At 54.4% G+C, this 57,275-nt stretch carries 51 protein-coding genes (2 of these 51 running past the window's edge); 34 read left to right on the top strand and 17 right to left on the bottom strand.

Going from position 1 to position 57,275, the window contains the following annotated elements:
* The 4 genes from paaC to CA264_RS10985 all read right to left on the bottom strand — a co-directional run.
* A protein-coding gene (gene paaC / locus CA264_RS11000) for a 1,2-phenylacetyl-CoA epoxidase subunit PaaC (RefSeq protein WP_025607122.1) crosses the window boundary here: on the bottom strand, positions 1-735 show its 5' portion. It extends 21 nt beyond the left edge of the window; the window shows 735 of its 756 coding nt (coding positions 1-735); its start codon is at positions 733-735; its stop codon lies off the left edge, out of view.
* A complete protein-coding gene (locus CA264_RS10995; protein ID WP_025607120.1) occupies positions 735-1,370 on the bottom strand; it encodes a phenylacetic acid degradation b in 636 nt (211 codons plus the stop codon). The genes paaC and CA264_RS10995 overlap by 1 nt, the downstream gene beginning before the upstream one ends.
* Before the next feature lie 109 nt (positions 1,371-1,479).
* Complete coding sequence (gene paaA / locus CA264_RS10990) at positions 1,480-2,466, bottom strand: 1,2-phenylacetyl-CoA epoxidase subunit PaaA (protein ID WP_025607118.1); 987 nt, start codon at positions 2,464-2,466, stop codon at positions 1,480-1,482.
* Positions 2,467-2,539: 73 nt separating this feature from the next.
* A complete protein-coding gene (locus CA264_RS10985) occupies positions 2,540-3,160 on the bottom strand; it encodes a TetR/AcrR family transcriptional regulator (RefSeq protein WP_025607116.1) in 621 nt (206 codons plus the stop codon).
* A 243-nt stretch (positions 3,161-3,403) separates the two neighbouring features.
* Between CA264_RS10985 and CA264_RS10980 the strand changes: the two genes are divergently transcribed.
* From CA264_RS10980 to CA264_RS10930, 11 genes are all read left to right on the top strand, one after another.
* Positions 3,404-4,213, top strand: a complete 810-nt coding sequence (locus CA264_RS10980) for an enoyl-CoA hydratase/isomerase family protein (RefSeq protein WP_051364416.1) — start codon at positions 3,404-3,406, stop codon at positions 4,211-4,213.
* 71 nt (positions 4,214-4,284) lie between these two features.
* Complete coding sequence (locus CA264_RS10975; protein ID WP_237151106.1) at positions 4,285-4,755, top strand: sterol desaturase family protein; 471 nt, start codon at positions 4,285-4,287, stop codon at positions 4,753-4,755.
* Positions 4,736-5,611, top strand: coding sequence for a MerR family transcriptional regulator (locus CA264_RS10970; RefSeq protein ID WP_025607110.1), 876 nt, complete (start codon positions 4,736-4,738; stop codon positions 5,609-5,611). Before CA264_RS10975 ends, CA264_RS10970 begins: the two co-directional genes overlap by 20 nt.
* A gap of 234 nt (positions 5,612-5,845) precedes the next feature.
* Positions 5,846-6,361, top strand: a complete 516-nt coding sequence (locus CA264_RS10965) for an RNA polymerase sigma factor (protein ID WP_025607109.1) — start codon at positions 5,846-5,848, stop codon at positions 6,359-6,361.
* A gap of 21 nt (positions 6,362-6,382) precedes the next feature.
* Positions 6,383-7,879 (top strand): phytoene desaturase family protein, encoded by a 1,497-nt coding sequence (locus tag CA264_RS10960; protein ID WP_025607107.1) that lies wholly within the window; start codon positions 6,383-6,385, stop codon positions 7,877-7,879.
* Positions 7,880-7,902: 23 nt separating this feature from the next.
* Positions 7,903-8,739, top strand: coding sequence for a phytoene/squalene synthase family protein (locus CA264_RS10955; protein ID WP_025607106.1), 837 nt, complete (start codon positions 7,903-7,905; stop codon positions 8,737-8,739).
* Positions 8,740-9,273: a hypothetical protein gene (locus CA264_RS10950; RefSeq protein ID WP_025607105.1), complete on the top strand. Its 534-nt coding sequence runs from the start codon at positions 8,740-8,742 to the stop codon at positions 9,271-9,273.
* 121 nt (positions 9,274-9,394) lie between these two features.
* Positions 9,395-10,093 carry a lycopene cyclase domain-containing protein gene (locus tag CA264_RS10945; protein WP_025607103.1) on the top strand — a complete coding sequence of 233 codons (699 nt, stop codon included), beginning with the start codon at positions 9,395-9,397 and terminating at the stop codon, positions 10,091-10,093.
* Between the two features lie 5 nt (positions 10,094-10,098).
* Positions 10,099-10,950, top strand: coding sequence for a 4-hydroxy-3-methylbut-2-enyl diphosphate reductase (locus CA264_RS10940; RefSeq protein ID WP_025607101.1), 852 nt, complete (start codon positions 10,099-10,101; stop codon positions 10,948-10,950).
* 70 nt (positions 10,951-11,020) lie between these two features.
* The gene (locus CA264_RS10935; protein ID WP_025607099.1) at positions 11,021-11,710 is read left to right on the top strand and encodes a fatty acid desaturase; all 690 of its coding nucleotides are present in this window, start codon (positions 11,021-11,023) and stop codon (positions 11,708-11,710) included.
* Positions 11,711-11,841: 131 nt separating this feature from the next.
* Positions 11,842-12,432, top strand: a complete 591-nt coding sequence (locus CA264_RS10930; RefSeq protein ID WP_157593692.1) for a hypothetical protein — start codon at positions 11,842-11,844, stop codon at positions 12,430-12,432.
* A 103-nt stretch (positions 12,433-12,535) separates the two neighbouring features.
* Here the strand turns inward: CA264_RS10930 and CA264_RS10925 are convergent, their stop codons facing one another.
* On the bottom strand, positions 12,536-12,892 hold the full coding sequence (locus CA264_RS10925) for a heavy-metal-associated domain-containing protein (RefSeq protein ID WP_025607095.1): 357 nt from the start codon (positions 12,890-12,892) through the stop codon (positions 12,536-12,538).
* A gap of 666 nt (positions 12,893-13,558) precedes the next feature.
* On the opposite strand from CA264_RS10925, the gene mraZ reads away from it, so the two are divergent.
* Genes mraZ through ftsZ form a run of 13 tightly spaced genes read left to right on the top strand, consistent with a single transcriptional unit; the run spans position 13,559 to position 28,971 of the window.
* A complete protein-coding gene (gene mraZ, locus CA264_RS10920) occupies positions 13,559-14,026 on the top strand; it encodes a division/cell wall cluster transcriptional repressor MraZ (protein ID WP_025607094.1) in 468 nt (155 codons plus the stop codon).
* Positions 14,026-14,946 (top strand): 16S rRNA (cytosine(1402)-N(4))-methyltransferase RsmH, encoded by a 921-nt coding sequence (gene rsmH, locus CA264_RS10915; RefSeq protein ID WP_036776058.1) that lies wholly within the window; start codon positions 14,026-14,028, stop codon positions 14,944-14,946. Before mraZ ends, rsmH begins: the two co-directional genes overlap by 1 nt.
* A gap of 28 nt (positions 14,947-14,974) precedes the next feature.
* Complete coding sequence (locus CA264_RS10910) at positions 14,975-15,406, top strand: FtsL-like putative cell division protein (protein WP_025607091.1); 432 nt, start codon at positions 14,975-14,977, stop codon at positions 15,404-15,406.
* Positions 15,396-17,495 (top strand): penicillin-binding protein, encoded by a 2,100-nt coding sequence (locus CA264_RS10905; protein WP_025607089.1) that lies wholly within the window; start codon positions 15,396-15,398, stop codon positions 17,493-17,495. Before CA264_RS10910 ends, CA264_RS10905 begins: the two co-directional genes overlap by 11 nt.
* Positions 17,495-18,958 (top strand): UDP-N-acetylmuramoyl-L-alanyl-D-glutamate--2,6-diaminopimelate ligase, encoded by a 1,464-nt coding sequence (locus tag CA264_RS10900; RefSeq protein WP_025607087.1) that lies wholly within the window; start codon positions 17,495-17,497, stop codon positions 18,956-18,958. Before CA264_RS10905 ends, CA264_RS10900 begins: the two co-directional genes overlap by 1 nt.
* A gap of 49 nt (positions 18,959-19,007) precedes the next feature.
* Positions 19,008-20,228 carry a phospho-N-acetylmuramoyl-pentapeptide-transferase gene (mraY, locus tag CA264_RS10895; protein ID WP_025607085.1) on the top strand — a complete coding sequence of 407 codons (1,221 nt, stop codon included), beginning with the start codon at positions 19,008-19,010 and terminating at the stop codon, positions 20,226-20,228.
* A 29-nt stretch (positions 20,229-20,257) separates the two neighbouring features.
* Positions 20,258-21,604, top strand: a complete 1,347-nt coding sequence (murD, locus tag CA264_RS10890; protein WP_025607084.1) for a UDP-N-acetylmuramoyl-L-alanine--D-glutamate ligase — start codon at positions 20,258-20,260, stop codon at positions 21,602-21,604.
* A gap of 24 nt (positions 21,605-21,628) precedes the next feature.
* Positions 21,629-22,795, top strand: a complete 1,167-nt coding sequence (locus CA264_RS10885) for an FtsW/RodA/SpoVE family cell cycle protein (protein WP_025607082.1) — start codon at positions 21,629-21,631, stop codon at positions 22,793-22,795.
* Positions 22,788-23,900, top strand: a complete 1,113-nt coding sequence (murG, locus tag CA264_RS10880; RefSeq protein ID WP_025607080.1) for an undecaprenyldiphospho-muramoylpentapeptide beta-N-acetylglucosaminyltransferase — start codon at positions 22,788-22,790, stop codon at positions 23,898-23,900. Before CA264_RS10885 ends, murG begins: the two co-directional genes overlap by 8 nt.
* Complete coding sequence (murC, locus tag CA264_RS10875; RefSeq protein WP_025607078.1) at positions 23,897-25,306, top strand: UDP-N-acetylmuramate--L-alanine ligase; 1,410 nt, start codon at positions 23,897-23,899, stop codon at positions 25,304-25,306. The genes murG and murC overlap by 4 nt, the downstream gene beginning before the upstream one ends.
* Positions 25,293-26,054, top strand: coding sequence for a cell division protein FtsQ/DivIB (locus tag CA264_RS10870; RefSeq protein WP_025607076.1), 762 nt, complete (start codon positions 25,293-25,295; stop codon positions 26,052-26,054). The genes murC and CA264_RS10870 overlap by 14 nt, the downstream gene beginning before the upstream one ends.
* A gap of 13 nt (positions 26,055-26,067) precedes the next feature.
* Positions 26,068-27,375 (top strand): cell division protein FtsA, encoded by a 1,308-nt coding sequence (gene ftsA, locus CA264_RS10865; protein ID WP_025607075.1) that lies wholly within the window; start codon positions 26,068-26,070, stop codon positions 27,373-27,375.
* A 24-nt stretch (positions 27,376-27,399) separates the two neighbouring features.
* A complete protein-coding gene (ftsZ, locus tag CA264_RS10860; RefSeq protein ID WP_025607074.1) occupies positions 27,400-28,971 on the top strand; it encodes a cell division protein FtsZ in 1,572 nt (523 codons plus the stop codon).
* 97 nt (positions 28,972-29,068) lie between these two features.
* Here ftsZ and CA264_RS10855 read toward each other — a convergent pair whose 3' ends face one another.
* The 4 genes from CA264_RS10855 to CA264_RS10840 all read right to left on the bottom strand — a co-directional run bounded on the left by CA264_RS10855 (position 29,069) and on the right by CA264_RS10840 (position 33,274).
* Positions 29,069-29,593 carry an NADPH-dependent FMN reductase gene (locus CA264_RS10855; protein ID WP_025607072.1) on the bottom strand — a complete coding sequence of 175 codons (525 nt, stop codon included), beginning with the start codon at positions 29,591-29,593 and terminating at the stop codon, positions 29,069-29,071.
* A gap of 160 nt (positions 29,594-29,753) precedes the next feature.
* Positions 29,754-30,509, bottom strand: a complete 756-nt coding sequence (locus CA264_RS10850; RefSeq protein ID WP_025607070.1) for a succinate dehydrogenase/fumarate reductase iron-sulfur subunit — start codon at positions 30,507-30,509, stop codon at positions 29,754-29,756.
* A gap of 134 nt (positions 30,510-30,643) precedes the next feature.
* Positions 30,644-32,578: a fumarate reductase/succinate dehydrogenase flavoprotein subunit gene (locus tag CA264_RS10845; protein ID WP_025607068.1), complete on the bottom strand. Its 1,935-nt coding sequence runs from the start codon at positions 32,576-32,578 to the stop codon at positions 30,644-30,646.
* A 21-nt stretch (positions 32,579-32,599) separates the two neighbouring features.
* Positions 32,600-33,274, bottom strand: coding sequence for a succinate dehydrogenase cytochrome b subunit (locus tag CA264_RS10840; RefSeq protein WP_025607066.1), 675 nt, complete (start codon positions 33,272-33,274; stop codon positions 32,600-32,602).
* Positions 33,275-33,500: 226 nt separating this feature from the next.
* Between CA264_RS10840 and CA264_RS10835 the strand changes: the two genes are divergently transcribed.
* The 3 genes from CA264_RS10835 to fabD all read left to right on the top strand — a co-directional run bounded on the left by CA264_RS10835 (position 33,501) and on the right by fabD (position 37,667).
* On the top strand, positions 33,501-36,266 hold the full coding sequence (locus CA264_RS10835; protein WP_237151105.1) for a T9SS type B sorting domain-containing protein: 2,766 nt from the start codon (positions 33,501-33,503) through the stop codon (positions 36,264-36,266).
* Positions 36,266-36,691 carry a thiol-disulfide oxidoreductase DCC family protein gene (locus tag CA264_RS10830; RefSeq protein ID WP_025607062.1) on the top strand — a complete coding sequence of 142 codons (426 nt, stop codon included), beginning with the start codon at positions 36,266-36,268 and terminating at the stop codon, positions 36,689-36,691. Before CA264_RS10835 ends, CA264_RS10830 begins: the two co-directional genes overlap by 1 nt.
* A gap of 100 nt (positions 36,692-36,791) precedes the next feature.
* Positions 36,792-37,667, top strand: coding sequence for an ACP S-malonyltransferase (gene fabD / locus CA264_RS10825; RefSeq protein WP_025607060.1), 876 nt, complete (start codon positions 36,792-36,794; stop codon positions 37,665-37,667).
* A gap of 66 nt (positions 37,668-37,733) precedes the next feature.
* Here fabD and CA264_RS10820 read toward each other — a convergent pair whose 3' ends face one another.
* From CA264_RS10820 to CA264_RS10810, 3 genes are all read right to left on the bottom strand, one after another.
* Complete coding sequence (locus CA264_RS10820; protein WP_025607058.1) at positions 37,734-38,279, bottom strand: GNAT family N-acetyltransferase; 546 nt, start codon at positions 38,277-38,279, stop codon at positions 37,734-37,736.
* A gap of 70 nt (positions 38,280-38,349) precedes the next feature.
* A complete protein-coding gene (folK, locus tag CA264_RS10815; RefSeq protein WP_025607057.1) occupies positions 38,350-38,832 on the bottom strand; it encodes a 2-amino-4-hydroxy-6-hydroxymethyldihydropteridine diphosphokinase in 483 nt (160 codons plus the stop codon).
* The gene (locus CA264_RS10810; RefSeq protein ID WP_025607056.1) at positions 38,825-39,670 is read right to left on the bottom strand and encodes an alpha/beta hydrolase family protein; all 846 of its coding nucleotides are present in this window, start codon (positions 39,668-39,670) and stop codon (positions 38,825-38,827) included. Before CA264_RS10810 ends, folK begins: the two co-directional genes overlap by 8 nt.
* A gap of 267 nt (positions 39,671-39,937) precedes the next feature.
* Between CA264_RS10810 and CA264_RS10805 the strand changes: the two genes are divergently transcribed.
* The 4 genes from CA264_RS10805 (at position 39,938) to CA264_RS10790 (ending at position 45,173) form a co-directional block, all read left to right on the top strand.
* Positions 39,938-40,915, top strand: a complete 978-nt coding sequence (locus CA264_RS10805) for a polyprenyl synthetase family protein (RefSeq protein WP_025607055.1) — start codon at positions 39,938-39,940, stop codon at positions 40,913-40,915.
* 191 nt (positions 40,916-41,106) lie between these two features.
* Entirely contained in the window at positions 41,107-41,727 is a 621-nt protein-coding gene (locus tag CA264_RS10800) for a class I SAM-dependent methyltransferase (RefSeq protein ID WP_025607053.1), read from the top strand.
* Positions 41,728-41,976: 249 nt separating this feature from the next.
* Positions 41,977-44,184, top strand: a complete 2,208-nt coding sequence (locus tag CA264_RS10795; RefSeq protein ID WP_084196205.1) for a PAS domain-containing sensor histidine kinase — start codon at positions 41,977-41,979, stop codon at positions 44,182-44,184.
* Between the two features lie 197 nt (positions 44,185-44,381).
* Complete coding sequence (locus tag CA264_RS10790; protein WP_025607049.1) at positions 44,382-45,173, top strand: hypothetical protein; 792 nt, start codon at positions 44,382-44,384, stop codon at positions 45,171-45,173.
* 91 nt (positions 45,174-45,264) lie between these two features.
* Here CA264_RS10790 and CA264_RS10785 read toward each other — a convergent pair whose 3' ends face one another.
* A complete protein-coding gene (locus CA264_RS10785) occupies positions 45,265-46,446 on the bottom strand; it encodes a peroxiredoxin family protein (protein WP_051364456.1) in 1,182 nt (393 codons plus the stop codon).
* A gap of 279 nt (positions 46,447-46,725) precedes the next feature.
* On the opposite strand from CA264_RS10785, the gene CA264_RS10780 reads away from it, so the two are divergent.
* Entirely contained in the window at positions 46,726-49,005 is a 2,280-nt protein-coding gene (locus CA264_RS10780; protein ID WP_025607047.1) for an aconitate hydratase, read from the top strand.
* A gap of 104 nt (positions 49,006-49,109) precedes the next feature.
* On the opposite strand, the gene CA264_RS22310 is transcribed toward CA264_RS10780, so the two are convergent.
* Complete coding sequence (locus CA264_RS22310) at positions 49,110-52,400, bottom strand: S8 family serine peptidase (RefSeq protein WP_025607046.1); 3,291 nt, start codon at positions 52,398-52,400, stop codon at positions 49,110-49,112.
* Between the two features lie 194 nt (positions 52,401-52,594).
* Between CA264_RS22310 and paaN the strand changes: the two genes are divergently transcribed.
* Positions 52,595-54,268 carry a phenylacetic acid degradation protein PaaN gene (paaN, locus tag CA264_RS10770; protein ID WP_025607044.1) on the top strand — a complete coding sequence of 558 codons (1,674 nt, stop codon included), beginning with the start codon at positions 52,595-52,597 and terminating at the stop codon, positions 54,266-54,268.
* A 59-nt stretch (positions 54,269-54,327) separates the two neighbouring features.
* Here the strand turns inward: paaN and CA264_RS10765 are convergent, their stop codons facing one another.
* On the bottom strand, positions 54,328-54,624 hold the full coding sequence (locus CA264_RS10765; RefSeq protein WP_025607042.1) for a sll1863 family stress response protein: 297 nt from the start codon (positions 54,622-54,624) through the stop codon (positions 54,328-54,330).
* 333 nt (positions 54,625-54,957) lie between these two features.
* Between CA264_RS10765 and CA264_RS10760 the strand changes: the two genes are divergently transcribed.
* A complete protein-coding gene (locus CA264_RS10760) occupies positions 54,958-55,407 on the top strand; it encodes a response regulator (protein WP_036776052.1) in 450 nt (149 codons plus the stop codon).
* Positions 55,408-55,439: 32 nt separating this feature from the next.
* On the opposite strand, the gene CA264_RS10755 is transcribed toward CA264_RS10760, so the two are convergent.
* Positions 55,440-56,795 carry a sensor histidine kinase gene (locus CA264_RS10755; protein ID WP_025607038.1) on the bottom strand — a complete coding sequence of 452 codons (1,356 nt, stop codon included), beginning with the start codon at positions 56,793-56,795 and terminating at the stop codon, positions 55,440-55,442.
* Positions 56,796-56,799: 4 nt separating this feature from the next.
* A protein-coding gene (locus CA264_RS10750) for an ATP-binding protein (RefSeq protein ID WP_025607036.1) crosses the window boundary here: on the bottom strand, positions 56,800-57,275 show its 3' portion. Its footprint extends 553 nt past the window's final position; the window shows 476 of its 1,029 coding nt (coding positions 554-1,029); its start codon lies off the right edge, out of view — the gene reads right to left on this strand; its stop codon occupies positions 56,800-56,802.

The following is a 57,275-nucleotide window of genomic DNA, read 5'->3' as shown; positions in this document are numbered from 1 at the left end:
GATCTTGAAAACCTCGGACATCTCGTCGAGTAGCGGTTGCAGGTGTTCTGTGTGCTCTCCGTAGCGTCCGCCAACCTTTGGCGTAAGGGTTTCCAGGTCCGGCAGCTTCAGGCTCGTCTTCTCCAGAACGGCCTGAATGCGTTGCAGCCACTCTGCTTTCACAGCCTCTTCGCCTCCGTAGATACCGGCATCCACCAATTCCTGCTCATACCTGGAGTGCTCAAACATGCCCAATGCAAACGGCAGGGCCTCGTTGAGGGATGACTGCAGGCGAAGTATGGCTTCCTCGGTAGAGGAGCCCAGGTTCTTTATCCAGGTGTTGGCGTGGAGCACGTGGTACTTTACCTCGCCCTTCAGCTTGGTGGCCACTTTGGCAATGGGCTCATAGCCCGACTGCGAGAGCATCTCAAAGCGGATGATCTCAGCGTTGTCGTAGAGGAAATGACGGATCAAGCTGAAGTCATACTCGCCGTTTGGCAGCTCTACCAGCTGGCTGTTGTGGAACTGGTTGGCATTGCGGGTGAAAGCCACGGTGTCCGGGTCAGCCTCGCCCAGCTCCTGAAGCAAAGTATAAAAAGCCAGGCTGTGCCCGATCTTGTCCTGCGCCATCGACGAGAACGCAATGTCTTCTTCCAGGATAGGGCCGAAGCCGGTCCACTCTGAATTGCGGTGGCCAAGTATAAGCTGGTCGTCCGCCAGTTTGTACAACAGGTCTTTTATGGCGTGCTCGTTCATTAGGCAGGTGTGTTTTTACGCTCTTCTTTAAACTTGGTGATCTTGTCCATCACCTTATAGGCAATGGCCTCGCGGTACTTCTTCTCCGGCACAGTGGTCCACATGTCCTTGTCATCCTCGGCCGACTGCAGCACGTCTTTGGACCTTACCACCCACACGTTCACGACAGGGCCTTTTTCTCCGAAAGCCTGCTTGGCCTCCTGTAGCGCCTCCAGGTAAGAGGTGGCCGTTACGCGGCCGGCATGCGTATGCGCCTTGCCGCGCTTCTTCAGGTGGAAAATCTCGTAAGGCTCCGGTTGTTCGCTACGTGCAGCAGGCTCTTGTGCATGCAGTGTGTCATACAGGTTCTCCCCATCGTTGCCGTAAGGCGTTACCTGGATGTGCTCCGTGCGCACGATCCAAAGGCCAACGCAGGGGAAGCGGCGGCTGTACTGCTCCTTAGCGAACAGAAAGGCCACATCTTCGTTGGGGGCATGCACAGGGCCAACATAAGTATGGGCTGCGCCTTCTTTCTTTTGATGAAAGGCTTCGTATGTTTCAAACTGATCTAGCTGCGGTTTCGGCTCCATGGCAGGCACCTCGCCCTCCGGCAGGTTCAGTCGGGTTACTCTCGGATCTAAAGACTTAAGGCTCATGGTTTCTTAATTATGAATTAAAAATTAGAAATTAGAAATGAGGGATATGCAGATGCACCCGTTCCCTCACATCCATTTCTAATTCATAATTTCTAATTTCTAATTGCCGCTAAGCTAGCGGCTTCACGTATTTTGCTTTCGGGTTGAGGAGGGCGTGGCGCACCCAGGCGCCGCGTTCTTCGGCGGTGCGGCGCACGGCAAGGCGCTCGGCGTTGCAAGGGCCGTCCCCGTTGATGACGCGCTTAAACTCATCCCAGTCCGGCTCTGTGTACTCCCACTGGCCGGTTTCCGCGTTTTTCTTCAGGTTCGGGTCGGGCACGGTCAGGCCCAGCTCCCAAATCTTCGGCACGTACATGTCCAGGAACTGCTGGCGGCACTCGTCGTTAGAGGCCATCTTCACCTTCCAGCGCATCAGCGTTTCCGTGTGCGTGCTCATCTTGTCGGAGGGGCCAAAGAACGTCATAATCGGAGGCCACCAGCGGTTTAGGGCCGCCTGTATCATCTCGCGCTGCTTCGGGCTACCCGTCGCCATGTGCACCACGGCATCGTGGCCGTACTTCAGGTGGAAAGCCTCCTCGGCGCAGATACGCTCCAGCGCGCGGGAATAAGGGCCGTAGCTGCCTTTGGCGTTAGCCATCTGGTTCACAATCGCGCCCGCATCAATCAGCCAAGAGATTATGTTGGAGTCTGCCCAGGTAAAGGCAGGGTAGTTAAACACGTTGGAGTACTTTGACTTGCCGTTGATCAGGTCGGTGAGCATTTGCTCGCGCGACTTGCCCAGCGTTTCGGCGGCGCTGTAGAGCAGCTGCGCGTGGCCTACCTCGTCCTGCACCTTGGCCATCTGCGCCATCTTACGGCGGAAGCCGGGGGCGCGGGTAATCCAGGTGCCTTCCGGCAGGGCGCCGATGATCTCAGAGTGCGCGTGCTGCTCAATCATGCGGATCAGCTGCTTGCGGTAAAGCTGCGGCATCCAGTCTGTCGGCTCAATCTTTTCGCCGCGCGCAATACGCGCCTCAAACTCGGCCAGCTTGGCAGGGTCTTCGGTCTGCAGGTCGTCAAACTTGGTGGCCTCGAAAACGTTTCCTCCTCCGTACATAGTATATATCGCTTTAAGGTTCGAAAATAAGGTTGCTGAGCCGTTTCCGGCCCAGCAGATAAAGGTAGATTAGTTAGGGTGTATTAAGGTGAGAGTAAGTATCGTGCAAAGCCTGCTTTTTGGTTGTCAGGCCGTTTAGTAGCATCTCGGTCAGGTTCTCGGCAATCTCTGCCGGAGTCATTTTGCCTTCGGGCTTATACCAGGTATGAATCCAGTTGAGGCCCGAAAGTATGGTTAGCGCGGCAAACTTCTCGTCCGGCACGGTAAACTCGCCGCTGCTGATGCCCGAGCGGATAATCTCGCGGAAGCGGGCCTCGTACTTGTCGCGCAGCGCCAGGTACGTGCCATGCATCGGCTCGCTCAGGTGGCGCCACTCATGCAGGAAAACCGCCGACGCCTCCGTGTTCTGCGTGAGCACCTGCACGTGGGCGGCGATGGCGCGTTTGAGCCTGTCGGTGGCCGAGGCTTCTGTGGCCTCGGCGGCATCAATAGCCTCAAAGAATTCCTGCGCCATGTTAAAGCACACCCGCTGCAGTATCTCTTCCTTCGATTTGATGTGCGAGTAAATGCTGGCGGCTTCTATGCCCAGGGCATTGGCCAGGTCGCGCATGGAGGTGGCCGAAAAGCCCTTCGATTTAAAAAGCGCTGTGGCTGTTTTCTCTATCTGTTCTTTTCTGCTCAATACCGCTTCCATACTTTGTTAACAAATATAAGCAACCTAACGTTCGTTAGCAAATTTATTTTATAAACGATTATCTTTTTCAAAGGTTTGGCTTTCCCTGGCGGGGCTATACGTGTTGGTGCAGTATTTGTACTGCCCATGCGGGGCGGGCCAGGGGCGGCAACGGCTAATTTTTAATTTGTGAAGCGTTGGAAGTATACTTGCGTATATTTAAACCCGACCTACTTTTTGATCCATACTAAACTAAAACTAACCATGACTGACCTGACTAACACTGTTGACATACACACCCTGGAATTTGTGCACTATGAGGTAAAGGAGCGGGTGGGCTATATTACCCTTGCCCGTTCGGAGAAGCGCAACGCCCTGAACTACGAGGTGGTGACGGAGCTGAAGCGGGCCTTCGCCTTTGCAGAGGAGGACGAGGCGAGCAAGGTGATCGTGCTGCGCGCCGAAGGCAAAGTCTTCTGTGCCGGTGCCGACCTGGAATACATCCAGCGCCTGCAGGAGAACGACTACCACGAGAACCTGCTGGACTCTACGCACCTGATGGAGCTCTTCCGCATGATCTATACCTTAAAGAAAGTAGTGATCGCGCAGATTCACGGCCATGCCATTGCCGGAGGCTGCGGCCTGGCGGCTATCTGTGATTTTGGCTTCACCGTGCCGGAAGCGAAGTTTGGGTATACCGAGGTGAAGATCGGCTTTATACCTGCCATTGTAAAGGTGTTCCTGCTGCGTAAGATAGGGGAGGCCAGGGCAAAGCAGCTGCTGCTGACCGGCGACCTGATCTCTGCCGGGGAGGCCGAAAGGTATGGCCTCGTAAACTATGTGGTGCCTGCAGAGGAGCTGGAGGAGCGTGTGTTCGCCTTTGCCCAGAAGCTTTGCAGCGAGAACTCCCGGCAGTCGATGGAGGTAACCAAAGAGATGATTGCCCGTGTACAGGGTATGGGCCTGGAGGAAGGCCTGCAGTACGCCTCCGAAATGAATGCGGTGGCCCGCGGCAGCGAGGACTGCCAGCGCGGTATCGCCGCTTTTTTAAATAAGGAGCAGATTAAATGGTGAAACTCTGTTTAATATTTTAAACTATTCGTTAAACTTGCTGTTCTGTACATATGCTGACAGGCGTTGGAATCATGCTTTTTACTTTTGTGGCAATGGAAGGTGTGGCCTGGGTCATGCACAAGTACGTGCTGCACGGGTTTCTGTGGTTCCTGCACAAGTCGCACCATACGCGGCATACCCATGCGTTTGAGCTGAATGACCTGTTTTTTGCCTATTACGGCACGCTGGCAATGCTCTTCTTTGTCTTTGGCAGCGACCCGATAGACTACAGGTTTTGGGTGGGCGCCGGGATAACCTTGTATGGCGTGGCCTACTTTGTGATTCATGATGTGTTCATACACCGGCGCATCAGGGTGTTTGGGAAAACGTCTAATGTTTACCTCAAGGCCTTGAACATGGCCCACAAGGTGCACCACAAGGAGCAGGGGAAGCATGGGTCCGAGTCGTTTGGGATGCTTTGGGTGTCGCCCCGGTATTTCAGGTCAGCTTATGATATTGTGAAGAAAAAGGAACAGGAGAAACGTGGCTCAGTACACTATTAAAGAACTTGAACATCTATCAGGCATCAAGGCGCATACCATCCGGATATGGGAGCAGCGATACTGTATTCTTTCGCCAAAGCGCACGGAGACCAACATCCGTTACTATGACGATAGTGACCTGAAGTCCCTGTTGAATATCTCGCTGCTGAACGAGCGTGGCTACAAGATTTCTAAAATCGCCCAGATGGACCGGGAGCAGATCCTGGAGAAGGTGCGGCAGCTATGCGACCAGCCCTGTGAGTGCGCGCACCACGTCAGTGCCCTGGTGGCGGCCATGGTGGACATGAGCGAGACGAAGTTTGACCGGGCGCTCTCCATCGCCACCCTGCAGATGGGATTCCAGGAGACCATGCAGCGGGTCATTTATCCTTTCCTGAACAAGATCGGCATCCTGTGGCAGACGGGCAACATTACGCCGGCCCACGAGCACTTTGTAAGCAACCTGATCCGCCAGAAGCTGCTGGTGGCCATAGACGGGCAGGTGGTGAACTGGAACGAGGGAACGCCCACGTACATCCTGTACCTGCCGGAAGGGGAGCTGCACGAGCTGGCGCTGCTGTACATGAACTACATCCTGCGGGCGCATAACCAGCGGGTGATCTACCTGGGGCAGAACCTGCCTTTTGCCGACCTGGAGCTGACTTACGAGCAGTTTAAAGCCGAGTATATCTGCACCGTCCTGACCTCCGCCCCGGAGCGGGAGCATGTGCAGGACTACCTCAACCAGCTGTCGCAGCGCTTCCCTTCCAGCACTATCTACGTGTATGGCTTCCTGGCGCAGGCAGACGGGCTGGTGTTGCCGGCCAATGTGCAGCGCCTGGCATGCATCGGCGACTTTATCGCGAAGTTTAGCTAAATTTAAACGAACCCCACCAATCCGGCCTGCCCTCGCTATCGTTTGTTTCGATGCGGGGGCAGGCCGGTTTTTTTGTGCCTGTCGTTTGCCAAGGAAATATGTACGTACACGGGTCTGAAGCTGCAGTTTGTCTAATTTGTTTAACAATATTTTAAAATAATTTAGACAGTATCATTTTTATTGGGCGGCTTGTCGTATATTTGTTTATGGTATAACCATAAAACGTTAAACAGAATGACTGCTCTAGAATTTAATAACCTCGTACAGAATGTGGCTCAGTCGCTAAGGCCCGCGGCCATGAACTTAACCCGCGATGCCGACGACGCCAAAGACCTGGTGCAGGAGACAATGCTGAAGGCCCTAACCAACCGCGATAAGTTTAAAGCCGGCACCAATCTGAAGGCCTGGCTCTACACCATCATGCGCAACACGTTTATTAATAACTATAATAAAGTGATTAAGCGCAGCAGCAATATCGACAGCTCCGAATACCTGCAGTACCTTAATACAGACGAAAGTTACGTGACGCAGAACAAAGGAACGGCCACCTTCGTCATGAATGATATCAACAAGGCTATCGCCGGGCTGAATGAGGAGCACCGCACGCCCTTCATGATGTACTATGTGGGATTCAAATACCTTGAAATAGCGGAAAAGCTCCAGATACCTATCGGCACTGTAAAGAACCGCATACACATTGCGCGCAAAGAGCTCAAGAAGGTGCTGAAAGTATACCAGCAAGACGCCTAAATCCACCCGTAAAAGCTACGTATGAATGGAACACGTGTAATTGTTATCGGCTCAGGCTTCTCAGGCCTTTCGGCGGCCACGAGCCTGGCAGACCAGGGCTATGACGTAACGGTGCTGGAGAAAAACAGCAGCCCGGGCGGCAGGGCCAGGAGCTTCTCGGCAAACGGCTTTACCTATGACATGGGGCCGAGCTGGTACTGGATGCCCGATGTGTTCGAATCATACTTTAACAAGTTCGGCAAAACCACCTCCGACTATTACGACCTCAAGCGCCTGGACCCGTCTTACACCGTGGTTTTTGGGGAGGATGACTTTGTCGAGATTCCGGCCCAACTGTCGCAGCTGCGCGAGCTCTTCGAGCGTCTGGAGAAAGGAAGCGCCGCCCGGCTGGACAAGTTTCTGGAGCAGGCAGCCTACAAGTATGAGGTGGGGATTAAGCAGCTGGTTTATAAGCCCGGCCGCTCGCTCACAGAGTTTATGAACCCGCGCCTGCTGCTGGATGTGCTGCGCATGGACGTGTTCCAGTCCTTCCACAAGCATATCCGCCGCTTCTTTGGCCACGAGAAGCTCATAAAGCTGATGGAGTTCCCGATTCTGTTTCTGGGGGCCCTGCCGCAGAACACCCCTGCTCTCTACTCCCTGATGAACTACGCCGATATCAGCCTGGGAACCTGGTACCCGATGGGGGGGATGTTCAGAATTGTGGAGGGAATGGTGCAGCTGGCTGAGGAGAAGGGGGTGAAGTTCCTGTACAACCAGGACGTGCAGCGGCTGGATGTGGTGCAGGGCGCCGTGAAGCAGGTGCTGACCGAGACCGATGCTTTCGCAGCCGATGTGGTGGTTGCCAGTGCCGATTACCATCACGTGGAGAAGGCGCTGCTGCCCAAAGCCTCCCAAAGCTACTCCGACAGTTACTGGGAGAGCCGCGTGATGGCGCCGTCGTCGCTGCTCTACTACGTGGGCGTAAACAAGCGCCTGAAGAACCTGCAGCACCACAACCTGTTCTTTGACGAGGACTTCGGGCCGCACGCCGAGGAGATCTATACCCATCCCCAATGGCCGGCCAAGCCGCTTTTCTACGTTTCTGCCCCTTCGGTAACGGACCCAAGCGTGGCGCCGGAAGGGTGCGAGAACCTATTTATACTTATACCTGTGGCCCCCGGGCTGCAGGATACCGAGGAGCTGCGCGAGCAGTACTTTAACCTGGTGATGGACCGCCTGGAGCGGCTGACAAAGCAGGAAATACGGAGTTCCATCGTGTACAGGCGCAGCTATGCCCACCGGGACTTTATCCAGGACTACAACGCCTTTAAGGGCAATGCCTACGGGCTGGCCAATACGCTGCTGCAGACAGCAATCCTGAAACCGGGCCTGAAGAGCAAGAAAGTCAGGAACCTTTACTATACCGGGCAGCTAACGGTGCCCGGCCCCGGCGTACCGCCTTCGATAATATCAGGGCAGGTTGTGGCAAGTGAGATAGCGAAGGAGTACGCTCCGGCGCTCGCCGTAAACGTATAACCAAGTATAAACCCCGATTGTGCATGGATCAGCTTTTTAAAAACACCTGTATGCAGTGCAGCAAGGTCATTACACAGGCCTACAGTACCTCGTTTACGCTGGGGATTAAAACGCTGCACAAGAAATTCCACCTGCCAATCTACGGTATCTATGGCTTTGTGCGCCTGGCCGACGAAATTGTAGACACCTTCCATGGGCATGATAAGCGCGCCCTGCTCCGCGACTTCAGGCGGCAGACGTATGAGGCTGTGGAGCAGAGGCTGAGCCTGAACCCGGTGCTGCACGCCTTTCAGTGCGTGGTGCACGAGTACAGCATCGATATGGCATACATTGAGGCCTTCCTGAAGAGCATGGAAATGGACCTGGACGACCAGGTGTACGACCGCGCGCTGTACGAGGAGTATATCTACGGTTCGGCAGAGGTGGTGGGGCTGATGTGCCTGAAGGTTTTCTGCGAGGGCGATCAGGAGATGTTTGAGCGCCTGAAAAAGCCGGCATGCAGCCTGGGGGCCGCTTTCCAGAAGGTCAACTTCCTGCGCGACATGAAAAGCGACTACAAGGAGCGCGGGCGGGTCTATTTTCCGAAGGTGGACTACGGCAAGTTCAGTAACAAGTGCAAGGCAGAAATAGAGCAGGACATCCGCAAAGACTTTGATGACGCCTTTGCCGGCATCATGGCGCTGCCCCGCTCGGCACGCATGGGGGTGTACCTGGCCTACGTATATTACCTGAAACTTTTCCGGAAGATACAGGGGCTTCCGGCAACCCATATTCTAAAAGAGCGCGTAAGAGTACCTGATAACACTAAGTTTGCGTTGCTGCTTAGTTCTTACCTCAAGTACAGACTTAACGCTATTTAAATGCTGCATAGATTACCTTTTATACTTTTACTTTTTGTTGTACAGCTAGCCGTAGCCGGCAGTGCCTCCGGCTACAAGCTATCGGAGCTGCGGGGAGAGTACCTCGAGGCCAGCAAGGATGAGGAGGCGGCGCAGCGCTTCAATAAGAAGATGAGCGCCTACAAAGAAAAGGACCCTGTGGTGCTGGCTTACAAGGCGGCGTCGGAGGCGGTGATGGCGAAGTACGTCTGGAACCCCTACAGTAAGCTGAAACAGATCAAAACCGCGGCCGCCATTTTTGAGGAAGCCGTGGAGCTGGACAGCGACAACCCGGAGATCCGCTTCCTGAGGTTCACCGTGGAACACTACGTGCCGCGCTACCTTAACCTGAGCCAGAACCTGGAGGAAGACAAGTCCGTGATGATCAGTAGCCTGAAAGCCCATCCCAAGTCGGGGATTTCAACGGAGCTGGCCCGCACGATACGAGACTTCCTGCTGACAAAAGACCACTGCACCGACGCCGAAAGAAACACGCTGCAAGCGATTGAGATTTAACCCCGGGTAATGATGATGACCAGCAGGTGAAGCTCAAGGCGCGGCCGTTTCGCACGTGCATTTATACATTGCTTCGGCTTGATACTTACTTGTTGATCACACCACCATTTACACCCGTTCCATGTACCTGTACCTGTACCTGAATATTTTCACGATCCTGTTCCCCTTGCTGCTTTCCTTTGACAAGAAGGTGGCCTTTTATAAGAACTGGGGATCGCTTTTCCCGGCTATCCTGGCCAACGGCCTGCTGTTTGTCGCTTGGGATGCGCTGTTCACGGAGGCTGGCATCTGGGGGTTTAACGAGGCCTACTTAACCGGGATCTACCTCTTTAACCTGCCCCTGGAGGAGGTGCTGTTCTTCCTGACGGTGCCCTACGCCTGTGTGTTTATTTACGACGTGCTGAACGCCTACATCAGCAAAGACCTGCTGCGGCCCGTGGCGAAGCCTCTGGCCCTTGCGCTGATCCTGGCGCTGCCGCTGGTGGCCGTCTTCAACGCCGCCGCACTTTATACTTCCATAACGTTTTGTTTGCTGGCGGTCATGCACCTGCTGCACCTGCGCTTTTTCGGTACCAAGTACCTCGGGCGCTTCTACCTGGCTTACCTGGTGCACCTGGTGCCCTTTCTGCTGGTAAACGGTGTGCTGACTTACCTGCCCATCGTGTGGTACAACGACAGCTTTAACCTGGGGCTGCGCATCGTCTCCATTCCTGTGGAGGATACGATGTACTCGATGCTGATGCTGCTCCTGACGATATCCGTTTACGAGGCGCTGAGGCAGCGGAAACGCGTTAAACAATATGAGCCGATAGCTGTATAAATTATATGCAAAGCCTGGATGTAACGATCGATGCTAACTCCGGTTTCTGTTTCGGCGTAGTGTACGCCATTCAGATGGCTGAGGACTTCCTGGAGGAGCAGGGGTACCTGTACTGCCTGGGCGATATTGTGCACAACGATGAGGAGGTGGAGCGCCTGCAGCAGCGCGGCCTGCGCATCATTAACCACGCCCAGCTGCGGGAGCTGCGTAATGAGGCGGTGCTGATACGGGCCCATGGGGAGCCGCCGGAAACGTACCAGGTGGCGCTGGACAATGGCCTCACGCTGGTCGATGCCTCCTGCCCGGTTGTGCTGAAACTGCAGAACCGCATCAAGTCTTCTTACGACAAAGACGATAAGATCTTTATCTACGGCAAGCATGGCCACGCAGAGGTAATGGGGCTGCTGGGGCAAACGAACAGCCAGGCCGTCGTGTTTGAAAGTATGGAGGAGCTGTTGCGCCATGAGCTGCCTGCCTCTATTACGCTCTACAGCCAAACCACCAAGAGCACAGATAGCTTCTACAGCATTAAAGACGCGCTGGAGCGGCAGGGCTACCAGGTAAACGCCAACGATACCATTTGCCGGCAGGTGTCTAACCGGGATAAGGAGCTGCGCAAGTTTGCCGCCAAGTTCGATAAAGTGGTCTTTGTGTCGGGTACCAAATCAAGCAACGGAAAGGTGCTGTACCAGGTGTGTAAGGATGCGAACCCGCACACGCACTTCATCTCGAAGGTGGAGCAGCTGCAGCCGGAGTGGTTTAGTGCCGGTGATTCGGTCGGTATCTGCGGGGCCACCTCCACACCGATGTGGCTGATGGAGGAGGTGCGGGACTCCTTACTGAACTATCAGCTATGAAGCGCGGGTTAAGAGTTGTAGTTTAGCCTGGCGGCGGAGTGTAGGTTTCTGATCCGAATACGGGTGACAAATGGCGATAGCAAGAAAGAGCGATTTAAGGGGAGTGTCCATTGCGGCTACAATCGTTGTGCTGTGGCTGGCGCTGTTGGTGTACCTGCTGCACTGGCCTGTTGAGCTGTCGTCTCCGCTTACCTATGTTTTTGTGCTGCTGCAGATGCATCTGTACACGGGGCTGTTCATTACCGCACACGATGCCATGCATGGCGTGGCAGCACCCGGTAAGCCGGGGTTAAACCGGGCGATCGGCACCGCAACCGCTTTTTTATTTGCCTATAACTGGTATCCGCGCCTGCTGCCGAGGCACCACCAGCACCACCGGCACGTTGCAACGGAGCATGACCCGGACTATCACCCGGGGGCCTTCTGGTCCTGGTATTTGAGCTTCCTGAGGCAGTACATTACCTGGTGGCAGCTGTTGCTGATGGCGCTTACCTTTAACGTCCTGAAGCTGTTCTTCCCGCTGGAGAATGTAATCCTGTTCTGGATGCTGCCGGCTATACTTGCCACGTTTCAGCTTTTTTATTTCGGGACCTACCTGCCGCACCGGGGGGAGCACCCGGAGGAAAACCGGCACAAGTCCTCCACTCAGCGTAAAAACCACCTGTGGGCTTTTATGAGCTGTTATTTCTTCGGGTATCACTACGAGCACCACGACAAGCCTTACCTGCCGTGGTGGCAGCTTTACAAAGCAAAATCGTAGCTTTGCAAAGTATAATTTTGGCTTGATGCGAGTGCTGTGCAACAGCGCGGGCAGGAGTCCCGTATGTTAGAGGGTTTTGTAAAAAGAAACCTTAACCCTTTACGTGTCATTCCTTTCCTCGTCTCCAGCCCATGAAATCAATTCTAGCTTCTATAGCCTGTAGTGCCTGTATCGTGTTCCTGAGTTTACCGTTTAATGCCCAAAGCCAGTCTTTCTCGAAGGGCGTCGGCAAAGAGCCCGCCATGCTAAAGGCCGGGGTCAACTTTGTGTGGCTCTCCGAGAACGATAGCCAGGGGCTGATGTTCAGCAACAGCTTTGACCACTACCTGAGCGATAGGCTGGCTGTGGGCTTGAGCCTCGGGTTGCTGTCCGCCAAGCGATACGATGAAGCCAAGGAGATTTACACCGTGCAGAACACCTTTTACATGGCGTCGCTGGAGGCTACCTTCGATATTCTGCAGAACGAGTCGGTGGCGTTCAGGCTAGGGGCGGGGCCAACGGCGCGCCACCGGGCGGAAATAAACTCAGACCCCGAGGACGAGGGCACGCAGGACGGCTCCGTTACGCACATCAAGACTTCCGACGTGGGGGCCTTCGGGTTTATAGAGAACGACTTTAACATCCTGCGCAACGGTGTGGCTGGCGGCAGAATCGCCTACTTTCACTATTCGGAAGGAACCCCTGTGCTATCCATCGGTATGCACCTCGGCTTTAAGTTTTAAGCGGAAGTGTTGGCCGGTAGAAAGCATTAGCAAGTATAAAGATGCAGCAGAAACAGGAAGGGGAGCCAGCTATAGCTCCCCTTCCTGTTATAGTGGTGTTGGTTTAGCGGTTGCCGTTCCCTTTTTTGCAACAGGCGTGCAGGCGGTTGTAGGCGTTTTCATCAGCGGGTAGCTGGTCGGCGTCGTAGCCGGTTTCGGTCACGGCCTTGCGGATGCTGTCTGCGTCTGCTTTCCGGCTGTCAAACACCACGGTCAGCACCTTTGAGTCCACATCCAGGCTAGAGGATTTAACCCCCTTTTCGGAAGCCAGGCGCTTCTCCAGTGTTTTCTTGCACATGTTGCACACGGCCGATGTTTTGATCTGTACCGTTTGCGTAGGCTTGTTCTGCTCCTGCGCCTTGAGGCTTATGCTGGTCAGGGCGAACACCATCAAAAGGAACAATGGCTTTAGTTTCTTCATTTGCTTTTGCTGTTAAAGTATAAGGAAACGGTTTGCCGGCAGCGCTATGCTTCCCGGCATGCTTCGTTTGTCCCGCGCTGCTCAAATATACACTTTGCAAGTGTCTTTAACACCGTTTTGGGGATCTAAAATATGTGCGGCCGCTTTGCCGTCGTACCTGGGGAGAGGCAGGCGCCGCAGGTTGCTGGCGGAGGCTGTGCTTTCTGGTGTATACCGCTCGTAAGATACGCTTTGTGTTAAGCCCTAAACGCGGCTTCGGGGCCTACCGGGGCTCACTGGCCATCCTGCAGCGCAGGGGAAATGGGTGCCACGTAGCCCCACCTTAGTTAAATCCCTTCCACTTTCTCCCACTTTTTCCATTTCGCCCCACTTTTGGTGTGGATATCTATATAAAATAGCATATGTAATATATTAAATTGATAAGTGGTTGATAATGTGTTTGTTGTATTGTTTATGGGTCGTATTTTACGCAATTTGTCGATACGCTGCAAATTTAGTTATACCCAAAATTAGGGGGTGGTGGTGTGGATAATGTGGATAAGTGGTGTGGATTACCATAATTTATCCACAAAGTGGTAAAAAGTGGTAGATTGTGGTTGCGATCTTTTGTTGAATGGCTACATTTGTATAGTCCAAAGACTATACGGACGAAACCACCATGAGCCTATGAACTTCCTTTCTGGCGAATATGAGTGCAAGATTGACCCAAAAGGAAGGTTGGTTTTACCTGCAAAGATAAAAGCCAACCTGCCGGAGGCGTCTGGCAATCATGTGGTGCTAACGAGGGGGTTTGAGCCGTGTCTGGTGCTGTATCCAAAAGCCGAATGGAAGGTGATTTACGACAAGGTCGCCGGCCTGAACGAGTTTAACGAAGAGTACCGCCACTTTCAGCGGAACTTCTTCCGGGGCAACACCGAGATTGAGCTGGACGGGGCCGGGCGCTTTATTGTGCCGAAAACGATGGGCCGCTTTGCCGGGCTGGAGAAGGAGGCGATTGTGGTGGGGCTTGGAAACCGTGTAGAGATCTGGAACCCTGATAAGTATGAGGAGTTCCTGATTCAGGATCAACAGAATTTCTCACAGCTTGCCCAGAAGTTCCTGGGAGATAAACCGGCCGAAGAGCCACTTTTATAATGGAATATCATCGCCCAGTATTACTGGAGGAGTCGGTAGAGGCGCTGGCAATAAAGCCGGAGGGGGTGTACGTGGATGTGACGTTTGGTGGTGGAGGCCACTCGGCTCGCATTCTGCAGGAGCTTACAAGCGGTAAGCTCTACAGTTTTGACCAGGATAGCGATGCCCAGGAGCAGTCGCAGAGGCTGGAGGGGCCTACCTTTCAGTTTGTGCGCGCCAACTTCCGGGACCTGAAGAAATACCTGCGGCTGTACGGTGTGAAGAAGGTAGACGGGATTCTGGCGGATTTGGGTGTTTCATCGCACCAGTTCAATGTGCCGGAGCGCGGTTTTTCTACCCGCTTCGACGGGCCGCTGGACATGCGCATGAACTCAGACGCCGGTATTACCGCCCGGGAGGTGCTGGAGACCTACTCGGAGGAGCAGCTGCACCGTATCTTCGGTATCTACGGAGAGGTGAAAAACGCGAAGACCCTTGCCCGCACGGTAGTGGAGAAGCGTAACAGGCAGCCTTTTGAGTCGATTGCGGAGTTTAAGCAGGCGATCAGCTCCTGCACCCCGAAAGGAAAGGAGAACAAGTACCTGGCACAGGTGTTCCAGGCGCTGCGCATCGAGGTAAACGATGAGATGAAGGCGCTGGAAGAGATGCTGGAGCAGGCAGCCGAGGTGCTGAAACCCGGCGGGAGACTTTCAGTGATCTCTTACCACTCCCTGGAAGACCGGATGGTGAAGAACTTTATCGCCAAAGGGAAATTCTTCGGAGAGGTGGAAAAAGACCTGTTCGGAAACGAAATAAAGCCGCTGGAGGCCGTGTATCGCAAGCCGATCACGCCATCAGACGAGGAACTGCTGCAAAACAGCCGCTCCAGAAGTGCCAAGCTAAGGGTAGCGGAGAAGAAGGAGGAACGTGAAGGAAAGTAAAACAAACTATTAGCGAAAAGAATCAGGTATGGCTTCAAATGTACTCATCAAAAGAACAGGCGCACCGAAGGCAAATTCGGCGCGTGTGAAGCCAGAGGCAGAGGAACCGCAGAAGCCCAGGAAAAAGGGCTTGAGCTTGTTCGCGCTGCTGGATAAATATGCCAATGTAGATGCCTTGTTTGAAGAGGGCGTGCCGCTGAAATATATGCCGCGCGTGCTTTTCCTGACGGGCATTACGCTTTTTTACATCGGTAACACCCACTTTGCCGAGAAAACTATCCGCAGGATAGACAAGGTGAAAGTGGAGGTAGAAGACCTGCGCGCAGATTACTCTACGCTGAAGTCAGACTACATGGAAGCCAGTAAGCAGTCTGAGGTGGCGCGCAACGTGGCGCCGCTCGGCCTGGAAGAAAGTTCGTCTCCACCTTATCAAGTGATTGTGCCGGCAGATGAATATTAAGAAGTCCATAGTAGTCCGGGTAAGGGTGGCATTCCTGTTGGTATGCCTTTTTGCGTGCGCGATTGTGTATAAGGTCGTGTACATCCAGTTTCTGGATGGCGAGAAGTGGAAGAGTATCTCCAAAGAGCGCCGAATTTACTACAAGCCAGTGTTCGCCACCCGTGGCAACATCCTCTCCGACAATGAGAGCATCCTGGCTACTTCCCTGCCTTTCTACCGCGTGGCCTTTGACCCGACCGTAGCAAAGGCTGAGGTGTTTAACAGCGGCGTAGACTCTCTGGCTATGCTGCTTTCGCGTTTTTACGGGGATAAGTCGGAGGAGTATTACCGCCGCAAGATCAAGAATGCGCGCCACTCAGGCCGAAGGTATATTCGCCTGAACAGCCGCCAGATCAACTATCAGGATAAGAAGCTGATGACGCGCTGGCCGATCTTCCGGGAGGGCAAGAACAGGGGCGGCGTGATTTTCGAGAAAGTTGAGAAGCGCTTCAAGCCTTTCGGTATACTGGCCGAGCGTACCATTGGCTTTATCAACGAAGACAAAAACGGGGCGGGCCTGGAGTACAGCTTTAACGGTGACCTGGCCGGCACGGACGGTGAGGCCCTTTTTGAACGCATCGCCGGGGGTAGCAAACCGATCTACGACGGCACCGAGGTGAAGCCGCAGCATGGCTACGATATCAAAACAACCATTGATATCAACCTGCAGGACGTGGCCGAGAATGCCCTGTATAAGGTGTTGGACAAAACAGGTGCCGAGTACGGCTGCGTGATCCTGATGGAGGTGAAGACCGGGGAGATAAAGGCCATGGCCAACCTCGGCAAAACCAAGGGCGGCTACATAGAGGACTATAACTACGCCGTGGGGAACCAGGGGCGTACGGAGCCGGGGTCTACCTTTAAGCTGGCCTCCATGATGGCGCTTTTTGAGCATGCCCCGGAGGTAAAGCTGACTGACACGGTGGATACGGGCGATGGCCGCTACCGCATCAAGAACACGATCATGTCCGACTCCAAAATTGGCGGCTATGGCGTGCTTACGGTAAAGGAGGTGTTCGAGAAGTCGTCTAACATCGGGGTGGCCAAGCTGATGGAGCAGCACTTTGGCAATGAGCAGCAGGCTTACGTCAACTACCTGAACCAGTTTGGCCTGAACAGCACCCTGGGCTTTCAGATGGAAGGGGAGGCGAGGCCTTACATGAAGAGCCCGCAGGATAAGAACTGGTACGGCACCACACTCACCTCCATGGCTATCGGCTATGAGACGAAGCTGTCGCCGCTACAGACGCTGGCCCTCTACAACGCCGTGGCAAACAACGGTGTAAAGATCCAGCCGATCATCGTGAAAGAGATCCGCAAGGCCGACGATGTGATCCAGTCGTTCAGTACCCGGGTGCTGAACGAGAAGGTTTGCTCCGACGCTACGCTGAAGAAGCTGCGGGAGATGCTGGAGGGTGTTGTGGAGCACGGCACCGCCAAGAATATCCGCAGCACCGACTATAAGATCGCAGGTAAAACGGGTACAGCCAGAAAAGTAAAGGATGGCCGCTATGTGCGCGAATACTCTGCTTCGTTTGCCGGGTACTTCCCGGCGGACAACCCGAAGTACAGCTGCATTGTGATCATCGACAGCCCGAAAGGGGTGAATGTGTACGGCGGCGACGTGGCGGCCCCGGTTTTCAAGGAACTGGCCGATAAAGCCTACGCCCGCGACCTGGCGATGCACAAGCCGATGCAGGCCCGCGTGGTTCCGGACAAAGAAAGTATGCCGGTGCTGCAGGCGGGCAGCTTAGACGATCTGAAAATGATCTGCAACACCATCGGCCTCAGCACCCATACAGGTAATATGGACGAGGAGTGGGTGAGGGTGTCGCCGAAGCGCCGCTCGCTGGAGTTTAAACCGAACCCGGTGCTGCAGAACAAGGTGCCTGATGTAGAGGGGATGACGCTGCGCGATGCGCTGTTCATACTGGGCAACCAACACCTGGAGGTGAAGGTGCAGGGAGTGGGCAAGCGTGTGAAGAAACAGTCGATGGCCCCGGGCACCGATATAGACAAAGACAAAACGATAACGATTATACTTAGCTAATGCAGCTGCTGCAAGACATACTTCAGAACGTAAGCGCGGTTAGTACGCACGGCCCGCTAGATGTACAGGTGCAGTCCATCGCCTTTGATTCCCGCCAGGTGCAGGAGGGGGTGCTGTTTGTGGCTGTGCGCGGTGTGCAGGCAGACGGCCATGCGTTTATACAGAAGGCCGTGGAGGCGAACGCCGTGGCTGTTGTGTGCGAGGAACTGCCGAAGGAGCTGCAGCCGGGTATAACCTTTGTGCAGGTCAGGGACTCTGGCGAGGCGCTGGGCCGGATGGCTTCGGCTTTTTACGGCCACCCTTCCACAAAGCTGCAGCTTGTAGGGGTTACCGGCACGAACGGCAAGACCACCTCAGTAACGTTGCTGCACAAGCTTTTCCGCGAGCTGGGCTACCATGTGGGGCTAATTTCCACGGTGCAGAACCAGATAGACGAAGAGATCATACCTGCTACGCATACCACACCGGACGCGGTAAAGCTAAATGAGCTGCTGGCGCAGATGGTAAAAGCCGGGTGTACCCATTGCTTTATGGAGGTAAGCTCGCATGCCATGGTGCAGCAGCGTGTGGCGGGCATCACATTCGCTGGCGGCGTGTTCACCAACATCACGCACGACCACCTGGATTACCACGGTAGTTTCGAAGATTATATCAAAGCGAAGAAGTCTTTCTTCGATATGTTGCCGAAAACAGCCTTTGCCCTGGTGAATGCCGACGACAAGCGAGGCCCGGTAATGGTGCAAAACACCAAAGCCAGCGCCCATTTTTATGCTTTACGCAAGGCAGAGGAGTTTAAGGCTCGCATTATTGATAACACTATTCAGGGATTGCACCTGGAGGTGGATGGGCAGGAAATCTGGTGCAAGCTCATCGGCGCGTTCAATGCCTACAACCTGCTGGGCGCCTATGGCGTGGCGGTGTTGCTGGGGGAGGACCCTATGGAGGCGCTGACGGTGCTCTCCAGTCTGAACTCTGCGGCGGGCCGCTTTGACTACATCGTGTCCGAGTCGCAAATTACTGGCATCGTGGACTATGCCCACACGCCGGACGCGCTTGAAAACGTGCTGAACACGATTCAGGAAATCCGCAACCCGAACCAGAAGGTGATTACGCTGGTAGGCTGTGGCGGTAACCGCGATGCAACCAAGCGCCCCATAATGGCCGACATCGCCTGCCGGCTGAGCGACAGGGTGATTCTGACGTCGGATAATCCGCGCTTTGAGGAGCCCCAGGCCATATTGGACGATATGCAGAAAGGCGTAAAACCGCTGGATTTTAAGAAAACGCTATCGGTTCTGGACCGTAAGGAGGCCATTAAAACAGCCTGCATGCTGGCCGAACCGGATGATATTATACTTATCGCAGGAAAGGGGCATGAGACTTACCAGGAGATCAAAGGGGTAAAGTATGACTTTGACGACAAGAAGGTCTTGCGCGAGATGTTCGTGCAGTTGGGAAAGTAAACATTAGTACAGATTAACAATAGCCAAAGGAAACCGAATTAACATTTAAATGCTTTACCACCTTTTTACATACCTGGACCGCGAGTTCGATCTTTTCGGGGCTGGAGTTTTCCAGTACATCTCCTTCCGTGCAGGTATGGCTACACTTGTGTCGCTGCTGATTGCCATGATTTTCGGTGGCAAGCTCATCAAGATCCTGCAGCGCAAGCAGGTAGGCGAATCAATCCGCGACCTGGGGCTGGAGGGTCAGATGGAGAAGAAGGGTACGCCAACCATGGGCGGCCTTATTATTCTGATGGCGATCCTGGTGCCGGTGCTGCTCTTTGCCCGCCTCGATAACGTGTACGTGCAGCTGATGCTGGTGTCAACGGTGTGGCTGGGCCTGATCGGTTTCCTGGACGACTACATCAAGGTTTTCAGGAAGAACAAAGAGGGGCTGGCAGGCCGCTTCAAGATTCTGGGCCAGATCGGCCTCGGTCTGATCGTGGGCCTGACCTTATACTTTAACGACGACGTGGTGGTGCGCCAGTACCTGTTCAGCGATGGCTCAACCTCAGCCGTGAACGCCTCGAACCGCTACATGGATGTGCACAGCATGATCACCACCATCCCGTTTCGCAAAAACAACGAGTTGGACTACTGCAACCTCTTTTCGTTTGCTGGTCCGCTTTTCGAGGGCTGGTCCTGCTATCTCTACATCCCTTTTGTGATTCTGGTGATCACAGCCGTGTCCAACGGTGCCAACATCACCGACGGTATTGACGGACTGGCGGCAGGCACGTCTGCCATTATCGGTACCACACTGGCTATTTTCACCTATGTGTCCGGTAACACGATCTTCGCCGATTACCTGGATATTATGTTTATCCCGAACTCCGGGGAGCTGGCTATTTTCTGTCTGGCCTTTGTGGGGGGCTGCGTGGGCTTTTTGTGGTACAACACCTACCCGGCGCAAGTGTTCATGGGCGACACCGGCAGCCTTTCGATTGGCGGTATCATTGCGGTGCTGGCCCTGATCGTGCGCAAGGAGCTGCTTATTCCGATCCTGTGCGGGATCTTTCTGGTGGAGAACCTGTCGGTGATGCTGCAGGTGAGCTACTTTAAGTATACCAAAAAGAAGTATGGTGAAGGCCGCCGCATCTTTAAGATGTCGCCGTTGCACCACCATTACCAGAAGCTCGGCTACCATGAGTCGAAGATAGTGGGGCGCTTCTGGATCGTGGGCATTATGCTCGCCATCCTGACGCTGGCTACCCTGAAACTGAGATAGACGCAACAAACGAAAACGAACGAGAAACTATGAAACTAGCAATACTTGGAGCGGGAGAGAGTGGTGTAGGGGCGGCTTTGCTTGCGAAGGCAAAGGGCCTGGAGGTATTCGTTTCTGATAAAGGAGAGATAAAGGAGCAGTACAAGGCCAAGTTGGCCACGGCTGCCATTCCGTTTGAAGAAGGAACACACACTTTAGTAAACATACTCGATGCTGACGAAATCATTAAAAGTCCTGGCATTCCTGATAAAGCTGCAGTTATACAAGAAGCAACCAAAAAGGAGATACCTGTAATTTCTGAGATTGAGTTTGCCGGCCGCTACACCAATGCTAAGTTCATCTGCATTACGGGCACGAACGGCAAAACGACCACCACCCTGCTCACTTACCACCTGCTTAAAAGCGCAGGCCTGAACGTGGCCCTCGCGGGAAACATTGGGGAGAGCCTGGCAGAGAAAGTGATCGACAACAAGTACGACTACTACGTGGTGGAGCTAAGCAGCTTTCAACTCGACAATATGTACCAGTTCCAGGCGCATATTGCCGTGCTTTTGAACATTACGCCCGACCACCTGGACCGCTACAACTACAGCATGGAAAAGTATGCCGCCTCTAAGCTGCGTGTGGCGCAGAACATGACGGGCGCAAACTTCTTCCTGTTCAATGCGGATGACGAAAACATCGCGAAAGCGTTTGACTCAGCCAGCTTTGGCGGTACGACCGTGCCTTTCTCGCTAAAAGGGGCAGAGGGAGCCAGGGTTTACATGGAGGGCAAAGAAGTAAAGGTGACTGAGAAGTTTTACGAAGGCACCGTGGACACGTCTGCCTCAGGGCTGATCGGGCGGCATAACCAGTACAACACCATGGCTGCCGTTGGGGTGGCGAAACTGCTGGGCGTGGCGGACGATACCATTGGGCAGGCGCTGGAGACCTTCGAAAACGCAGAGCACAGGCTGCAGCAAATAGCGGTGGCCAAAGAAGTCACCTACATCAACGACTCCAAAGCAACCAACGTGGAGGCGGTGTGGTACGCCCTGGACGGCATTAAGCAGCCTATCGTCTGGATCGCCGGCGGCGTGGACAAAGGCAACGACTACAGCACCCTGCAGGAGCTGGCCCGTGAGAAGGTGAAGGTGCTGGTGTGCCTGGGTAAGGATAACGAGAAGCTTAAGGAGGCGTTCGGCCGCATCGTGCCGATCATCGCCGAGACGACGTCCATAGAGTATGCGGTGCGCCTGAGCCGCTCCCTGGCAACTCCCGGAGACGTGGTGCTGCTATCACCGGCCTGCGCGAGCTTTGACCTGTTTAACAACTATGAACACCGTGGGCAGCGATTTAAAGAGGCTGTTGAGAAAATTGTGCTGAAGAAGAAGTAAGAAAAGAATTTAGAGCCAAAGCGTATGATAAAGCAGTGGTTACAGAACAACCTGAAGGGCGACTCCGTGTTGTGGGGCATCGTGATTGCGTTCTCGCTGATAAGCGTGGCGGTGGTGTATTCTGCCACGGGTACGCTGGCCTATAAAAAAATGGAGGGAAACACCGAGTACTTCCTCTTCAAACATACTTTCCTGATCCTGGTAGGCCTGGCTTTCATGTGGGCGGCGCATAAAGTGCCGTACCGCTACTACTCCAGGCTGTCGCTGGTGGCGCTTATTCTGTCGGCTCCGTTACTGATCGTTACCTTCTTTTACGGCTCCAACATCAACGATGCCTCGCGCTGGATCACTATCCCGGTCATCAACCAGACCTTCCAACCCTCGGATTTGGCCAAACTGGCGCTGATCTCTTACCTGGCCAGCATGCTTTCCAAAAAGCAGCACGAGCTGGAGGACTGGAAGAAGACGCTGTTGCCGATGCTGATCTGGACCGTCATCATCTGCGCCCTTATCGCCCTGACAAACACGTCGACGGCGGTGCTGCTTTTTGCAACCTGCATGCTGCTGATGTTTATTGGGCGTGTGCCTTTCAAATACCTGGCGTCGGTGGTGTTGATCGGTGTGGTTGTGGGAGGCTCAGCCCTGGCCGTGGGGCAGCGTATGGATACGGCCGTTAGCCGTCTGCAGGATTTCATGGACCCTAACGAGGTGCCGTTCCAGCTGGAGCAGTCTTACATTGCGATCGCGACAGGCGGTGTGGTGGGCAAAGGCCCGGGCAACAGCGACCAGCGCGACATTTTGCCGCACCCTTACTCAGACTTTATTTATGCCATTATTCTGGAGGAGTACGGGTTGATGGGCGGCGTCGTGACGCTGTTTCTGTACCTGGCCCTGCTCTACCGCGGCATGGTGACGGTGAACAAGAGCAACGGTGCTTTCGGCGGGCTGCTTTCGGCGGGCCTGAGCTTTAGCCTGGTGCTGCAGGGGATGGTGAACATGGCCGTGGCCGTGGGGCTAGGCCCGATTACTGGACTACCGCTGCCGCTCCTGAGCATGGGCGGTACTTCTTTGATCTTTACCGGAATCTCCATAGGAATTATACTTAGTGTGAGCCGAACAGACACGGAAATGGAACGTGACGCTGTTGGCGTACCTGCTAAATCACCTGTAAACGCAGCTGTTAATGCCTAAGCCAGAAAGACCATATCGCGTAATTATCAGCGGCGGCGGCACCGGTGGACACATATACCCGGCAGTGGCGATTGCCAACCAGCTGCGTGTAGTTAACCCGCAGGCCGAGATTTTGTTTGTGGGCGCGCAGGGGCGCATGGAAATGACGCGTGTGCCGGAGGCAGGCTATAAAATCGTGGGCCTTTGGATCAGCGGTTTGCAGCGGCGCCTCACACTGGACAACCTGTCGTTTCCGCTGAAGGTGCTGTCGAGCGTGCGTGCCTCGCATAAAATTATCAAAGACTTTAAGCCCGATGCGGTGGTGGGCGTGGGCGGCTATGCAAGCGGCCCGCTGCTGTACGCTGCTACATCACGCGGTATTCCGTCGCTCATTCAGGAGCAGAATTCTTACGCGGGCATTACCAATAAGCTCCTTTCCAAAAGGGCCGACAAAGTATGCGTGGCCTACCCCAGCATGGAGGCTTTCTTTCCAGCGGATAAGCTGGTGCTGACCGGAAACCCGGTGCGCTCCGACATTATGGATCTGAAGGGCAAGCGCGATGAGGCGATGCAGCACTTCGGCCTGCAACCGGAGAAGAAAACCATACTCATTATAGGAGGTAGCCTGGGAGCCAGAACTATCAACCAAAGTATAGCGGCAGGTGTGGAGCAGATAGCCGGGGCTGGTTGCCAGCTGATCTGGCAGACAGGCAAGGCCTTTTATCCGCAGGCCCAGGAGCTGGAGACAAAGTATAAGGCACAGGGCATCCGGGCGCTGGATTTTATCAAGCGAATGGATTTGGCCTACGCCGCCGCCGATGTGGTTATCTCGCGGGCAGGGGCACTGTCTATTTCAGAACTGTGCCTGGCCGGGAAACCGGCGGTGTTGGTGCCGTCTCCGAACGTGGCCGAAGACCACCAGACCAAGAATGCCATGGCGCTGGTGCAGCAGGAGGCGGCTATACTTGTAAAAGACGCTGAGGCGATGGAAAGGCTGGTGCCAACCGCCCTGCAACTACTGGAGGATGAACAGGAGCAGCAGCGCCTGCAGCAAAATATACGGAAGATGGCCCGCCCGAACGCGGCAGCTGATATTGTGAACGAACTGATAAAGTTGATCAAGTGAGACTGGAGAACTATAGCTACATCTACTTCTTGGGCATTGGCGGCATCGGTATGAGCGCAATTGCCCGCTGGTTCAAAGCCAAAGGCTATCCGGTGTGGGGGTACGACAAAACGCGCACCTCCCTAACCGAGGCGCTGGAGGGCGAGGGCATCGCTGTGCACTACGAGGATGATGTGGCGCAGCTACCGGAGGAGATTCTCCGTCACCAGGAAAAGACGCTGGTGGTGCTGACGCCGGCCATACCCGCAGAGCACACAGAGTGGGCTTACCTGAGGGAGCAGGGCTACGCCATCAAAAAACGTTCAGAGGTGCTGGGGATCATCACGGCTTCTGCTTATACGGTTGCCGTAGCGGGTACGCATGGCAAAACAACCACTTCGTCTATCGTGGCGCACCTGCTGCACCACGCCGGCGTGGACTGCTCTGCTTTCCTGGGCGGCATCGCAACGAACCTGAACTCGAACCTGCTGATCGGCAAAGGAGAGGCAGACCGGGAGGTAGTGGTGGTAGAGGCCGATGAGTACGACCGCTCGTTTCTGACGCTGTTCCCGGATGTGGCGATCGTAACTTCCGCAGACCCAGACCATTTGGATATATATGGCGATAAGGAGGAACTGATCCGGACTTTCCAGCGGTTCATTAGCCAAATTAAGCCGGGTGGCCACTTGTTTTTGCACGAGGCCACCGACCCGCGGCTGACCGCGCAGGTGCAGGAGGGCGTGCGGGTGTACAAGTACAGCCTGGACAGCGGCGATGCCTATGTGCAGCAACTGAACATCAACGGGCGTTGGTTTGAGTTTGATGCGGTGAGCCCTTTCGGTGATTTGCAGGGGCTGCGGCTGGGCGTACCGGGCTACCATAACACAGAGAATACGCTGGCGGCCGTACTTACGGCGCAGGTGCTGCAAGTGCCGGCCCAAAGTATAAAGTCCGGCGTGGAGACCTTTGCCGGTGTAAAGCGCCGCTTCGAGTTCGTGTTCGAAGGCAACGGGAAAGTATACATCGACGATTACGCGCACCATCCCAAGGAGATTGATGCGTTTATGGGTTCGCTGCGGGCACTTTACCCGAATAAGCGAATTAAAGTGATATTTCAGCCGCACCTCTTCAGCCGTACGCGCGATTTTGCCGATGCGTTTGCAGAGAGCCTGAGCAAGGCGGACGAGCTGGTGCTGCTCGACATCTACCCGGCACGGGAAAAGCCAATGCCGGGCGTGACTTCCGACATGATTCTGAAGCAGGTGACAAGCCCTGTAAAGGAGCTGATGTCAAAAGAGGAAGTAGTGGGAAATCTGCTTAAAAACGGCGATTTTGATGTTTTGGCCACCCTTGGTGCCGGGGACATTGACACGCTGGTGAAGCCCTTAAAAAATATTTTAGAAAATAAAGGGTATGGGCTTGAATAGTAGAATAAAATCTTTAATTTTTGCAGGTTGTAGCATCATATCAATAGGTGCCCTCGCAGGTTTTTCGTCTTCACGGCAAAATGAAAAAATCTGTGAAAAAGTGACAATAACTATTGATAATGAGTACAACAATTACTTTATTGGGGATAAGGAAGTTCTGGGTTTGCTCACCCGCGAGGGCGAGCGAAAACTAGAAGGGCTTCCGAACCAGGATATAGACCTGAAAAACCTTGAAAAACGCATCGAAGCGCATAAATTTGTGAAGGATGCAGAAGTGTACCGGGGTTTGGATGGCAACATTCAAGTGTTTGTAAAACAGAACAGGCCTATTGCAAGAATTATACGATCAGATCAGAATGTCTACATTGATGCCGAGGGGAATATTCTTCCGCTCTCAGATAGGTACACGGCTCGTGTAATACCAATAACTAAGTCAGCTCTTTTACAGCCCACTGACAAAGGGTTCTTTCGAGATTCCTTAGGCCAGTCTTACCTTTCATTGCTCCAGTTTATCGAGGAGGACGAGTTTTGGAAGGCCCAGCTTGCCCAGATGCACATAGACGGCAAGGGCAAGGTTTCTTTTCTGCCACAGGTCGGAGAGCATACGATTGAGTTCGGAAAGCCGGTTAAAGTGGAGGAGAAGTTTAAGAAGTTAGCCATCCTGTATAAAGAGGTTCTGCCCACCATGGGCTGGGACCGCTACAAGCGGGTTAACGTTGAGTTTGAAGATCAGATTATTTGCGAATAATAATATAGAAGATATGCAGAACGACAAAATAGTAGTAGGCTTGGATATTGGCACAACCAAGGTTTGCGCACTTGTTGGTCGGAAAAATGAATTTGGCAAGCTAGAGATATTGGGCATGGGCAAAGCCGTGTCGGAGGGTGTAGTGAGAGGCATCGTGAGCAATATCGATAAAACTGTCGAAGCCATTAAAAGAGCAATTCGCCAGGCAGAGGAGCAGTCAGGCATTAACATCGGTGTGGTGAACGTGGGCATCGCTGGTCAGCATATCAAAAGCCTCCAGCACAATGGCAGCATTACGCGCCAGGTAACGGACCATGAGATCAGGGTGGAGGACGTGAACCGCCTTACCAATGACATGTACCGTCTGGTGACGCCTCCGGGCAGCGAGATCATCCACGTGATGCCGCAGGAGTATAAAGTAGACTATGAAGAAGGCATCGTAGACCCTGTTGGTATGTCGGGCGTGCGCCTGGAGGGTAACTTCCATATCATCACGGCACAGTCTAACGCCATCAACAACATCAACAAATGCGTGTCGCGTGCCGGCCTGGAGGTGGACCAGCTAATCCTGGAGCCGCTTGCCTCCAGCATGTCTGTACTGAGCGATGAAGAGAAGGAAGCAGGTGTCGCTTTGGTGGATATTGGCGGCGGCACAACCGACTTAGCCATTTTCAAGGACAATATTATCCGCCATACGGCAGTTCTTCCTTTTGGAGGCAATATCATCACCTCCGATATCAAGCAGGGCTGCATGGTGATGCAAAACCAGGCAGAGCAGCTGAAGGTGAAGTTTGGAAAGGCCATCGCCGATGAAGCTTCCGACAATGAGATTGTGTCTATCCCGGGCCTGCGTGACCGTACGCCGAAGGAGATCTCAATCAAGAACCTAGCCTACATCATTGAGGCCAGAATGGAGGAGATCGTGGAACTGGTGTATGCTGAGATTGTCCGCTCGGGCTATGCCAACAGCCTGGCAGGGGGGATCGTGATTACAGGCGGTGGCGCGCAACTGCAGAACCTGGTGCAGCTGGTGGAGTATATCACCGGCATGGATACCCGCATTGGCTATCCGAACGAGCACCTGGGCCGCTCTAAGATCGACGCTGTGAAGAGCCCGATGTATGCGACCAGCGTGGGCCTGGTTCTGGCGGGGTATCAGCCCCTGGACCAGCGCGTGGAGCGGTATGTGCAGAAAGAGGAGCAAGTGTACACAAGACCTGCTGAGCCGAAGAGCAGCGCAGGCACCAGCAGTGGCGGAGGGCTACTGCAGAAGCTGAAAGGCTTCCTATCAGACGACATAGACAACAAACAAAGTTATTAACCCATTAGAGCAGGAGAAATAAGCATGACATCAGCATACACATTTGACTTGCCAGCCAACGGTAAGTCTATCATAAAGGTGATCGGCGTGGGAGGTGGTGGCAGCAATGCCGTTAACCACATGTATAACCAAGGAATTAAGGACGTAGAGTTCATCATCTGTAACACAGACGCACAGGCGCTGCAGAGTGCCGCTGTGCCTAACAAGTTGCAGATTGGCGAAAACCTGACAGAAGGACTTGGCGCAGGTGCAAACCCTGAAAAAGGAAAGCAGGCTGCACTTGAGAGTAAGGAAGAGATCCGTGAAATGCTGAGCAATGATACCAAGATGGTGTTTATCACTGCGGGTATGGGTGGTGGTACTGGTACCGGTGCTGCTCCTGTTATTGCCAAAGTGGCGAAGGAGCTGGGTATCCTGACAGTGGGTATCGTCACTGCCCCGTTCGCGTTCGAGGGCAGAAAGAAAAAGACTGCCGCAGAAAACGGTGTCAAGGAGCTCGGTGAGAACTGCGATACGATCCTGGTAATCCTGAACGACAAGCTGCGCGAGATGTTCGGCAACCTGACCATCCGTGAGGCTTTTGCAAAGGCGGATAACGTGCTGACAACTGCTGCCAAGTCTATTGCCGAAATCATTACGGTGACAGCAGAAGTAAACGTTGACTTTGAAGACGTTAAAACAGTGATGAAAGACTCTGGTGCTGCAGTGATGGGTTCTGCGACAACAGAGGGCGAGGGCCGTGCCCTGCGTGCCGCCGAAGAGGCGCTTTCTTCTCCATTGCTGAACAACACTGACATTCACGGGGCTCAGAGAATCCTGCTTTCTATTATGTCCGGCGAGCAGGCTGAGCTTGAGATGGATGAGTTAACGGAAATCACCGAGTATATCCAGGACAAGGCCGGCCAGGAAGCGGAAGTTATCTTCGGCCACGGAATCGACTCCAGCCTGGGGCAGAGCATCCGTGTGACGGTAATCGCCACTGGTTTTGCCAGCGATGCGGAAAGCATCATTGAGCCAAAAAAGACGGTGTTTGACCTGGAGAGCCAAAAAAAAATTGAAGTAGCAGAGCCTGCCAAGCCAGAGCAGGAAGTGGCAACGTTTGTACCGAAGCAGGTAGCACCAGCTCCGGTTGCCACGCCACAGCCGCCTGTGCAGCCGCAGCAACCGCAGCAGCCGAATAACTACGACAACGCCACACGCCGCCCGGCTGAGCAGCCACAGCAGGCACCACAGCCGCAAACGCAGCGTATTGTGTTTGAACTGGACGGCAGCTCGCAGAACGACAGCTTTCACAATGCGCAGCGCGAGGAGTCTGCCCGTGTAGACCGTGAGCAGGAAGCTGCCCGCCGTCAGGCAGAGGAGCGTGAGCTGATGCAGCGCCGTGCCGAGGAGCGCCGTGAGCGCCTGCGTATGCTAAGCTCTGAGATCACATCTGAGGCCATTAAGGAGAAGCTGGATGTACCGGCCTACCTGCGCCGCAATGTGGCGCTGGACAGAGTCGCGCACTCCTCTGAGCGTAACATCTCCCGCTTCAACCTGAACGACGACAACGAGATCCTGGGCGATAACCGCTTCCTGCACGATAACGTGGACTAAGCATTTGTACCTGCCTATAAAAAAGAAGCGGCTGCAGTATTCACTGCAGCCGCTTCTTTTTTATACTTGCTTCACGGCTTACTGGGCCAGTGGAGTCTTAAAACCTGATGAACTGCTCTACGTGCTGCTCCAGCAGCTCCTTGTAAAGCTTGTTGGTTATCTGCTTTCCGTCGAAGTTCTTTTCGATGTGGGCCAGCTTCAGGCGCATGGCCATCACGTGCATGCCCAGGTAGTTGAGCACATCCGACAGGTGGCTCAGCGCCAGGCCGCTTCCCTGCATGCCCGATGACAGGCCAATGAGCGCGCCTTTCTTATCCTTGAAAGTATAGGGGTAGGAGAGCCCGTCGATGAAAGCCTTCAGTACACCCGGAAAGGAGGAGTTATACTCCGGTACCACGAAAACGAATTTATCCGACGTGGTGATCATCTGGCTGAGCTGGTTGAATTTTTCATTCTTGCCCGTGTTGTCGTAGAGGGCGGAGACGGTGAAGTCTGCCGGAAGCTCTGCCAGGTCTAATATCTGATACTCCTCGTTATGCTCCTGCAGCATGGAGGCATATAAATCTATGATGGCTTTAGTGTTGGAAACAGGCCTGTTGGTGCCTGATACAAGTGTGATCATATATAAATAGGTTTGCTCCCTTAACAGCTATACTTGCAAAGATGTTATCTGGGGAGGTAAAGTATGGCTTATCCTCCAAGTATAAGCAGTAATTTTCGTAAAACAAAAAAGGCGAGGAGCTGTCGCTGCCTCGCCTTTCTGATGATGAAGTCCGCTGAACTTACACCAAGTTCTCTGATGTCGCTTTCGCTGAGATGAACTCTCTTCTCAGCATGGCGATGTTCTCCAGCGAAATACCTACCGGGCACTCTGCGGCGCACGAGCCGATGTTCGTGCACGAGCCGAAGCCTTCGATGTCCATCTGCGCCACCATGTTCTCTACACGGCTCTTGCGCTCGGCCTGGCCCTGAGGAAGCAGTGCCAGCTGAGACACCTTGGCAGAAACGAACAGCATAGCAGAGGCATTCTTACATGCGGCCACACAGGCGCCGCACTGGATACAGGTTGCCGCGTCAAAGGCTTTGTCTGCGATTGTTTTAGGAATCGGAATCTCGTTTGCGTCTGGCACACCGCCTGTATTTACGGAGATGTAACCACCCGCCTGCTGAATACGGTCAAATGCGGAGCGGTCCACGACCAGGTCCTTGTGTACCGGGAAGGCTGCTGCTCTCCACGGCTCAATGGTGATGGTCTCCCCGTCGGAGAAGTGGCGCATGTGCAGCTGGCACGTGGTGGTGCCGCTTTCCGGCCCGTGGGCGCGGCCGTTGATAAACAGGCTGCACATACCGCAGATACCTTCGCGGCAGTCGTGGTCAAAAGCAATTGGCTCTTCCCCTCTTACCAGCAGGTCTTCGTTCAGTACGTCCAGCATCTCCAGAAAAGACATATCCGGAGAGATTCCCTTTACAGGGTAAGTCACCATTTGACCTGGTGAGTTTTTATCTTTTTGGCGCCAAACCTTTAGCGTAAGGTCCATCGGTTTAGCATTTGGATTACTTCCAGCCATCTTATCTCAAATTATGAATTATGAATTCTGAATTACGAATTAGTCAAAGGAGCACTTTATACTCAACATTCATCTCTAACTCATAATTTCTAATTTCTAATTTTTTATTTATAGCTACGCTGCGTCAGCTTCACGTTCTCGAACTTGAGTTCCTCCTTGTGCAGCTTTGGCTCGTTGCCCACACCTGTAAACTCCCAGGCAGCCACATAAGTATAGTTCTCGTCGTCGCGCAGGGCCTCGTTTTCCGGTGTCTGGTACTCCTCCCGGAAGTGACCGCCGCAAGACTCGTTTCTGTTCAGCGCATCGTCTACCATCAGCTCGCCCAGTTCCAGGAAGTCGGCTACGCGGTTGGCTTTCTCCAGCGTCTGGTTCAGCTCCTCGTTTACACCTGTCACCTTCACATCGCGCCAGAACTCGTCGCGCAGCTTGCGAATCTCCTGCTTGGCGAACTTCAGGCCTTCTGCGTTACGGGCCATGCCGCAGTAGTTCCACATAATCTGGCCAAGCGCCTTGTGGAAGTCGTCTACGGTACGGGTTCCTTTGATAGAAAGCAGCTCGTTATTTTTAGAGATAACAGCTTGCTCCGCTTCCTTGAACGCTGGGTGGTCTACTGGTACTTTGTCGTACGGCAGGCGCGCCAGGTAATCACCGATGGTGTAAGGCAGTACGAAATAACCGTCGGCCAGACCCTGCATCAGGGCTGAAGCACCCAGTCGGTTCGCACCGTGGTCGGAGAAGTTTGCCTCTCCTGCAGCGTATAGACCCGGGATGTTGGTCATCAGGTTATAGTCAACCCAAAGGCCGCCCATGGTATAGTGCACGGCAGGATAGATGCGCATCGGTCTTTCGTACGGGTTCTCGTCGGTGATCTTCGCATACATCTCGAAGAGGTTACCGTACTTGGCTGCGATCGCTGCCTGTCCGTCGCGCTTGATGGCGTCTGCAAAGTCGAGGTAAACGGCAAGGCCGGTAGAGCCTACGCCACGTCCTTCGTCGCAAACCAGCTTGGCGTTGCGCGAAGCCACGTCGCGCGGCACCAGGTTACCGAAGGCAGGGTACTTGCGCTCCAGGTAGTAGTCGCGGTCTGCCTCAGCAATATCGCTTACTTTGATATCGCCTCTTCTCAGCTTCTCGGCAATTTCTTTTGTCTTAGGCACCCATACGCGGCCGTCGTTACGGAGTGACTCAGACATCAGCGTTAGCTTAGACTGGTACTCGCCCGATACCGGGATACAGGTAGGGTGAATCTGCGTGAAGCATGGGTTGGCAAAGAAAGCGCCTTTTTTGTGTGCTCTCCAGGCGGCTGTGGCGTTAGAGCCCATTGCGTTTGTAGAGAGGAAGAACACGTTACCGTAGCCACCGGTTGCCAGCACTACCGCGTGTGCGCTGTGCGACTCAATCTGGCCGGTGATCAGGTTACGCACCACAATACCACGTGCCTGTCCGTTTACAATCACCAGGTCAAGCATTTCGGTACGTGGGTACATTTTCACTTTGCCGTAGGCGATCTGGCGGTTCAGGGCAGAGTAGGCACCCAGCAACAGCTGCTGGCCTGTCTGGCCACGGGCGTAGAAGGTACGGGATACCTGCGCACCACCGAAAGAGCGGTTAGCCAGCAGGCCACCGTACTCACGGGCGAAAGGAACACCCTGTGCCACGCACTGGTCGATGATGTTAACAGACACCTGCGCCAGGCGGTAAACGTTTGCCTCACGGGCACGGTAGTCACCTCCTTTAATGGTGTCGTAGAACAGGCGGAAAACGGAGTCACCGTCGTTCTGGTAGTTTTTAGCGGCGTTGATACCACCCTGCGCTGCAATAGAGTGCGCGCGGCGAGGGGAGTCCTGGAAGCAGAAAGCCTTTACATTATAGCCCAGCTCCCCGAAAGTAGCAGCGGCAGAAGCACCTGCCAGACCAGTACCAACAACAATAATATCGTATTTACGCTTGTTAGCCGGGTTCACCAGCTTCACATCAAATTTATGCTTGTCCCACTTTTCGGCTAAAGGGCCTTCCGGGATTTTTGAATCTAATATCATAGCAACTACTGAAAGTTTATGTTATTCAAAGAAAAAGAAAAAGTACAGCGGCATGATGGCAAAGCCGAGGCAAACAAGCACAGAGAAGGCGTAGCCGAAGGCCTGAATGAATGGCGTGTACTTTTTGTGTGTAAGGCCCAGTGTCTGGAAGGCGCTCTGGAAGCCGTGGATCAGGTGGAACGCCAGGGCGATCATGGACAGCACGTAGAGTGCCACGTACCACCACTGCTGAAATGACTCAACTACTACAAAGTAAAGGTTTTCTACACCGGCTGCATCTTCCGGAATCTCACCGAAGCGGGCACGCCAGAAGAAGTTGTAAAGGTGAATGATCAGGAAAACAAGGATAACAGTACCCAGGAGGCCCATGTTGCGGGAGGACCAGGTGCTGTTTTGCTCCGGGTGATTGTTCACGTAGCCAATCGGGCGGGAAGACTTGTTGCGGCGGGTGAGCACGAAGGCATCGTAAATATGAAATACAAAGCCCAGCAGTAACACAATTTCCAGCGTGCGGATAATGGGGTTGTGCCCCATAAACTCTGAGTAGACGTTAAAAGCTAAACCGCCATCGTCTTTAAACAGCTGAAAGTTGCCGATTAAGTGAATCACCAGGAAAGAGCACAGGAAAAGACCCGTGATCGACATGATGATCTTGCGTCCGATTGTACTGGAAAACGTTTTAGTAAACCAATTCATCTGTATTAGTTAAAGGTTGATTAATTATGCGTTTTTAATTCTCAAAGGTACATTCAGGCCTTATATAAAACAATTTTGATTTCATATTTTGAATCAATCTAAATTGGTATCCGTAGGTTGTAGAACCTGTATCTTTCTAACCCTCAGTTTGTCATTTTGTTGACAATAAATTCAAGAAATACTAGTTCATTTTATACGTATATTTACTGCCTAACCCAATCTATATATGCCAAACCTTATACGCCGAAAGTATCTGCTGCGTGGTAGTCTGTTGTGGGTGTTGTTTTTGTTGATGTTGGGTGCTTTCTCGGAAGTACAGGCTACGCACATTAGAGCAGGAGATATCACAGCCAAGCGGGACACCACGCCGAACCCTAACCCCCGCCGCTTTTTCTTCACCATGGTCATATACACCAACCACTTCTCAGCGGCTGAGGACCCGGAAGTAGTGATCTATACAGGCGCAGGGTCTACTATCATCGTGCCCCGTAAGTCAGTGACGCCTGTCAGTGCCGACACCGACAGGGAGGTGTTTGAGTGGGAGTACACGTACCCCAGCGACGGCAACTTCACCACGTACTGGATTGGGGAGAACCGCAACAACGGTATTCTGAACATGGCGCCGCCTTCTGATCAGCGGTCTTTCTTTATTTCTACCACGATAGACATCAACGCCCTGCGCGGCTTTAACAGCACGCCGGTGCTTACCGTGGCGCCGATCGACAAGGCAGCCGTGGGGCGCAAGTTCGTGCACAACCCGGGCGCCTTCGACGCCGACGGAGACAGCCTCGCCTTTAAACTGATTGCCCCGCAGTACCAGCAGCCGAACGGAACGATTGCAGTGGTGCCGGGCTACAGCCTGCCGGCTAACACCTTCCAATGCCAGACTTCCGATGCCAGCGGCCCCGCCTTCTTCAGGCTTGATGTACATACCGGGCAGATGACCTGGGACGCCCCCTGCGTGAAAGGGGAGTACAACGTGGCCTTTGTGGTGGAAGAGTGGCGGCGCGGCCCCAACGGAGGGGCCGTGAAGATTGGCCAGGTCATACGCGATATGCAGATACGGGTGGAGGAGAACGATAACCGCCCGCCTGTACTTGAGCCGAAGGATACCTGCGTGGTAGCCGGTACCACCCTGCGTGGTATTGTGCGCGCCACCGACCCGGACGGGGATCTGATTAACCTGACGGTGGCGGGTAGCGGTATTGTGCCGCCGGCCACTTTCCGCCAGCTGACGCAGACAGCAGGTAGCGCCACCGGTGAGCTCGTGTGGTCCACCACCTGTGACGATGTGCGTGAAGCTCCTTACCAGGTGGTGTTCCGGGCAGAGGACATCCGCCCGAACAACGAGGATCGGCTGGCCGACCTGCAGCCCTGGAACATCCGGGTGGTAGGGCCGCCGCCGCAGAACCTGGGGGCTGCCAGCGCAGACCGCAACGTAACCCTGACCTGGGACCCGTACACGTGCCAGAACGCTGACAAGATACGCATTTACCGCCGTGAGGGGCCAAGCAACTTTGAGCCAGACGATTGCCAGACCGGCGTTCCTGCCTCTACGGGCTATGTGCTGATAGGGGAGGTGGATGCCGGGGAGGTGACCTTCTTTGATGATAACGCGGGCGCCGGTTTAGAAGCCGGGGTAGAGTACTGCTACATCATCTACGCCACCTACCCGCCGCTTGGCCGTGGCGAAAGCCTTGCCTCGAACGAAGCTTGTGTGGTGATTGACCAGGATATCCCGTACCTAACGAATGTAACGGTTGACGAGACGGATGAGACGAACGGCCAGATAACCGTGAAGTGGTCACAGCCGATGGAAGTCGACAACCTGACGCCTCCGCTGGAGTACCGCCTGTTCCGCAAAGAGGGCATGGAGCCCGGAAGCGGCTTTGTAGAGGTGAAGCGCACGCAGAACATGTCTGACACGGCCTTCGTGGACAGAGGCCTGAACACCGTGGAAAATGCCTATCGCTACCGCCTGGAGTTTTACCAGACCCCAACGCCCGGCGGGCAGCCAACCGTGCTGCGCGACAGCACCGAGGCTTCAAGTGTGTACTTAGACGTAGTGGCCTCAGAGGATATTGACAAGGACATTGCCCTGACCTGGACGTATGAAGTGTCCTGGAACAACGCCGTGCTGCAGCACTATATCTACCGCAGGCAAGGCAACGACTTTGTTTTGATCGACAGCGTTAGCGCTACCGCTACCGGCGGCTCATATACTGACAGCGGCACGTTTGGAGGCGAGGAACTGCTGCGAGGAGAGGAGTACTGCTACTATGTGACAACAGCCGGTACTTACCAGATTGAAGGCTTGCCGGAGCCGCTGCTCAACAACAGCCAGCAGGTATGTACCACGCTGCCCAAGCTGGTGTGCCCGCCGGAGCTTAGCCTGGATGTGCTCGACTGTGAGCTGTTTGCACAGAACCCGGTGCAGCCACCCTACCAGAATGTGCTGAACTGGGTGCCGAGCATCAGCGGGGACTGCACCGACGAGATCGCCTACTACACCGTATACTATAAGCCGACGCTGGATGCAGAGTACACGGTGCTGGACACAACTACCGAGACGACGTACACGCACAGCGGCCTTCAGTCTTTTGCCGGCTGCTACGTGGTAACCGCAACGGATGTGCTCGGCCGCGAAAGCGAGTTCAGTAACGAGGAGTGTAAGGATAACTGTATCTCCTTTATACTTCCGAACATCATCACCCCGAACGGCGACAACCTGAACGATGTGTTCCGGCCAAAGGTGAAAGCCTTTATCAAGAGCATGAAGTTTAAGGTGTTTAACCGATGGGGTGTGCAGGTGTACAGCAGCAGTACTGCAACAGAGGGCGAAGAACTGTACATTAACTGGCCTGGCGTTGATAGCGATGGCAACCGCCTTACCGATGGCACCTATTACTATGAGGCGGAAGTCGAGTTCTATACCTTAGACCCTTCTAAGGCCCGCGCCAAGTATAAAGGCTGGGTAGAAATCGTACGCTGATGGAGACACAAAAACAAGAGCAGTGGCAGGGTAAGCCCATCGTGTTTTACGATGGCACCTGCGGCTTTTGCCAAGGCAGTGTGCAAGTGGTGCTAAAGTATAACAAGCGCCGAAGCCTTTACTTTGCGGCCCTGCAATCGGGGGTGCTGGAGGCCCTGGTGCCCAAGGGGCAAATCCCTGTTCCTTTACCTGATGCCCTGCTTTTTTACGAGAGCGGCAAGCTGTACACAGCGTCAGAGGCAGCCCTTCGCATTGCGCGCCATCTTAATTTTCCGCTCTCCATACTTTCTGTTTTACGCATTATTCCTTTATCTTTCCGCGATTTTGTGTACCGCCTGGTAGCCAGAAACCGCTACAGAATTGCCGGTCGCACAGAGAGCTGCATGCTGCCGAGCCCTGAGCAGAGGGCGCAGTTTGTAGCCTAACTGGATAGCAGCACGACATGCACGGGCCGCGCTCAGGCCTGGTGCAGACCTGCTGTGTACTCAAAAAAGCGATTAACGAAAAACGATAAACGAATAAGGAATGAAGGCATACGTTTTCCCGGGACAGGGTTCTCAGTTTGTAGGGATGGGCAAAGACCTGTATGAGCAGCACGAAGAGGCAAAGCAGCTGTTCGACAAGGCCAACGAGATTCTGGGCTTCAACATTACAGAGATCATGTTTAACGGCACCGATGAGGAGCTGAAGCAGACAAGGGTAACCCAGCCGGCTATTTTCCTGCACTCTGTGGCGCAGGCGGCCGTGGCCAAAGACTTTGCCCCGGACATGGTGGCCGGGCACTCCCTCGGAGAGTTCTCCGCTCTGGTGGCCAGCAAGGTGCTAAGCTTTGAAGATGGCTTGCGCCTGGTTTACAAGCGCGCGATGGCTATGCAGATGGCGTGCGAGGCAAACCCTTCTACCATGGCCGCCATACTTGGCCTGCCAGATGAGAAGGTAGAGGAGGTTTGTGCTTCCGTTGAGGACACCGTGGTGGCGGCTAACTACAACTGCCCTGGCCAGTTGGTTATTTCCGGTTCAAACAGAGGAATTGAAATTGCCTGCGAAAAACTGAAAGAGGCCGGTGCCAAGCGTGCGCTGCCACTGCCGGTTGGTGGCGCGTTTCACTCACCGCTGATGAAGCCTGCCGAAGTGGAGCTCGCCAAAGCCATCGAGGAAACTACTTTCTCGGAGGGTATTTGCCCGATCTACCAGAATGTGGATGCCATGCCACACACTGACCCGGCTGAGATAAAGCAAAACCTGATCCACCAGCTCACAGCGCCAGTGCGCTGGACGCAGTCGGTGCAGCAGATGGTGGCCGACGGTGCTACGCATTTTGTAGAGTGCGGCCCGGGCAAGGTGCTGCAGGGCCTGGTGAAGAAGATAGAACGCACGGCCGAGGTAAGCTCAGCTGAGTAAGCACCCGCTGAAAGTATAACGTATAAGCGCCCTCTCTGGTCTGATGCCGGGGAGGGCGCTTATACGTTATACTGGAGTTTCTGCTTTGTCGGCACGGGTGCTAAGCTGGTAGAGCAGCAGTTCTTCTGCGTCGTCGGCGAGGCGGACCAGTTTTGAGAACCGTAGACCCAGCTTCTCAAGTAGCTTTTGTGAGGCCGTGTTTTCTTTGGTGGTGATGGCGTTGAGCTCTTTCAGGCCAAAGCAGCCAAAAGCAGCCTTTTTCAGCTCGTCCGCTGCCTCAAACCCATACCCTTGCCCGGCGTACTGCGGGAGGAAAGCAAAGCCAATGTCAATGCCCTCCAACCCTTTGCGGTCATACAGCCCGCAGGCCCCAACCTTCCTGCCATCGGCCTTCGTCATGACGGTATAGTTGGAGTAACCCAGTCTCTCTAACTGAGGTATCATGTTTCGCTTAATATGCTCCTTCGCGGCCTCCACAGACGTTACGTTTCTGTCGCCTATGTACCGAAGCCATTGCGGTGTGTTCATAAGCTCAAAAATGAATGCAGCGTCTTCATAGGAGGTGGGTCTTAGGTACAACCTCTCTGTTTCGAAGGTTTTGTAAGGGGGCATGAGAGCGTTTTAAGTTATAGTACAGGGTCACGTTTGGTTGCAAGGCGGCAGCTGGTTTGTCTGTAAAGCCTTAGGGAAGCACTTGCACTTCCAGCATATCGGGGCACTCCTGCAGCAGTTGGGCTACGCTTTTCCCCAGCACCGGGTGCCTTAGCTCCGGGGCCAGCTCTGCCAGTGGCAAGAGGGTGAACCTGCGCAGGTGCAGCTGCGGGTGCGGAATGGTTAGGCGCTGCGTCTGCAACACGGCCTCATCGTAGAAAAGGATGTCGATGTCGATTACGCGGGCGCCCCAGTGCTCCAGCCGCACCCGCCCCAGCTCGCGCTCAATGGCGTTTATGCGTTGCAGCACCTCTTCCGGGGCGTGCTCTGTGTGCACCTCCAACACCTGGTTCAGAAAGCTTGGCTGGTCGGTTTTGCCCCAGGCAGCCGTTTCGTAGAGCCTGGAGCTTCGCAGCAGCGGGCCCACCTGGGCCTGTATGCTTTCGCGGGCCTGCTGCAGGTACAGCTGGCGGTCGCCGAGGTTGCCACCGAGCAGCAGGTATACGTTAGGCATGTTTCTGAAAGAAGCTAATGGTGAGGTCGGCCGCCTTGCGGGCTGCTTCCGGTAATTCGTCATCCTCGTAAGGGTGTTTTCCGCCAAAGGAGTGGTTGGTCTCCGGCAGCAAATGCAGCTCGGCGTCCGGCTTCCAGCTTTGCAGGTCGTGGGCCATTTGGGTTGGCAGTGTTTCGTCCTGCTCGCCGTGCAGCAGCAGCAGGGGCTGCTGCATGCGCTTCACTACGGTTGGGATGTCGAGCCGGGACCTGTTCTCGAGGTAATCCTCCACGATTTGGTAGTACAGCGGCATCTGTGTACCAGTGCGCCCGTTCAGCACATACTGCACACCCTTTTGCTTCCACTGCTCCATTTGCAGGTCATCCCAGCGGTTATCATACCTGTTTACGGCGGCCCAGGTCGCCACGGCCTTCACGCGCGGCTCTTCGGCAGCCTTCAGGATAACGGCGCCCCCGCCGCGGCTGTGCCCGATCAGGTACAGGCGGCTCAGGTCCAGCTCCTGTGCCTGAATGGGGGCGTTTCCGCTGTGCAGCAGCTCAATTAGCGCCTGCATGTCATCCAGCTCCAGGCTGAAGTTGTTCTGCCCGAAGGCCTCCATATCGTGCATGTCGGAGTGGTCTTCCACGGTGGTGCCGTTGTAGGCAAAGTTAAACTTCACGAACACAAAACCCTGCTCAGCAAAATAGGTGGCCAGCTGATTGAAGTGCCCCCAGTCTTTGAACCCTTTAAAGCCGTGGGTGAAAATAACGACCGGCTTTGGCTGGCTGTCGGGCCAGTAGGTGGCATCGGCGGTAAAAGGGCGGCCGTGGTCAGGGTATACAACAAAGTCTACTTTCATCTTGTTTGAGGTTACGTGGTTAATCTGTTGAGAGGATGCGTGTTCCGCCGAAAGCGTTGCCGCACCTGCCTAGCGCCTTTACCGGTACACCTGGCGCAGGCGCAATGGGGCTTCGGGGCGACTTGTAAGCGCTTGCGGTGCAGGGCACACGGGCTACCTTACAATAAATTAACAGGTAAGGCAGCAGCAATTTAACAATTAAACGCTGTTTTGCGAACAGTCGTTTGGAAAGCACTGGCAGAGGCAGTAATATTGCGGAGTTAACAGATGAGCATAAGCCTAAAAGAAATACAGGCGCCTATAGCGCCCGAGATGCAGCAGTTCGAAAAGAAGTTCCGGGCCTCCATGAAGACCCGTGTACTGCTTCTGGATCGGATTATGAGCTACATCGTCAAGCGCAAGGGAAAGCAGATGCGGCCTATGTTCGTGTTTTTCACGGCTAAGCTCTTCCGCGAAAGTATAGGCGAGGCCAGCTACCGTGGCGCTGCGCTCATCGAGCTGCTGCACACAGCCACCTTGGTGCACGACGATGTGGTGGACGACGCCAATTACCGCCGTGGCTTTTTCTCCGTTAACGCCCTCTGGAAAAATAAGATTGCCGTGCTGGTAGGCGACTACCTGCTCTCCAAAGGCCTGCTGCTCTCGCTGCAGAACGATGACTTTGAGCTGCTTAAGATCGTGTCGAACGCGGTGAAGGAGATGAGCGAGGGAGAGCTGCTGCAGATCGAGAAGGCCCGCCGCCTTGATATTACCGAGGAAGTATACTTCGACATCATCCGCCAGAAAACCGCCTCCCTTATTGCCTCCTGCTGCGCCGTGGGCGCTGCCTCAGCCGGTGCCAGTAAAGAGGACATTGAGAAAGCGCGCTTGTTCGGGGAGAAAGTAGGGATTGCCTTTCAGATAAAGGACGACCTGTTTGACTACGGCACCGCCGAGATCGGCAAGCCGGTGGGTATCGACATCAAAGAGAAGAAGATGACCCTGCCGCTTATCTACGCGCTACGCGAAGCCGACTGGGTAACGAAGCGGAAGGTGATCTACAACGTGAAAAACAATAACGGCGATAACAAGCGCGTGCAGCAGGTCATCGACTTCGTTAAAAAATCCGGGGGTATCGATTACACCGTTCAGCTGATGAACCACTACCACGCCGAGGCCCTGGCCATCCTGCACACCTTTCCGGACTCGCCTTCGCGCCGCTCCCTGGAGTACCTTATCGCCTACACCATCGAGCGGGAGAAGTAAGCATACTCCTGCTTTTGATTGGCAAAGGCCTCCCCGCGGGTACAGCCCCTGCGTTGGATTTAAATCACCCCCTTGTGTTGTTGCGCCTGAGAGGCTACGATCGTATACTTTTGTAAACTTCTGCCGGAATTTTGTAAGGCTGGGTGCAGGTGCAGGCGCTAACTTAGCCTGCACAAAAAAGCCACTCTGCCATGAGCCTGAACACCAACAGCTGGAACCGCCTGCGGTATACTTTGTACCTGCCTATCTATGATTTTATTGCTGACCGTGTTTTCCGGAAGTATAGGCAGCGCTCCGTGCAACTGCTTGCCGCAAAACCCGACGATGCCATACTTATACTTGGCGCCGGCACGGGCCTCGATTTGCCTTACCTACAGGGCCACACCAAACTGACCGCCATCGACATCACCCCGGGCATGATCTCCAAACTGAAGCAGCGGGCGGAGGAGCTGCGCGTACCGGTGCAGGCGCAGGTGATGAACGGCCAGGCGCTGGCCTTCGCCGATGCTTCTTTCGACGCCGTTGTGCTGCACCTGATACTGGCCGTAATCCCCGACCCGGTGGCCTGCATTAAAGAGGTAGAACGGGTGCTGAAGCCGGGAGGCACCGTGATGGTGTTCGATAAGTTTCTGGCCGATGGGCAGGAGCCTTCCGTCTTGCGCCGTTTGCTGAACCATCTGGCGGGCACCCTGTTTTCTGACATCAACCGGCGTATCGGAAACATTATTAGCCATACACGGTTGCAGCAGGAGCTAAACGAGCCTGCCGCCCTGGGTGGAGCCTTTCGGCTGGTGCGGCTACGGAAGCAGTAAACTGCCGGGAAGGCCTGGCTGTAAGCCCCGCGCCACTGCTTGGAGACGGCAGATGGATGAACCAGCCTACTGCTGGAACTGTGTTGGCGAACAGGCCGTTCAGCGTAAGACTAGCGGTAGCGGTACAGGCAGTAAACTGTGTCTTCTCATAGAGCAACGCCTTTGTTGCCGTGCCTACAGGCCCTCGTGCGGAGACGGAATTGAAATATTCTGGTTATCTTTAGTCAGTGAATTGTTTATTACCTTTTGATGTCTGATTCTGCAACTAAGCCCAATCCCTGGCAACCCAATGGCGTGGGGGAGTCTGATAACCTGTTTCAGGTAGAGCTTCCAATTTTTAATGCCTTGCCAGGGGCATACCTGCTGCTTTCGCGCGAACTGATCATTGAGGCGGTTAGCGATACCTATCTGCAGGCTACCTTTACACAGCGGGAGCAACTCCTCGGCCGCTATATTTTTGATGTGTTTCCCGATAACCCGGATGCTCCTAACGCCCATGCGGTGGAAAACCTGCGGGCTTCGCTGCAGCAGGTGCTGGCAACGGGCCAGCCGCACGAAATGGCCCGGCAGCAGTACGATGTGCCGGACCCCTTAAACCCTAACGCCTTTGTGCTGCGCTACTGGCTTCCGCGCAATACGCCGGTGCTGGATGCCCAGGGCCGCGTGAGCCGCATCATACACGCCGTTGTTAATGTAACGGAGAATGTACGGTTCCAGGCGCAGCTGGCGGCAAGTGAGGAGCGCGAGGCCCAGGCCAATGCAGCTGTGGCTGAAAAAGAGCAGGCATGGCAGCAGGTGCTGGTTCTGAACCAGGAGCTGGACGCCCGTGTCGCGACCCGCACGCGGGAGCTGCAGGAGGCGCAGCAAAAGGCGGAATGGCAAAAGGAGCGGATGCAGCACATCTTTATGCAGGCTCCCGTTGCCATCGGCATCTTTACCGGGGAGCGGCAGATCGTGGAGCTGGTTAACCCCATGATGTGTGAACTGCTGGGGCGGCCTGCCCGGGAGTTACTCGGCAAAAGTATCTTCGATGTGGTGCCAGAGATGGTGGGGCAGGGCTTTGAGGCCATCTTTTCGGATGTGTACACGAGCGCTGTCCCTTTCGAAGCCAAAGAGCTGCCCGCCACTCTTCTGAGGGAGGGGCAGTTGGAGCTCAGGTATTACAACGGCGTGTATCAGCCGCTCAAAAATGAGCGACAGGAAGTAACAGCCGTTATACAGATTGTAACCGATGCAACCGAGCAGGTAAAGTCGCGCCAGGCCCTGGAGACCAGTGCGCACCAGCTAAAACTTATTACCGACGCTTTGCCGGTGCTGATCGGGTACCTGGACAAAGATCAGAGGTACAGGTTTACCAATTACGCCTACAAAGCCTGGTTTCATCAGGAGCCGGAGGAGCTGTTGGGCCGCTCGGTGCGCGAGGTGGTCGGGGAGAAGGCGTACAGTGGCGTGAAAAAATACATTGAACGTGCCCTGGCCGGGGAGCGCCTGAACTTTGAGGCCACCATGCCTTTCCGCGAAGACTTTTTGAAGTGTATCCAGGCCACCTTTGTGCCGGATGTGCAGGATGGGGAAGTGGTGGGCTTCTTTACGCTGGTGTCCGATATTACCGAGCAGGTAGAGGCCCGCAGAGCCGTGGAGAAAGGCAAGCGGCAGGCGCAGGCGCTGGCAGCAGAGCTGGCCGTGGCCAACGAGGAGCTGCGGGCGGCGAACAACGAGATACAGTCTACCAATAGCGAGCTTAGCGCCACCAACAAGCAACTGAAGCGCATTAACGCCGACCTCGATAATTTTATATACACCGCCTCCCATGACCTGAAGGCCCCGATCCTGAATGTGGAGGGGCTGGTGGATGCGCTGCTGGAGGAGCTGCCGCCGGAGAGCCTGCAACTGGAGCCGGTGCAGCATGTGGTGGATCTCATCCTGGACTCCGTAAAGCGCTTTAAGCGTACGCTGGAGCACCTCACAGAGGTTTCTAAGTTTGAGAAAACACAAAGCACAGCGCCCGCAAGAGTAGACCTGCGTGAAGTTGTGGCCGATGTGCAGAAGGACCTCGCATTGGCGATTAAAGCGGCGCAGGCGCAGATTAAGGTAAATGTGAGCAGTTGCCCGACGATTCTGTTCTCAAGGAAAAACCTGCGCAGCATTGTCTACAACCTGCTCTCCAACGCCATCAAGTACCGCTCGCCTGACCGGGCGCCGCTCATCTCCATCGACTGCCACGAAACGGAGCAGTGCCAGGTTCTGTCTGTGTCTGACAACGGCCTGGGCATGGATATGTCTCAGAAGAAAAAGCTTTTTGCGATGTTTCAGCGGTTGCACAGCCACGTAGAGGGCTCCGGCGTTGGCTTGTACATGGTCAAGAAGATCATCGAGAACGCTGGCGGCAGAATAGAAGTGCAAAGCAAAGTAGGGGAGGGAGCCACTTTCCAGGTGTACTTCCCGCGCACCTCTTAGTGCGCATCAGCAGGAGCACAGGCTGTGCTGGCTCTGTGGTAGTGGGGGTGTATTGAAATTTATATGTAATTTTTTGGAACTATATATGATTTTGCCGTTTAAATAGCAGGGTGTTCTTTCGTTTATCTAAGACAGGCCTAACTGCAGAAGGAAGAGGTGTGGGGTGCGGCAGCGGTTAGCCTCTACTGTATGTTGCTATGAAAAAATCGCTGTTACTGCTGTGCCTGTTCCTTCCGCTTGTCGTTTTTAGCCAGAACAGTGCTTCTTTTGCGCCTTCCAAGCGGCTGGGAGTTAGCCTACAGCTCAATAGCCCGAATCCCGATGATATTGGTGTGGGATGGTTTGATATAGACACGGAGTCTGTAGATAACCATAACTTGAGGCACAAGTCCTTTTCGCTGGGCGCTGTGCTGCAGTATCGCGTACGGGAGGAGACTGCCTTGCGTGTAAGGGTAGCCAGAACGGGGATTTGGGTGAAGGAGTACCAGCCATCGTTAGAAACCGGTGGGTACCTTGCAAGCAATACTGTTTACGGGAGGCAGGTGAAGTGGCAGGTAGCCCCGGGCATTGCCTGGGAGTTTAGCCCCACGGAGAGGTTAAGGTGTTATGTTGGTTTTGAACTACCCTTCAACTTCCATGGAAAGTATAAGTTTGACCAAACGCAGCTTTCCGTAACGCCTACGGCGGGTGATACCCTGTCCTACGAAAGCTCCAAGTACACTATACCCAAAGGGCACTCCCTGGGTGTTGCTGCGATAGCCGGTTTCAACTATTTCCTGGGCGAGGGCTTCTCTTTGGGAGCTGAGTTCTCGCCGGCACTACTTTACGCTGACCTTGCCGGTGAGGCAACTGTAGAGAACAGGAGGTACGTTGCAAGCGGCTACTACCTTAGCTACAGCGATACGACTACGGATGCAAACAAAGGCTATACGTTTTATGAGCAGCGTTTCAGCATGAACCTTACCTACTGGTTGCAACTGGGTAAATAACACCTGCGTTACCATTCGGTAAAGTATAGAAAAGGCCGCTGCTCACACCCGAGCAGCGGCCTTTTCTATACTTTGCGGGGCAGGGGAAGAGCTATTTCTCCGCCAGCAGCTCTTCCATGATTTTGTTGAAGTCTGCTACAAACTCCTCGTAGTACTTGCCGGTGCCAGGGCCGGAAAAGCCGGTATGTACCTTGCGTACCTTGCCATCGCGGCCGATAAAGATTGTCGTCGGGAAGGAAAGGACATGGTTCAGAGCGGGAAGGGCCTTGGCGGCAGCTTCCTTGTCTGAGATGCCCGCCACCAGCAGGTCGTAGTTTACGTCCATGCGGTCTTTCATCTTCTGCAGGCGCGCAGCGGCTTTGTCAAATTCAGGGCTGCGCTCAAAGCCTAGGCCAATGATCTCCAGGCCGCGGTCTTTGTTCTTGTCGTAGTACGGGGCCAGGAAGTTAGTCTCGTCCATGCAGTTCGGGCACCAGGAGCCCAGCAGTTGCACCACCACTACCTTGCCTTTGTACTTGTCATCTGAGAGAGAAACCTGCTCGCCCTCAAGGTTCGGGAACGTGAAAGACAGCGTTTCAAAGCCAGGCTTCAGGAACGTAAGCGAGTCGGCGCTGGCCAGCTCGGCGTGCGGGTTTCGCTTGGCCGCCCACTGCTCGTAGCCGTTCATGCCGGCGTAAAAGCCACCGGAGAGGGTGTTGTCGCCGGTTGGCGTAGCGGTGAACAGGTAGGCGTGGTTGCCGTCGAATGTAGAAAGCTTAAGCTCGCTGCCGTCCACCTGGCCTTCCAGGTAACGGTAGTCGCCGGTTTCTGTCAGGAAGGTGCCGGTAACATGGTTTTCCTGCTGCTCAAACACACCCACGGCCTTGTAGCTGTTGTTGCCTTCCTTGTCGGAGAACACCACCTCCCACTTGCCGTCGAAATCATAGGCGGCTGGGGCAGGGTTTGCCGCAAAGCGGTTCTCACGGCCGTGTTCAGCGGTGAAAGGCACGGCGTAAGGTGTGGCGGTGTCGTTTTTCACAAAGCGACCGGCCATCTTGCCGCCGTCTACTTTGGCAATCAGGTCGGCATCAAAAATGTGCAACCCGATCTTTACAGAGTCGCCCTGCTGCTCAATATCATCCACCAGGATGCGCTCCTCGCCGTTTACCAGGTATAAGACAGTTTTGCCGTTCTGTTCCTCGGCCTCCATTATAAAAGGGATTTCCTTTCCTTCGGCATGTTGCAGGCTTACACGCCAGGTGCCGGGCTGTATGGTGTTTTTTGTCGATGTCATAGAAGTACAAGAGCTTACCAGCTGCGTTAGCGCAAAAGTGAAAAACAAAATCAGGCTAGCCGGGGTATTAAGAAAGTGATGTTTCATGCGGTAAACATTTAAAAACTTAAACGCTGCAAAAGTACAGGATATGTCTTAGAATTCCGCATTCCAGAAATTATGCATGCTGAATAATGTAGCAACCTATATTCATAGATGCTAATGTTTTTCAAGATATATAGTTTTCGTACATTTGTAGACTTTAGTAAATAGAGTATAAAACACTAACAATAGCAAACTATGGCATTTGATTTAGAAATGATCAAGGCAGTATATGCCGGCATGGAAGAGCGCGTTAATGCTGCCCGCCAGGCAGTAGGCCGTCCGCTCACCCTGACAGAGAAGATCCTGTACGCACACTTGTATGATGGTGCAGCAAAGCAAGGTTTTGAGCGTGGAAAGTCTTACGTAGATTTTGCTCCGGACAGAGTGGCGATGCAGGATGCGACGGCGCAGATGGCTTTGCTTCAGTTCATGCAGGCAGGTAAGCCTCAAGCGGCAGTGCCGTCTACTGTACACTGCGATCACTTGATTCAGGCTCGTACCGGTGCTGATTCTGACTTGCAGGACGCATACAACGAGAACAAAGAGGTTTATGACTTCCTGGCTTCTGTATCTAACAAGTATGGCCTTGGCTTCTGGAAGCCAGGTGCAGGTATCATTCACCAGGTAGTGCTGGAGAACTACGCGTTCCCAGGCGGTATGATGATCGGTACGGACTCCCACACACCTAACGCAGGTGGTTTGGGTATGGTCGCGATCGGTGTTGGTGGTGCTGACGCGGTAGACGTGATGGCTGGCATGCCTTGGGAGCTGAAGTTCCCGAAAGTAATCGGCGTGAAGCTGACAGGCAAAATGAGCGGCTGGACATCTCCAAAAGACGTTATCCTGAAAGTGGCCGGTATCCTGACCGTAAAAGGTGGTACGGGTGCTATCGTGGAGTACTTCGGTGAGGGTGCTGAGAGCCTTTCTTGTACTGGTAAAGGTACGATCTGTAACATGGGTGCAGAGATCGGCGCAACTACCTCTGTATTTGCTTACGACGAGAAAATGCGCGTTTACCTGAACGGTACCAAGCGTGAAGAAATCGTACAGCTTGCGGACGAGGTGGCACACGTACTTCGCGCTGATGACGAAGTATACGCTGACCCGGCTGCATACTACGACCAACTGATCGAGATCGACCTTTCTACACTGGAGCCACACGTAAACGGCCCGTTCACGCCGGATGCGGCTTGGCCAATTTCTCAGTTCGCTGCTGTAGTTAAAGAGCACGGCTGGCCAGCTAAGCTGGAAGTAGGTCTGATCGGATCTTGCACCAACTCCTCTTACGAAGATATTACACGCTCTGCTTCTGTGGCGGCACAAGCCGTTGAGAAGAACCTGGAGGCGCAGGCTGAATTCACAATCACACCAGGCTCTGAACTGGTACGCTATACTACCGCGCGCGACGGCTTGTTAGATACTTTCGCAGGTATGGGTGGTGTTGTGTTGGCTAACGCTTGCGGTCCGTGCATCGGCCAGTGGGCGCGTCATACAGACGACCCGACTCGCAAGAACTCTATCATCACGTCTTTCAACCGTAACTTTGCCAAGCGTAACGACGGTAACCCGAACACACACGCGTTCGTGGCTTCGCCAGAAATCGTAACGGCTTTCGCTATTGCCGGCGACCTTACATTCAACCCGCTTACTGACACCCTGACCAACAGGGACGGCCAGCAGGTGAAGCTGGATGAGCCAAGAGGTGTGGAAATGCCAGCGCAAGGTTTCGCAGTAGAAGACGCAGGTTACGTGGCGCCAGCTGAAGATGGCAGCACTGTAGAGGTTGTGGTAGCCCCTACATCTGACCGTCTGCAACTGCTGGAAGGCTTTAAGCCATGGGAAGGCACAGACCTGAAAGGCCTGAAGCTTCTGATTAAAGCACAAGGTAAGTGTACTACGGACCATATCTCTATGGCAGGCCCGTGGTTGAAGTACCGTGGCCACCTGGACAACATCTCTAACAACATGTTGATCGGTGCCATCAATGCTTTCAACGGTGAGGCTAACAACGTGTACAACGACATGACCCGTGGCTACGATACAGTGCCGGCTACTGCCCGTACTTACAAAGCTGCCGGTATCGGTACAGTAGTGGTAGGTGACGAAAACTACGGTGAAGGTTCTTCGCGTGAGCACGCTGCCATGGAGCCGCGTCACCTGGGCGTTCGTGCCGTTATCGTGAAGTCTTTCGCGCGTATCCACGAAACCAACCTGAAGAAGCAGGGTATGCTGGGCCTTACGTTCGCGAACAAAGCGGATTATGACCTGGTAGAGGAAACCGATACAATCGACATCCTTGGCTTGGAAGACTTCCAGGAAGGCAAGCCGTTGAAAGTGGTGCTGCACCACTCAGACGGTAGCCAGGACAGCTTCCTTGTTAACCATACTTACAACGAGGGACAGATTGCGTGGTTCAAAGCTGGATCAGCGCTTAACCTGATCCGCCAGCAGCAGAAGCAAAACGCAGGTGCGTAATTGCTGAACTGTAACGTATCTAAACAAAAAGGCCTCTCCGATCGGAGAGGCCTTTTTGTTTAGATACGTTTTCCTGATGAGCACACGCCGTTACGAAAGCAGGGCTATTTCCGTAGCAGCACCCGCTCCACGTAGGTCTCGCCCTGGTAGGTAAGCCGGGCAATGTAGAACCCTGCTTTCAGGCTGCCCAGGTTATAGTAAACGTTCGCCTCGTCGGTAGCGGACGGCATGGCTGTGATAGTCTTGCCGCTCAGGTCGGTCAGTTGCAGCACGGGTGCCGCGTCAGGATCCAGCGGGCTGGTGAGCGTAATGGCCAGCACGTCTTTTATCGGGTTCGGGTAGAGCCTCAGCTTTGTGTCGAACACTGTAACAGCCTGGCTATAGGAGCTGGAGGTACAGGTAAGCCTGTTCATAACCGTCAGCTCAATGGTATACTTGCCCGGGGCTTTATAGGTATGTGTGGGCTCCTGAGACGAAGAGGTCGTGCCGTCGCCAAAGTCCCACATCCAGATCGTGGCATGGTCACTTAAATCCTTTACACGGAAATCGCGCCCTGCCTGTATGTAGGGAGGCAAGCCCCTGAACTTCGCCGTGGCGTTTGGCAACACGGTTACCTCCATCGGTACTGCCGCACTTAGAAACAGGGAGTCTGCGTTGGCTACATAAACAGTTGTGCTTGGCGCTGTGGTAGGCACGGTATAGGTTTTCCCGGCGTGTAGCAGGTTGCTTGCCTCTGCATCGGAGTAGAAGTTAAAGTAGCTGCCGTTTTCGGGTGCTAGCACCACCGGTTCGGCAAGGCAGGTTTCGTACGCGGCGGCAACCGGTGCAGGGCCTGTTTTGATCCGGGTATACTTTTGCTGTGCCGCCTGTGCATGCTGTTTAAGTGCCTCCAGGTTGTCGCCGGCCAGTACGGCAAAGGCAACGGTCTTCGTCTGGCCCGGGGCCAGGTCTAGCGTGGTGGCGCCCACCACGTGCGATATGCTGTTACCGGCTGAGCCGCCAGCGCGCAAGCGGCTTTTGCCGTTCGCTATAATTTTGTACTTCTCCTCGTTAGAAAAGCCATCATCCACAGACACGGTAGAGTCGTTGCCTCCTACGTTATCAATGGCGTGGTAGATGACCTGGTTTTCGGTCGTGAGTAGTTTGATACCCGCGTAAGGGAGCGTTTGGGTAGTACTATAAGCGTACCCCAGTTGTAGCTCCTCGTCCCAGGCTGCCATGTTGGCTGTGTAGTTGCCAATATCCCAGTCGGCAAAGAGGCCGGCATGCAGGCGGTTGATGGTTTCGGAAGAGCGGTTGGTCACCTGGTACTCCAGGATCACAAAGTCCTGGTTTGGAGCGCCGGACCAGGCAAAGCCGGCGGTCTTAACCTCCACGAGCGGATGGCCCTCCACGTTGGTTCGCATGGCGGTGCGTACCTCCTGGTCTGCCAGGGGCGTATCGAACTGCAGGCTGGTGAGGCTCAGCGGGGTAAAGTTTCTGTCGTTCTCCCAACTGGAGTTGTGGATGTTGTCCGCCACCACGCCGGCATTGGTTGCCAGCAGCAGGCCCCCTTCAAAGAGCAGCGAAGCACCGTCTTTGTAGGTCATGCCCACACCCTGTTTCATGTTCAGGCCGTTGTAGCCTATGTTGCCTTCGCTGTTCAGGGTCAGGTGCAGGTTATTGGCGGTAAGCGTGACAAAGCTCGGGTTGATGAACAGCTCGAAATGCTGGAAATCCTGGTAGGTGCCGTCGGAGTACCCCAGGCGCAGGTACACTTTCTGGTTTCCCGGGGCATCGGCCGCAATTTTTATCACAAAAGGCCTGGCCCCGGTAGAGGCGCTACCCATGGTAACCATACTGCCGAGGCTGGCGCTGCCCTGTGTTATACTTACATAAGGAGACAGGGAGGTAAGCGTTACTTCCAGCTGACTGGTAGGAGAGAGGAAGTTGATGAAACTGGCATCTATGGCTATACTACGGCCGGCCCCCAGGCTCTGCTTTGGCTGTGGGGCAAAGGCTACGCAACGCACCGATGTGGGCACCTGTACCTTTAGTGCCTTCTTCAGGTTGAAGCGTCCGGTGCCCAGCATTTCCAGGTACGGCTGGTTCCCTTCCAGACCGTAGATATGGTCGGTGGTGGCACGCAGGCGCTCGGCCACCTGCCGGGCACTCAGCTCCGGAAAGCGGCTCCGGACCAAAGCTGCTCCGCCAGCCACCGTAGGGGAGGCGTACGAGGTGCCGCCGAAGCTGCTGTACCTGTTGTCGCCGCTTAAGGAGGTGGAGTAGATGCCGGAACTTGGCGAAATCATGTCCAGCTTATAGCTGTAGGTATGGTCCTTATACTTCACATCCTGCTTGTCGGCCCCTCCCACGGAGAGCACGTTGTCGTAGGAGGCCGGATAGATGTCCTCGAAAGTATTCCGGTTTCCGGCTGAGGCTACTAACAGCACATCCTTCTCCAACACGGCGTAGTTGATCACATCCTGCTCAAACTCCGAAAAGCCGGTGCCGCCCCAAGAGAGGTTTATGACTTTACACCCTTTGTTAGCGGCATACACAATGGCCTCGTAGCCGGCGAAGGGGCCGTTGGGGGAGGAGGAGAAAACCTTGATAGGCATGAATAGGCTACGGTACCCCACACCTGCCATGCCTGTGGCGTTGTTAGTGGCCGCTGCTGCCACACCAGCCACCGCCGTTCCGTGGCCTTTCCAGGGGGTATCGTCGTACACGTTGTTGTCTTTGTCGGCAAAGTCCCAGCCGCTGTAGTTGTCTATGTAGCCGTCACCGTCGTTGTCGATGCCGTCGATAGGGTCGGCGTAGTTGTGCTTTACCTTCGTGTTCAGGTCCTGGTGCGAGAGGCGGAAGCCGGTGTCCAGCACGCCGATGACCACGCTGGTGTCGCCCTGTTCTACCTCCCAACCGGCATAAGCCTGCACCTGTTTCAGGTAGTACTGCGTAGTTTTAGTGGAGTCTGCGGCAGGGTCGTTGGGCTGGGAAAGTGGCTCCCGTATGTAGAGGCGCTCCACATACGCTACCTGGCCAGTGCTCAGCAGGGCGGTCCTTACCTGCTCAAACGTGTAGCCTGCCCCGTACTCCAGCTCATGAATCAGCGTAAGGTCTACGGCCGGGCCAGCCTTCCGGGCGTTGGCCAATGCCTGTGTGGCGGCTACCTCCGGAAACTTCTGCCGTACCTGCTTTGCGCCGATACGCTGTAGTGCCTGGGCCATGCTGTTGCTTTGGGCCGAGCGGGCGAGCACCGGTTGCTGCGGCTTCAGTTTATAGACCACCCGGTTGGGCACGGTTTGGTGGCCGAACCCTGCTTCAGGGCCTTGCGCCTGCGACAGGGTTACGTACAGGAGGCACAGGAAAGCTGTGCACAGGCAGCGCTTAAGCAGTAGGGAGAGGGTAGGCATTAGTACGATATAAAATCAAAAATATCTTTTCAGAATTTGTACGCTGCAAAGACATGTACCGCAAAAGTACCAAAAAACCGCCAGATGAAATTATAGCTGTAGTCTTCGTCTTACATTTTTTTTCCGTATCTTTCCTTCAACTGTGTTTAATATTAAAATGTTTCTATTCCTAAATAAAATATAATAAAATAACTATGAAACTAAATTTGATGGATAAGCATCAAGAGGTTCTTGATAAAGCTGTGCAGGCACTTCATGAGCGTACTTTCTTTGCCCATTACCCTGAAAACCCGCTACCGGATGTATATGGCGAGAACGCTGATAAAGAAGGCCGTGAGAAGTATAAGGAGCACCTGAACAACAACTTTACAGAGCTGCTGCAGCAGGACCCGGCGGCTTGGGTGGGGCAGGAGGAGTCTCCGTACGAGCAGCAGGCGTTGGGGGTGAAATACCCGTACTTCGACCCCGAAACACTGGTAAACCGTGCCGAGGAGGCATACCACCAGTGGCGCAAGGTAAAGCCTGCCGACCGTGCCGCCCTGCTGGTGGAGGCGCTGGAGAACATAAAGCCGCGCTTCTTCGAAATTGCCTACGCCACCATGCACACCACCGGGCAAGCCTACCTGATGTCTTTCCAGGCTTCCGGCCCGCATGCCGCTGACCGTGCCCTGGAGGCAATTGCTTCCGGCTACGAAGAGCAGACGCGTTTTCCGGAGAGCACTGAGTGGGAAAAGCCAATGGGCAAGTATAACCTGAAGCTGAACAAGAGCTGGAGAGCCGTGCCGAAAGGCGTTGCCCTGGTTATCGGCTGCTCTACCTTCCCGACTTGGAACACGGTGCCGGGCATGTTCGCCAGCCTCGTGACCGGTAACCCGGTGATTGTGAAGCCGCACCCGAAAGCCGTACTGCCTATCGCTATTGTAGTGGCCGAGGTGCAGAAGGTGCTGCAGGAAAACGGGCTTGACCCGAACATCTGCCAGCTGGGCGTGGATGCCGACGATAAGCTGATCACCAAGGACCTGGCTGAGCATCCGAAGGTAAAACTGATAGACTACACGGGCGGCACGGAGTTCGGCAACTATGTGGAGAGCCTGCCGGGTAAAACCACCTTTACCGAGAAAACAGGGGTAAACTCAATCATACTGGACTCTGTAGACGACCTGGACAAGGTGGCGCAGAACCTGGCTTTTTCGGTAACTCTGTACTCCGGCCAGATGTGCACAGCACCACAGAACTTCTATGTGCCGGAAACAGGTATAAAAGTAGGCGGGGAAACGGTGCCTTATGAGGATGTGGTGGAGAAGATTGCCGGTGCCGTAACAGCACTCGTCAACAACCCGAAAGCGGCCCCGCACATCTTGGGTGCCATCCAAAACCCGGCAACGGCCGAGCGTGTGAAAAGCGCATCTTCTGTGAAGGGGCGTGAGGTGTTGAGCACCTGCGATTTTGAGAACCCGATGTTCAGCAACGCGCGTACCTGCACTCCGGTAATTTACGAAGTGGATGCCACAGAGAAGGAAAGCTACAGCCGTGAGCTATTTGGGCCAGTGGTGCTGATCATCAAAACGAAGAACACCGAGCAGTCGATTGAGATAGCCAAAACCATGGCCATGAGCCACGGCGCGATTTCCTGCGGCGCCTACACCACAGACCCTGCCGTGAAGGAGAAGATTATGGACGAAATGGGGCTGGCCGGCACACCGGTGAGCTTTAACCTGACGGGCAACATCTACGTCAATCAGAACGCCAGTTTCTCTGACTTCCACGTAACGGGCGGTAACCCGGCGGGTAACGCCTCTTTCACAAACCCAGAGTTTGTGATCAAGCGCTTTACCTGGGTTGGCTTCCGCGAACCGGCTATGGGGTAAGCTCCGTTTATCTAAATGCTAAAAATGCCGCTGCAGTAGCTACTGCAGCGGCTTTTTGTTTACTTGATCATGTTGTCTGCCTCGTTGTGCAGGTCGCTTATATTGTGGTGCAGGTCGTTCCAGTGCTGCTGCTGGTTGTTCGGGTCGCCCATCTTTTTTACAATCAGCTCCCGTTTGCGCTCCAGCCCGGCAATATGCTCCTGGTAAGTGTTGTTGGAGTCGGCGGTAGTGGCGTTCAGGCGGCCGCGCAGGGTCTTTATTTTGCTATCCAGTTCGTCCAGGCTTTTCTGCACCTCTCCCTTGGTCAGGTTGTTCGGTGCGCGCATGTGTTCAGGTTTTAAAGGGTATGAATCCATAGTGTTATGCTTGGTTAAAGGTTTAGCCACAGGTGGCACTACCCGTTTAATACTCAGAAAAGGGACAAAAGGATATAGGCGGCTTTAAGCGGCAAGCCCACGCCCGGCGGGCACAGCGAAAGGAATCTTCCGTTTGTGCAGCGGTGAGGTTTGTAAACTAGTAGGGGAGTGAAAAAAAGAGCCCTAAAACCCGCTCATCTTCTGAAACTTCGCCTTTACCTGAAAAGAGATTTGATTTAGTGTTGCTTATTCCGATATTCGCAATGTTAAACAAAACAAGCTTTTGCTGCGGGTGTTCGGCCCTCGGGTAAGCTATGTTACTAAGCTGCAAAGATGGATGCATTAATTACCCCTTACAATTATCCGTTGGATCTGGTGCTGTTGGTTGATGATGACGATACGACCAACTATTTGAATGAGAGGTTAATGCGGGAGATGCAAATTGCCAAGTCGTACAAGGTGCTGAAAAACGGCCAGGAGGCCATTGAGTATATGAGCAAGGCATATGGCGCAGCTCCAGACCCTGCCTTTCAGCGCCCGGACCTGATTCTGCTGGATATCAAAATGCCGGTGATGGACGGGTTCTCTTTCCTGGATGAGTACCAGAAAAGAAACCTGGACGAGTCTAACCCGGTGATTATACTGATGCTCACCTCCTCGGCCAGTTTCTACGACCTGGAGCGGCTGAAGGGCTACAGCAAGGTTAAAAAGCACTACTCCAAAGCCCTAACCAAGTATGAGGTGCGGGAAATTATCAATGAGTTCTTCAAATCAAGAATATAAAAAAAGGCGCTGCATATAGGTAGCGCCTTTTTTTATGAGTCTTCCTGTACGAGCTCGCTGGCCGGCCATGTAAAAACAAAGCGGCTGCCACGCCCCTCAGACTCGACCCAGATCCGGCCGCCCTTCTCCTCCAGTATCTTCCGGACAATAGACAGGCCCAGGCCCGTGCTGTCTGGGCGGGTGAAGGAGTTACCCAATTCATACATGTTAAATATCTGCTGCTGCATCTCCTCGGGGATGCCCGGCCCGTTGTCTTCAACGGAAAAGGAAAGCCACTCCTGCTCTGCCTTCCAGCTGATGGTTATTTCGGCTTGCTCAGGCTTGTCGTGGTATTTTATGGCGTTGCCGATGATGTTGCTGAACACCTGGTAAAGGTAAATCTCCTGCGTGTATAACACAGGGAAACCCTGCTGCACATGCAGGCCGAAGCTATCCGGCACCCTGATGGACGTGATAATCTGGTTCAGGAGCTGGTGCAGGTCCACCACGGACTTCTGGATGTTGTGGTGCCCGGCCAGGGAGTAGGCCAGGATGCCCGTTATCAGGCGGTCCATCTTCTGGGTTTGCTGCCGGAGCAGCGGGAGGATGTTGTTTGCCTCGGATGCATTGCCTGCCTCCAGCATGGACTCCAGGGCGCCCGTAACACCGTTTATGTTCTGCAGCGGCGCACGCAGGTCATGCGATACCGTGTGGGCGAAGGCATCCAGGTACTGGTTTACCTCTTGTAGCATCAGGTTCTTCTTGTCCCGGTCCTCGAGCAGTTGGTTAATCTCCTGGTTAGACAGTTGCAACTGGGCGTTTAGCTTCCGGATTTCCTGCAACTGCTGCTCTGCCTCCAGGTTGCGTATCCGCAGCTGTTCCAGCACCTCCAGCAGCTGCATGTTCTGCTTCTTTATTTCCGCGTAGGGCGATACGTCGGTTTCCATCTCAAACTCTGCCATCCATTTTTCCAGCATGGCCTTGGTGAGGCCCGGCGCTTGGGTTGGAAGCTTTTTGCGCAGCGTTACTTTTGTCCCTTTCTCAAAGGCGCTCTCAATGCTGAACTGGTCTACCAGTTTTTTGGAGTTCAGGATGCCCACTCCTCTGCCACTGCGGTTATAGGTGTTGCGGTTCGCCAGCAGGTCATCGAGGTTGCCTATGCCGCGGCCTCGGTCGGTTACCTGCGCCTCCAGATAGTTGGCTCCCGCCTGCTCAACAAGGCTGAACCGGATAGAGCCGTTCCCCACGTACTCCACCACGTTGCGGCAGATCTCTGACACGGCCGTGGCGAATTTCGTCTGGTTGGCCTGCAGCATGCTTAGCCGCTCCGAGAGCTGCATGGCGCGCTTGTAAGCCAGTACTACATCCAGTTCATTGTTGATTTCTATCTTAAGTATGCTCCGGGACATCAGCTTATACTTTGCTCTTTAACACTAAAACCAGGGTGTCGTCGGTGTGGCGCCTGTGCTCCTTGTACAGGACCGCGGCGATGGTGGTGGCCAGGTGCCTGCTCAGGTTCGGGTACTTTGCCAGGTCCCACCGAGACTTCAAACCATCAGAGTGAAGTATGAGTGTTTTGTTTCGGCCCCAGTCTAACTGCTGGTTATTGAGAGAGCCGGGGATGTTGTGGCCGATAATACCGTTATAGGAGATGATGTTCTTATAGCCTGAACCGGCCGCCGACAGGTCTGATGAGTAAAGCTTGCCAGCGATGTTGCCAATGCCGCAGTAAGATATCTTATGGCTGTTGCCGCTGACATTTACCACCATGCCCACGGCGCCGCGGGTACGCCTGATCTGCTGGTGAATGTTGCGGAGCATGTCGGAGGGGTGCTGGGGGAGGGCAGAGGCATAGGCCTGTACCGCCGCCTGTGCCGCCTCGTGCGCGT

The organism is Pontibacter actiniarum (assembly GCF_003585765.1).
Lineage (GTDB): Bacteria > Bacteroidota > Bacteroidia > Cytophagales > Hymenobacteraceae > Pontibacter > Pontibacter actiniarum.
Note: the sequence above shows the minus strand (reverse complement) of the source record. Positions and strands in the feature narration are given on the sequence as shown.

What these genes read in the sequence shown, in the direction of transcription:
- CA264_RS10850 (WP_025607070.1), bottom strand. Translation starts at nt 30,509, where the DNA reads ATGGACCTTACGCTAAAGGTTTGGCGCCAAAAAGATAAAAACTCACCA.
- CA264_RS10995 (WP_025607120.1), bottom strand. Translation starts at nt 1,370, where the DNA reads ATGAGCCTTAAGTCTTTAGATCCGAGAGTAACCCGACTGAACCTGCCG.
- CA264_RS10955 (WP_025607106.1), top strand. Translation starts at nt 7,903, where the DNA reads ATGGATCAGCTTTTTAAAAACACCTGTATGCAGTGCAGCAAGGTCATT.
- CA264_RS10800 (WP_025607053.1), top strand. Translation starts at nt 41,107, where the DNA reads ATGAGCCTGAACACCAACAGCTGGAACCGCCTGCGGTATACTTTGTAC.
- CA264_RS10760 (WP_036776052.1), top strand. Translation starts at nt 54,958, where the DNA reads ATGGATGCATTAATTACCCCTTACAATTATCCGTTGGATCTGGTGCTG.
- CA264_RS22310 (WP_025607046.1), bottom strand. Translation starts at nt 52,400, where the DNA reads ATGCCTACCCTCTCCCTACTGCTTAAGCGCTGCCTGTGCACAGCTTTC.
- paaA (WP_025607118.1), bottom strand. Translation starts at nt 2,466, where the DNA reads ATGTACGGAGGAGGAAACGTTTTCGAGGCCACCAAGTTTGACGACCTG.
- CA264_RS10900 (WP_025607087.1), top strand. Translation starts at nt 17,495, where the DNA reads ATGCAGCTGCTGCAAGACATACTTCAGAACGTAAGCGCGGTTAGTACG.
- fabD (WP_025607060.1), top strand. Translation starts at nt 36,792, where the DNA reads ATGAAGGCATACGTTTTCCCGGGACAGGGTTCTCAGTTTGTAGGGATG.
- CA264_RS10765 (WP_025607042.1), bottom strand. Translation starts at nt 54,624, where the DNA reads ATGGATTCATACCCTTTAAAACCTGAACACATGCGCGCACCGAACAAC.
- CA264_RS10905 (WP_025607089.1), top strand. Translation starts at nt 15,396, where the DNA reads ATGAATATTAAGAAGTCCATAGTAGTCCGGGTAAGGGTGGCATTCCTG.
- CA264_RS10835 (WP_237151105.1), top strand. Translation starts at nt 33,501, where the DNA reads ATGCCAAACCTTATACGCCGAAAGTATCTGCTGCGTGGTAGTCTGTTG.
- CA264_RS10980 (WP_051364416.1), top strand. Translation starts at nt 3,404, where the DNA reads ATGACTGACCTGACTAACACTGTTGACATACACACCCTGGAATTTGTG.
- CA264_RS10930 (WP_157593692.1), top strand. Translation starts at nt 11,842, where the DNA reads ATGAAATCAATTCTAGCTTCTATAGCCTGTAGTGCCTGTATCGTGTTC.
- rsmH (WP_036776058.1), top strand. Translation starts at nt 14,026, where the DNA reads ATGGAATATCATCGCCCAGTATTACTGGAGGAGTCGGTAGAGGCGCTG.
- folK (WP_025607057.1), bottom strand. Translation starts at nt 38,832, where the DNA reads ATGCCTAACGTATACCTGCTGCTCGGTGGCAACCTCGGCGACCGCCAG.
- CA264_RS10810 (WP_025607056.1), bottom strand. Translation starts at nt 39,670, where the DNA reads ATGAAAGTAGACTTTGTTGTATACCCTGACCACGGCCGCCCTTTTACC.
- mraY (WP_025607085.1), top strand. Translation starts at nt 19,008, where the DNA reads ATGCTTTACCACCTTTTTACATACCTGGACCGCGAGTTCGATCTTTTC.
- CA264_RS10755 (WP_025607038.1), bottom strand. Translation starts at nt 56,795, where the DNA reads ATGTCCCGGAGCATACTTAAGATAGAAATCAACAATGAACTGGATGTA.
- CA264_RS10780 (WP_025607047.1), top strand. Translation starts at nt 46,726, where the DNA reads ATGGCATTTGATTTAGAAATGATCAAGGCAGTATATGCCGGCATGGAA.
- paaN (WP_025607044.1), top strand. Translation starts at nt 52,595, where the DNA reads ATGAAACTAAATTTGATGGATAAGCATCAAGAGGTTCTTGATAAAGCT.
- CA264_RS10795 (WP_084196205.1), top strand. Translation starts at nt 41,977, where the DNA reads ATGTCTGATTCTGCAACTAAGCCCAATCCCTGGCAACCCAATGGCGTG.
- murG (WP_025607080.1), top strand. Translation starts at nt 22,788, where the DNA reads ATGCCTAAGCCAGAAAGACCATATCGCGTAATTATCAGCGGCGGCGGC.
- CA264_RS10950 (WP_025607105.1), top strand. Translation starts at nt 8,740, where the DNA reads ATGCTGCATAGATTACCTTTTATACTTTTACTTTTTGTTGTACAGCTA.
- CA264_RS10940 (WP_025607101.1), top strand. Translation starts at nt 10,099, where the DNA reads ATGCAAAGCCTGGATGTAACGATCGATGCTAACTCCGGTTTCTGTTTC.
- CA264_RS10960 (WP_025607107.1), top strand. Translation starts at nt 6,383, where the DNA reads ATGAATGGAACACGTGTAATTGTTATCGGCTCAGGCTTCTCAGGCCTT.
- CA264_RS10855 (WP_025607072.1), bottom strand. Translation starts at nt 29,593, where the DNA reads ATGATCACACTTGTATCAGGCACCAACAGGCCTGTTTCCAACACTAAA.
- CA264_RS10925 (WP_025607095.1), bottom strand. Translation starts at nt 12,892, where the DNA reads ATGAAGAAACTAAAGCCATTGTTCCTTTTGATGGTGTTCGCCCTGACC.
- CA264_RS10965 (WP_025607109.1), top strand. Translation starts at nt 5,846, where the DNA reads ATGACTGCTCTAGAATTTAATAACCTCGTACAGAATGTGGCTCAGTCG.
- CA264_RS10935 (WP_025607099.1), top strand. Translation starts at nt 11,021, where the DNA reads ATGGCGATAGCAAGAAAGAGCGATTTAAGGGGAGTGTCCATTGCGGCT.
- CA264_RS10785 (WP_051364456.1), bottom strand. Translation starts at nt 46,446, where the DNA reads ATGACATCGACAAAAAACACCATACAGCCCGGCACCTGGCGTGTAAGC.
- CA264_RS10945 (WP_025607103.1), top strand. Translation starts at nt 9,395, where the DNA reads ATGTACCTGTACCTGTACCTGAATATTTTCACGATCCTGTTCCCCTTG.
- CA264_RS10820 (WP_025607058.1), bottom strand. Translation starts at nt 38,279, where the DNA reads ATGCCCCCTTACAAAACCTTCGAAACAGAGAGGTTGTACCTAAGACCC.
- mraZ (WP_025607094.1), top strand. Translation starts at nt 13,559, where the DNA reads ATGAACTTCCTTTCTGGCGAATATGAGTGCAAGATTGACCCAAAAGGA.
- ftsA (WP_025607075.1), top strand. Translation starts at nt 26,068, where the DNA reads ATGCAGAACGACAAAATAGTAGTAGGCTTGGATATTGGCACAACCAAG.
- CA264_RS10845 (WP_025607068.1), bottom strand. Translation starts at nt 32,578, where the DNA reads ATGATATTAGATTCAAAAATCCCGGAAGGCCCTTTAGCCGAAAAGTGG.
- CA264_RS10975 (WP_237151106.1), top strand. Translation starts at nt 4,285, where the DNA reads ATGCTTTTTACTTTTGTGGCAATGGAAGGTGTGGCCTGGGTCATGCAC.
- murD (WP_025607084.1), top strand. Translation starts at nt 20,258, where the DNA reads ATGAAACTAGCAATACTTGGAGCGGGAGAGAGTGGTGTAGGGGCGGCT.
- CA264_RS10985 (WP_025607116.1), bottom strand. Translation starts at nt 3,160, where the DNA reads ATGGAAGCGGTATTGAGCAGAAAAGAACAGATAGAGAAAACAGCCACA.
- CA264_RS10885 (WP_025607082.1), top strand. Translation starts at nt 21,629, where the DNA reads ATGATAAAGCAGTGGTTACAGAACAACCTGAAGGGCGACTCCGTGTTG.
- CA264_RS10870 (WP_025607076.1), top strand. Translation starts at nt 25,293, where the DNA reads ATGGGCTTGAATAGTAGAATAAAATCTTTAATTTTTGCAGGTTGTAGC.
- CA264_RS10840 (WP_025607066.1), bottom strand. Translation starts at nt 33,274, where the DNA reads ATGAATTGGTTTACTAAAACGTTTTCCAGTACAATCGGACGCAAGATC.
- CA264_RS10830 (WP_025607062.1), top strand. Translation starts at nt 36,266, where the DNA reads ATGGAGACACAAAAACAAGAGCAGTGGCAGGGTAAGCCCATCGTGTTT.
- ftsZ (WP_025607074.1), top strand. Translation starts at nt 27,400, where the DNA reads ATGACATCAGCATACACATTTGACTTGCCAGCCAACGGTAAGTCTATC.
- CA264_RS10910 (WP_025607091.1), top strand. Translation starts at nt 14,975, where the DNA reads ATGGCTTCAAATGTACTCATCAAAAGAACAGGCGCACCGAAGGCAAAT.
- CA264_RS10805 (WP_025607055.1), top strand. Translation starts at nt 39,938, where the DNA reads ATGAGCATAAGCCTAAAAGAAATACAGGCGCCTATAGCGCCCGAGATG.
- CA264_RS10790 (WP_025607049.1), top strand. Translation starts at nt 44,382, where the DNA reads ATGAAAAAATCGCTGTTACTGCTGTGCCTGTTCCTTCCGCTTGTCGTT.